At 36.9% G+C, this 57,671-nt stretch carries 44 protein-coding genes (1 of these 44 running past the window's edge); 29 read left to right on the top strand and 15 right to left on the bottom strand.

The genetic code is table 11. From position 1 onward, the window contains the following. The 4 genes from VB248_RS17500 to VB248_RS17490 form a co-directional block, all read right to left on the bottom strand. Window positions 1–605, bottom strand: partial view of an Rpn family recombination-promoting nuclease/putative transposase gene (locus VB248_RS17500; RefSeq protein ID WP_323298107.1) — the 5' portion only. The gene continues 244 nt to the left of window position 1, outside the view; only the first 605 of its 849 coding nucleotides appear in the window; its start codon is at window positions 603–605; its stop codon lies off the left edge, out of view. 261 nt (window positions 606–866) lie between these two features. Next, window positions 867–2,573, bottom strand: coding sequence for a DUF2326 domain-containing protein (locus VB248_RS17495; RefSeq protein WP_323298106.1), 1,707 nt, complete (start codon window positions 2,571–2,573; stop codon window positions 867–869). Beyond that, window positions 2,564–2,791 carry an ABC-three component system middle component 6 gene (locus VB248_RS22615; RefSeq protein ID WP_407652916.1) on the bottom strand — a complete coding sequence of 76 codons (228 nt, stop codon included), beginning with the start codon at window positions 2,789–2,791 and terminating at the stop codon, window positions 2,564–2,566. The genes VB248_RS17495 and VB248_RS22615 overlap by 10 nt, the downstream gene beginning before the upstream one ends. Next, window positions 2,778–3,746 carry an ABC-three component system protein gene (locus VB248_RS17490; RefSeq protein ID WP_323298105.1) on the bottom strand — a complete coding sequence of 323 codons (969 nt, stop codon included), beginning with the start codon at window positions 3,744–3,746 and terminating at the stop codon, window positions 2,778–2,780. Before VB248_RS17490 ends, VB248_RS22615 begins: the two co-directional genes overlap by 14 nt. Before the next feature lie 961 nt (window positions 3,747–4,707). On the opposite strand from VB248_RS17490, the gene VB248_RS17485 reads away from it, so the two are divergent. Both VB248_RS17485 and VB248_RS17480 read left to right on the top strand, forming a co-directional pair. Continuing rightward, window positions 4,708–5,388, top strand: coding sequence for a DUF6261 family protein (locus VB248_RS17485; RefSeq protein ID WP_323298104.1), 681 nt, complete (start codon window positions 4,708–4,710; stop codon window positions 5,386–5,388). 250 nt (window positions 5,389–5,638) lie between these two features. Continuing rightward, window positions 5,639–6,847, top strand: a complete 1,209-nt coding sequence (locus VB248_RS17480; protein ID WP_323298103.1) for a PQQ-dependent sugar dehydrogenase — start codon at window positions 5,639–5,641, stop codon at window positions 6,845–6,847. A gap of 161 nt (window positions 6,848–7,008) precedes the next feature. Here VB248_RS17480 and VB248_RS17475 read toward each other — a convergent pair whose 3' ends face one another. After that, entirely contained in the window at window positions 7,009–7,866 is an 858-nt protein-coding gene (locus VB248_RS17475) for a sugar phosphate isomerase/epimerase family protein (protein ID WP_323298102.1), read from the bottom strand. Between the two features lie 2 nt (window positions 7,867–7,868). Next, a complete protein-coding gene (locus tag VB248_RS17470) occupies window positions 7,869–8,987 on the bottom strand; it encodes a glycoside hydrolase family 26 protein (protein WP_323298174.1) in 1,119 nt (372 codons plus the stop codon). Window positions 8,988–9,278: 291 nt separating this feature from the next. On the opposite strand from VB248_RS17470, the gene VB248_RS17465 reads away from it, so the two are divergent. The 9 genes from VB248_RS17465 (at window position 9,279) to VB248_RS17425 (ending at window position 24,785) form a co-directional block, all read left to right on the top strand. Beyond that, the gene (locus VB248_RS17465) at window positions 9,279–9,830 is read left to right on the top strand and encodes an RNA polymerase sigma factor (protein WP_323298101.1); all 552 of its coding nucleotides are present in this window, start codon (window positions 9,279–9,281) and stop codon (window positions 9,828–9,830) included. Between the two features lie 236 nt (window positions 9,831–10,066). After that, complete coding sequence (locus VB248_RS17460) at window positions 10,067–11,071, top strand: FecR family protein (RefSeq protein ID WP_323298100.1); 1,005 nt, start codon at window positions 10,067–10,069, stop codon at window positions 11,069–11,071. A gap of 282 nt (window positions 11,072–11,353) precedes the next feature. Further along, window positions 11,354–14,704, top strand: coding sequence for a TonB-dependent receptor (locus VB248_RS17455; protein ID WP_323298099.1), 3,351 nt, complete (start codon window positions 11,354–11,356; stop codon window positions 14,702–14,704). 105 nt (window positions 14,705–14,809) lie between these two features. Further along, on the top strand, window positions 14,810–16,393 hold the full coding sequence (locus tag VB248_RS17450) for a RagB/SusD family nutrient uptake outer membrane protein (protein WP_323298098.1): 1,584 nt from the start codon (window positions 14,810–14,812) through the stop codon (window positions 16,391–16,393). A gap of 115 nt (window positions 16,394–16,508) precedes the next feature. Further along, window positions 16,509–17,624 carry an acyltransferase family protein gene (locus VB248_RS17445; protein ID WP_323298097.1) on the top strand — a complete coding sequence of 372 codons (1,116 nt, stop codon included), beginning with the start codon at window positions 16,509–16,511 and terminating at the stop codon, window positions 17,622–17,624. Between the two features lie 63 nt (window positions 17,625–17,687). After that, a complete protein-coding gene (locus VB248_RS17440; protein ID WP_323298096.1) occupies window positions 17,688–19,892 on the top strand; it encodes an alpha-N-acetylglucosaminidase in 2,205 nt (734 codons plus the stop codon). 99 nt (window positions 19,893–19,991) lie between these two features. Then, window positions 19,992–22,232 carry a GH92 family glycosyl hydrolase gene (locus VB248_RS17435; protein WP_323298095.1) on the top strand — a complete coding sequence of 747 codons (2,241 nt, stop codon included), beginning with the start codon at window positions 19,992–19,994 and terminating at the stop codon, window positions 22,230–22,232. Between the two features lie 152 nt (window positions 22,233–22,384). Beyond that, a complete protein-coding gene (locus VB248_RS17430; protein WP_323298094.1) occupies window positions 22,385–22,915 on the top strand; it encodes a gluconate 2-dehydrogenase subunit 3 family protein in 531 nt (176 codons plus the stop codon). 154 nt (window positions 22,916–23,069) lie between these two features. Beyond that, window positions 23,070–24,785 (top strand): GMC family oxidoreductase, encoded by a 1,716-nt coding sequence (locus tag VB248_RS17425; RefSeq protein ID WP_323298093.1) that lies wholly within the window; start codon window positions 23,070–23,072, stop codon window positions 24,783–24,785. 72 nt (window positions 24,786–24,857) lie between these two features. Here VB248_RS17425 and ilvA read toward each other — a convergent pair whose 3' ends face one another. The 4 genes from ilvA to VB248_RS17405 all read right to left on the bottom strand — a co-directional run bounded on the left by ilvA (window position 24,858) and on the right by VB248_RS17405 (window position 29,921). Continuing rightward, window positions 24,858–26,135: a threonine ammonia-lyase gene (ilvA, locus tag VB248_RS17420; RefSeq protein WP_323298092.1), complete on the bottom strand. Its 1,278-nt coding sequence runs from the start codon at window positions 26,133–26,135 to the stop codon at window positions 24,858–24,860. A gap of 19 nt (window positions 26,136–26,154) precedes the next feature. Then, the gene (locus VB248_RS17415; protein WP_323298091.1) at window positions 26,155–27,786 is read right to left on the bottom strand and encodes a hypothetical protein; all 1,632 of its coding nucleotides are present in this window, start codon (window positions 27,784–27,786) and stop codon (window positions 26,155–26,157) included. A 24-nt stretch (window positions 27,787–27,810) separates the two neighbouring features. Continuing rightward, window positions 27,811–28,941 carry a hypothetical protein gene (locus tag VB248_RS17410; RefSeq protein WP_323298090.1) on the bottom strand — a complete coding sequence of 377 codons (1,131 nt, stop codon included), beginning with the start codon at window positions 28,939–28,941 and terminating at the stop codon, window positions 27,811–27,813. Between the two features lie 89 nt (window positions 28,942–29,030). Further along, a complete protein-coding gene (locus VB248_RS17405; protein WP_323298089.1) occupies window positions 29,031–29,921 on the bottom strand; it encodes a helix-turn-helix domain-containing protein in 891 nt (296 codons plus the stop codon). Window positions 29,922–30,156: 235 nt separating this feature from the next. Between VB248_RS17405 and ilvC the strand changes: the two genes are divergently transcribed. Next, window positions 30,157–31,641, top strand: coding sequence for a ketol-acid reductoisomerase (gene ilvC / locus VB248_RS17400; protein WP_323298088.1), 1,485 nt, complete (start codon window positions 30,157–30,159; stop codon window positions 31,639–31,641). A 58-nt stretch (window positions 31,642–31,699) separates the two neighbouring features. Here ilvC and VB248_RS17395 read toward each other — a convergent pair whose 3' ends face one another. Next, window positions 31,700–32,179: a GNAT family N-acetyltransferase gene (locus VB248_RS17395; protein ID WP_323298087.1), complete on the bottom strand. Its 480-nt coding sequence runs from the start codon at window positions 32,177–32,179 to the stop codon at window positions 31,700–31,702. A 268-nt stretch (window positions 32,180–32,447) separates the two neighbouring features. Here VB248_RS17395 and VB248_RS17390 point away from each other — a divergent pair, with 268 nt between their 5' ends. The 11 genes from VB248_RS17390 to rnc all read left to right on the top strand — a co-directional run bounded on the left by VB248_RS17390 (window position 32,448) and on the right by rnc (window position 44,260). Next, a complete protein-coding gene (locus tag VB248_RS17390) occupies window positions 32,448–33,413 on the top strand; it encodes a DUF6089 family protein (RefSeq protein ID WP_323298086.1) in 966 nt (321 codons plus the stop codon). Window positions 33,414–33,633: 220 nt separating this feature from the next. Next, window positions 33,634–35,892: a RelA/SpoT family protein gene (locus VB248_RS17385; protein WP_323298085.1), complete on the top strand. Its 2,259-nt coding sequence runs from the start codon at window positions 33,634–33,636 to the stop codon at window positions 35,890–35,892. A 108-nt stretch (window positions 35,893–36,000) separates the two neighbouring features. Continuing rightward, the gene (locus VB248_RS17380) at window positions 36,001–36,498 is read left to right on the top strand and encodes a Fur family transcriptional regulator (RefSeq protein ID WP_323298084.1); all 498 of its coding nucleotides are present in this window, start codon (window positions 36,001–36,003) and stop codon (window positions 36,496–36,498) included. A 235-nt stretch (window positions 36,499–36,733) separates the two neighbouring features. After that, a complete protein-coding gene (locus tag VB248_RS17375; protein WP_323298083.1) occupies window positions 36,734–38,014 on the top strand; it encodes an adenylosuccinate synthase in 1,281 nt (426 codons plus the stop codon). Window positions 38,015–38,089: 75 nt separating this feature from the next. Further along, a complete protein-coding gene (locus tag VB248_RS17370) occupies window positions 38,090–39,265 on the top strand; it encodes an AAA family ATPase (RefSeq protein WP_323298082.1) in 1,176 nt (391 codons plus the stop codon). Between the two features lie 4 nt (window positions 39,266–39,269). Beyond that, window positions 39,270–39,929, top strand: a complete 660-nt coding sequence (locus tag VB248_RS17365) for a hypothetical protein (RefSeq protein WP_323298081.1) — start codon at window positions 39,270–39,272, stop codon at window positions 39,927–39,929. Further along, complete coding sequence (locus VB248_RS17360) at window positions 39,926–40,453, top strand: YkgJ family cysteine cluster protein (protein WP_323298080.1); 528 nt, start codon at window positions 39,926–39,928, stop codon at window positions 40,451–40,453. The genes VB248_RS17365 and VB248_RS17360 overlap by 4 nt, the downstream gene beginning before the upstream one ends. A 156-nt stretch (window positions 40,454–40,609) precedes the next feature. Next, on the top strand, window positions 40,610–41,521 hold the full coding sequence (locus VB248_RS17355) for an ROK family protein (protein WP_323298079.1): 912 nt from the start codon (window positions 40,610–40,612) through the stop codon (window positions 41,519–41,521). A 122-nt stretch (window positions 41,522–41,643) separates the two neighbouring features. Next, window positions 41,644–41,880, top strand: coding sequence for an acyl carrier protein (locus tag VB248_RS17350; RefSeq protein ID WP_323298078.1), 237 nt, complete (start codon window positions 41,644–41,646; stop codon window positions 41,878–41,880). Between the two features lie 268 nt (window positions 41,881–42,148). Further along, the gene (gene fabF / locus VB248_RS17345) at window positions 42,149–43,399 is read left to right on the top strand and encodes a beta-ketoacyl-ACP synthase II (protein ID WP_323298077.1); all 1,251 of its coding nucleotides are present in this window, start codon (window positions 42,149–42,151) and stop codon (window positions 43,397–43,399) included. Window positions 43,400–43,528: 129 nt separating this feature from the next. Then, window positions 43,529–44,260, top strand: a complete 732-nt coding sequence (gene rnc / locus VB248_RS17340) for a ribonuclease III (protein ID WP_323298076.1) — start codon at window positions 43,529–43,531, stop codon at window positions 44,258–44,260. 73 nt (window positions 44,261–44,333) lie between these two features. Here the strand turns inward: rnc and VB248_RS17335 are convergent, their stop codons facing one another. Then, window positions 44,334–44,735, bottom strand: coding sequence for a hypothetical protein (locus tag VB248_RS17335; protein ID WP_323298075.1), 402 nt, complete (start codon window positions 44,733–44,735; stop codon window positions 44,334–44,336). Window positions 44,736–45,004: 269 nt separating this feature from the next. Between VB248_RS17335 and VB248_RS17330 the strand changes: the two genes are divergently transcribed. Both VB248_RS17330 and VB248_RS17325 read left to right on the top strand, forming a co-directional pair. After that, window positions 45,005–46,138: a hypothetical protein gene (locus tag VB248_RS17330; protein WP_323298074.1), complete on the top strand. Its 1,134-nt coding sequence runs from the start codon at window positions 45,005–45,007 to the stop codon at window positions 46,136–46,138. 36 nt (window positions 46,139–46,174) lie between these two features. Next, the gene (locus VB248_RS17325; protein WP_323298073.1) at window positions 46,175–48,301 is read left to right on the top strand and encodes a ComEA family DNA-binding protein; all 2,127 of its coding nucleotides are present in this window, start codon (window positions 46,175–46,177) and stop codon (window positions 48,299–48,301) included. A 229-nt stretch (window positions 48,302–48,530) separates the two neighbouring features. Here the strand turns inward: VB248_RS17325 and VB248_RS17320 are convergent, their stop codons facing one another. The 3 genes from VB248_RS17320 to mgrA form a co-directional block, all read right to left on the bottom strand. After that, on the bottom strand, window positions 48,531–49,295 hold the full coding sequence (locus VB248_RS17320; RefSeq protein ID WP_323298072.1) for a ThuA domain-containing protein: 765 nt from the start codon (window positions 49,293–49,295) through the stop codon (window positions 48,531–48,533). A 35-nt stretch (window positions 49,296–49,330) separates the two neighbouring features. Continuing rightward, on the bottom strand, window positions 49,331–50,317 hold the full coding sequence (locus VB248_RS17315; protein ID WP_323298071.1) for an aldo/keto reductase: 987 nt from the start codon (window positions 50,315–50,317) through the stop codon (window positions 49,331–49,333). A gap of 100 nt (window positions 50,318–50,417) precedes the next feature. Further along, window positions 50,418–51,425 carry an L-glyceraldehyde 3-phosphate reductase gene (gene mgrA, locus VB248_RS17310; protein ID WP_323298070.1) on the bottom strand — a complete coding sequence of 336 codons (1,008 nt, stop codon included), beginning with the start codon at window positions 51,423–51,425 and terminating at the stop codon, window positions 50,418–50,420. A gap of 765 nt (window positions 51,426–52,190) precedes the next feature. On the opposite strand from mgrA, the gene ilvD reads away from it, so the two are divergent. The 4 genes from ilvD to ilvN all read left to right on the top strand — a co-directional run bounded on the left by ilvD (window position 52,191) and on the right by ilvN (window position 57,530). Then, a complete protein-coding gene (gene ilvD / locus VB248_RS17305; RefSeq protein WP_323298069.1) occupies window positions 52,191–53,873 on the top strand; it encodes a dihydroxy-acid dehydratase in 1,683 nt (560 codons plus the stop codon). Window positions 53,874–53,909: 36 nt separating this feature from the next. Then, complete coding sequence (locus VB248_RS17300) at window positions 53,910–55,082, top strand: hypothetical protein (RefSeq protein ID WP_323298068.1); 1,173 nt, start codon at window positions 53,910–53,912, stop codon at window positions 55,080–55,082. A 50-nt stretch (window positions 55,083–55,132) separates the two neighbouring features. Continuing rightward, the gene (gene ilvB / locus VB248_RS17295) at window positions 55,133–56,875 is read left to right on the top strand and encodes a biosynthetic-type acetolactate synthase large subunit (protein WP_323298067.1); all 1,743 of its coding nucleotides are present in this window, start codon (window positions 55,133–55,135) and stop codon (window positions 56,873–56,875) included. Window positions 56,876–56,999: 124 nt separating this feature from the next. Beyond that, window positions 57,000–57,530: an acetolactate synthase small subunit gene (ilvN, locus tag VB248_RS17290; RefSeq protein WP_323298066.1), complete on the top strand. Its 531-nt coding sequence runs from the start codon at window positions 57,000–57,002 to the stop codon at window positions 57,528–57,530. Window positions 57,531–57,671: the final 141 nt, after the last annotated feature.

Raw genomic sequence — 57,671 nt, 5'->3', positions numbered from 1 at the left:
GTAAATACTTCATCGCTAAAGATGGTTGGGATACTTTGAAAATCTTCTAAATATTTGATAAAGTACAACCATTTATCCAAACGGGTTTTTAAGTCGCTTTCTGTTTGCTTGAAATTGGGCATTTCAAGATAGATATAAGTAAGCTTGTCGTAGAAAACCTTGCCGTGTTGGTTTTTGAGCTTGATGGTATGAACTACCTCATTTTTTTCGGGTTCACTTTCGTAATCGTCAAAGGTGAAATCCAAGATGCCAACGCAATAAACGGCTTTCAATTTATAGTTCCATTCGCCTTTTTCTGCTTGTTCACGAATAGGAAAGGTTGAGTAATAAATCGTGCGTTCTTTGAAGTAGTTCTGTTTTGCCTTTTGCAATTCTACAATAAACTTCTCCCCCTTTTCATTTTCGCAGTAAATATCATAAATGGCTTTTCTGTCGGCGTCCGTTTGTCCTAATTGTTCCGTGTTTTTGAAATTTAGGCTAATGATTTTGTTCGTTAGAGGCAAAAGAGCGTTTAAAAAGTCAATAAGCAGAGGCTTACTGGCTTCTTCTCCGAAGATTTTCTTAAATCCAAAATCAGTAAATGGGTTGATATATTTTGCTCTCATCGTTTTGTACCTAAAACCTTTAGACAAATTTAAACAATTTTGTAGATGTTTGTTGAGACAGCCAAATTTTGTGTGGAGAGAAGAGTTTACTTGGCTTTTAAAATAAAATTGCCCGTGGTGGCACGGGCAATGACTGATGTTTGCGAAATATCTATATTCTACAAATGGTCGATTTCATTTTAAGAAAGACCTGTCAACTTCATAATCTCTGCTGTTGAAAGTCCCATTGTAGCAAAATACTTTTAGCGACTGACGGTTTTATCATTCTTCAAGTCTGAATAGTTTATCGTCCTGTGATAATTTTACTACAAAATATTCTTCTTTATTTATCTCTAAGGGTAGTTTGTCTTTCAAAATTGAAGCAATGAATTGTATATTGTTTCGATTAACGAACTCTGCAATTTTCACAAGTTGCTTGTCGTCCATTAATTCTTTTTTGTCATTTAATAAGAAATGAAGGCATGGTATGTTTTCTTCATCTGCAAACAAAGTGTACGCAAGGTCAAAGCAGGATATTTCACCTTGTTTTTTACCTGAACTCATATTTGCATTGAATGCACTGAACTTATATAACCTTTGTCCCTTTTTATTGATTATGATGTCAGGTTTTACAGCATATTGCTCTCCATATAACTCATTGGAAATTGAAGCAAAGTGAACATTGAACTTTTTAAGTTGGGATTTCACAACTTGCTCAAAGCTGTCACTAAAAAGCTCATTGTCAATTTCACTTAATTGCCTATTATAATCCTTTAAATTGTTGTCAACTTCATTTAGTTGCTCAATAATGCTTTCATACTCACCCTTTTTCCTGTATTTTTCTGTCAACTCCGCTATGATTTTTTCTAGTTCCTCAAAAGAATCACTTTTTGCTATCAGAGATGTTAATTTTTTCTCCTCTATAAGCAGTCTTTTTAGTCCATTGCTATTATCCTTAATCGCTTTTTCGATTGCTGGTAATTCTTTACTAATAAACTTGACTTTTTCACCAATCATTGTATTGTGAAATGCAACAAGGTCAGAAAAGGACTTTTGAATTGAAGCTATTTTTGAAGTTGCTTGCTCATATATTACTTCTAATTGGCGTAAATCAATATCTGACTTGTTAGATTCAAGCTCAGCTTCCGCTTCTTTTATGAGGTCTTTTCTAATATTTAATTTACTAACTATTGAACTTATTTTGTTGATTTCGTACTTAACCTCATTCAGTTTATCTAAATCTGATTCGAAATTTTCGTTTAGATTGAAACTGCTCTTTCTTTTATTTAATACTTCAATATCATTTTTGATGAGAGATAAAGCAGTTTCATAGGCTGTTTTTGTTTGATTTTTCTCTAATCTAACTTTATAGGTATTTTCCTGACTAATTTTAGTTAGGAGTTCTTGCTTACTGTTTCCCTTAGTAAACTCACATCCAAAAAGGAAAAGATATAGTGTTTCATACTCTGCATCAGAAGTGTATGTGTCAAGGGTTTTTAAGGTCTTGTTGATGCTTTCGTCTTTGTATCGAATATTATGAGAAATTATTTGCCTGAAACTTGGTTTACTCGCAAAATGTTCAGGGAAAATTGACCTACTCAATCTTACTTCAAATTCATCCTCCGTCAACTCAACACCATTTATTCTTCTTATTATCTCTTTTCTTGCCAGAAAATTCCTTTCAATAACTATATCTTCAGTACCTTTTTCCAAGTCGGAAGTCAGAACAAGTGTAATGAGGACTTTATTATTAATGAGAAAGTCTTTTACAAGCTTATACTCTTGTTTTCTTGTTTCTGGGTCAACATAAATGTTTTTTTTATCAGCCCCTAAACAGAAATCCACAAGTTTAAGAACAGTCGTCTTACCTACGCTGTTTCCTGTGATTTGATTTTCGCTTTCATCAATAATCAAATTCAGTCCTTTGTGAAATTCTATTTCACGAATAACTTTTGCTCCGCTTGTTATAGATAATGACTTTATGAACATAATTCAATCTCTCCTAAGTTGTTAATTGTTGCCACGTCAATTAAATAAAGCCAATCCAAACAAAGGATAAAAACTGAAAATGACATTGACCTTTTGGCTTTAACCTCCTGATACAAATCAAGTAATTTGAACTTTTTATTCTTTTTTAAAGAGTCAATTACAAATGCACCATTGTAGTATATACTATTTTCTGGATGTATGTTGTCAGGAAGTAGCATAGTTGTAATCTTTAGGGTTTTCAAAAATTTTACATCTAATAAACGCATCAACAACGAGGATATTAATGCAAAGTTCTAATTCATCAAATGGAATTGTTGTATAGTTTGAGCTATTTAACACTTTCTCTTGAATCCTTGATATAATTTCGAAAAATAGTTTATCATCAGAAAAATCGACTTTCAATTTGGCATATTCCTGTCTTATTGTTGAAAGAACTGACTTACTTTTATTGCTGCCTTGTATATCAAATACGGTATAAATTTTATCAACTCTGCTATAATGTAATGAGTAATCATCAATAAGTATTTTAGAAGAGTTTAAAATATTATGGGATATCTTTCTATCAATTTCAAAGCTGTTGACTTCTCCGACAGGTTCTTGTTTATTCCAATCTTCTTTCGAGAGAATATTAATGACCGTTGCCAAATTTGATTCTAATTTCAAAGGATCTATTTCATTTACCAATTCCTTTTTTACAAACTTGTAAATCCGTTCTTGGTCATTAATGTTTAATCCTCTGATTTTTGAAAGAATTGAGTTTTTATCAATTATGTCAGATGCAGGATTGAAAGCAATCCCGTGTGGATTTTTGACTGTTTCTTTTCTTAGTTCATCTGCATCACGTGCAATTGACACAAACTTGAAAGTGTATCCTTTGTAGTTTTTAATAGAGTCTTTAGAAAGAGAAGATTGTATTTTTTGTTTACTTGCAGTGGCAGAAACTTGTAAAATCAATTTGTTAGTATGGTCAACTAGGTCAATTGCTTCCGCATTTTGTTTGATTTCGTTCTCATTTAGTACAACCCAACCATAAAGTTCGTTCAAGAAATGTTGATAGAAACTTTCAGCGTGAATGTTAAACTCCAACATATTCAATCTTCCACGAGATTTAATTCGCTCGGCTAAAAGATTTAGGCGTTCTTCAATAACATTAAAGTAATTTGGTCTATTCATTTTCTGATTGCAAATTTAATCATTTTATACTTCAACTTTGCTCTTATATATTTTTATTTTCATCCCCCAATTTTGAGTTGTTACGGTTTTTACATTTAGTAACAGAGGTTGGGTATTGCCAAAGGTAGAAGTTTCAGCAATGATGTTTAATAAATGAGACCTGGTTAAGTACCTTTCCGTGTCTTTATACAATTATAAAAGCTACTTTCCTTCCTAAACAAAAAATAGGGAAGTTTAGCGAAATGTCCACAATGTACATACCTCTAAAATCTCTCTCTCCAAAAATATAAAATAAAAAAATATAGTCAATTCTTCTTTTTTGCTAAAATGAAAAAATACCTCTATATAATTGATATTGATAACTTTTCACCCCCTAAAGTATCAAATTAAAAACAAACATCACCCCTCCTCCCCAAGCTTTCTGCCATAAAATTTATTAAACGGTAATTAGGGCTTCAATTTGATTTTTGGGCTGTGCCACTCATGCCATGAATGACAAAGATTCGCCCCTTCTCCAAATGAAATATAATTCATGCCATGAGTATTTTAAAGCAGAATATTAGCTGATGTTTCCTTCCTGCAACTTGCGACAACAAAACATTAGACGATGTTTCCTTCCTGCAACCTGCGACAACAAAACATTGGACGATGTTTCCTTCCTGCAACTTGCGACAACAAAACATTGGACGATGTTTCCTTCCTGCAACTTGCGACAACAAAACATTGGACGATGTTTCCTTCCTGCAATTTGCGACAACAAAACATTGAACAATGTTTCCTTCCTGCAATTTGCGACAACAAAACATTGGACGATGTTTCCTTCCTGCAATTTGTAGCAATAAAATTTTTACAAATAGCTATAAATCAACACTTAGCATTAAAAAAAACACTATTTTTAATTACAATTTGCTTAGTGTACTCTATTTTAATTCATACGCTATAACCTTTAAATGATTTACAAATGATTACTGCTCCAAAACTCGCCAACTACCGCAACGCCTCCTTGATTAGCTTCCTTAGTAACGTGGTCGCTATCTGCAACAAGTTTGATACTGAGGCATTGAAAATCAAGAATGAGGTAGCGAAAATTGCTACCGATGTACAATCGCTCGAATTACTGTTTGCTCTGTCTAAAAAGAATGGTAATACCGAAACATTGGAATCATTGGACGCTCGCCGTGATGCTGCAACCCTTTCTATACAGGGTATTGCTGAATGTTATGTAAAACATTTTGACAAAAGCTATCAGGATGCCGCTAAGGCGATTCTGGCTATTTTTTCAAAATATGGAAAACGTATTGATAGAATGGTGTACCGTGAACAGACTTCCGCTACCCAAAGTTTGATAAATGATTTTGAGACGGATACGCTTGTGAGTACTGCCATCAATAAACTGCATTTGACTGAATGGGTGCAAGAACTGAAAACTGCAAATGAGGAATTTAATCGGGTGTATTTGCTCCGAAACAAGGAGCTATCTGAACAGCCCGACCAGAATATAAAAGATATAAAAATGCCTGCGATTGAGAATTACAGAAGATTGGTGGATGTATTGAAAGCTTTTAATACCATCAATCCTAATGAAGATTATGAGAAGATACTGAAAGAATTGAATGAATTGGTTTTGAAGTATAATGTTTAAACCTCACCCCCAACCCCCTCTCCGTCAGAGAGGGGGCTTTTTTTTGCTCTAAAAACTCCCCCTCTCAGCAGGAGAGGGGGCTGGGGGGTGAGGTCTTTTAGACACCGCTATTGATAGACCAACCACTGTTATAAATATCTCATAAGACGTTGTTTAGCTATTCCCCTCTAACTAATACCAAGATTCCCTCTATTATTCTTTAACTTTAGGCTTAATTATTTCAGAAATCAGTATAAGCTCTTTAATTAAAATGAAAAAAATCATCTTGCTTTCTTTGGCATTGGGTACTTTACAATTTGTTTCTTGTGCACAAAGTCATACAGAAAAATTTCCTGAATCGGTAGAAAAGAATGCTCCGAATGCTGATTATAAATCTGCTTTCAAAGGACAAACAAGAATAGGGGCAGTAAAATCTAAAACGCCTTATGAAGCGAAAGTTTTAACAGAGGGTTTGACGTCGCCGTGGGGAATCAAAAGTTTACCTGATGGTAGATTTATCGTTACTGAAAAAGCGGGTAACTTCCGTATCGTAACGAACACTGGTGAATTGAGTAAGCCTATTACAGGTTTACCTCCTGTATATGCCGAAGGACAAGGGGGACTTTTGGGCGTTACTATCGACCCTAATTTTGATAAAAACCGAATGGTGTATTGGACTTTCTCGGAGATTGTTGAAGGGGGAAATCATACCTCAGTAGCAAAAGGGAAGCTTTCAGACGATGAGTCGAAAATAGAAGGAGCTACCGTAATTTACCGTGCAACACCTGCCCATAAAGGTAATTTACACTATGGCGGACGTATTGTTTTTGATAAAACAGGCAACCTTTTTGTAAGTACTGGCGAGCGTTCCGACCTCGTTACTCGTCCACAAGCTCAGTCGCTCAGTTCTGGCTTAGGTAAAGTAATTCATATTACTACCGAAGGCAAAGCAGTAGCTGGTAATCCTTTTGAAAGTCAGTCAGATGCCAGAGCTGAATTATACTCTTACGGACACCGTAACGTACAAGGTTTAGCTTTTCATCCTGAAACAGGTGATTTATGGGAAAATGAATTTGGCCCAAGAGGAGGCGATGAAATTAATTTAATTCGTCCGGGCAAAAACTACGGATGGCCAACTATTACTTACGGTATTGAATATAGTGGTAAAAAAATTGGAACGGCTATTCAACAAAAAGAAGGTTTAGAACAACCTGTTTATTATTGGGACCCTTCGGTTTCGCCAAGCGGTATGACTTTCTACAATGGTTCAATGTTTCCAGAATGGAAAAACAATTTGTTTGTAGGTTGTTTAAGTGGCATGCACATCGCTCGTTTAGTGATTGAAAACAACAAAGTAGTAGGCGAAGAGCGTTTACTTTCGGATGAATCGCAACGTTTCCGTGATGTAACACAAGGCAAAGATGGAGCTATTTATGCAGTAACAGACCAAGGTCGTCTTTATAGAATTGCTAAGAAGTAATTTGCTTTGGGCTTTAGGCTGTCAAAGTAGAGAACATATATTCTTTGAAAAACCTCACCCGCAGCGGCGGCCGCCCCAACCCCTCTCCTGCTGAGAGGGGAGCTTTAGGAGCTAAAAAGCCCCCTCTTTGCAGGAGAGGGGGTTGGGGGTGAGGTTAACAACTATAATCCCTTCAAATAAGCAATACTCAAAGGCACATTTTCTAATTCGTGTTCGCTTTCGTCTTCGATAAAGTAATGCTTGATACCAATCTTTTTAGCGACTTTCAAAATAGCAGGCCAGTTGGCTTGTCCTGTTCCTAAAACCACATCGTTTTCCGCAGGCGTGTGTCCAGACATATCCCCTACTACGCCTTTTTTCAAGTCTTTTACGTGCATCAATTTCCAGCGAGAACCGTACTTTTGCAATAAAGATTCAGGATTTGCTCCGCCGTGGAGTGTCCACAATACATCCATTTCAAAAGACACATAAGCAGGATTCGTATTTTTCACCATGTAGTCGAAAAGCGTACCGTCCTCATAAGGTCTGAATTCATAGCCGTGGTCGTGATAACAGAAAGTAAGTCCGTTTTCAGCCAATACTTTCCCTGCTTTGTTGAATACCTCTACGGCTTTTTTTACGTCTTCAATCGTAAATTCATTGCCTTTGTGCGGAATCCAAGCACACATCACAAATTTTGCTCCCAAAGCTTTAGCGTTGTCCACTACTTCTTGTGGGTTTTTCTCCAATTGTTCATAACTACAACCTGCCGAAGGAATACTGATGCCACGTGCCTCACAAAGTTTTTTGTAATCGGCATTACTGATGCCTTTTGCTCCGCTACTTTCCAGCTCGGTAATGCCCATAGCTTGAATTTTATCTAAGGTATTCTCAACCGACACAGGGAATTGTTTCCGAAAAGTATAAGCCTGTACGCCCAAAGGAAACTTAAATAAAGGTTTTGCTTTTTGTGCGAAAGTATCGCCAAGATTCCCCAACAACAATGCAGTGATTAGGAAAATGTAAGCTTGTTTTTTCATGATTATTTTTGTTTATTAGTAAATTCTTGAATACTTGCCTTGCGGTGATATACATTTTTCAAATCTTTCTCGAAAAGAGTATAAGGGTCATTATAAAATTTCAGGAAATCGGGAACACTTACTTGTTCAGGAAAAGGAGCATAATAATGCGTTGGACTTGTTTTATCATTTCGCCAAACTAATACATAAGCCAAATTCATTTTCTCAGATTTCAAGGCTTTCAATAAAGTTTCTGTCCACCAAGTAGTATTCGGGATTGACTCCAAACCTGTTTCGGTAAAAGCAGCCAACTTATTCGCCTTTTTAGCATAATCTGAAACGATTTTCAGTTTTTTGATACCCAATGCCAAGTTATAATGTCCATCTCTTCCGAAGTCAGCGTAATTGTCCATTCCCACCATATCTACCCATTCATTACCCGGAAAACGTGCTAAAAATTCTTGTTCAGAAGTGAATTTACAATCGGGCGAAAAGGCATAAATAAAATTATGAACGCCCAAAGTATCCCGTAGATAGCTCACCGTAAATTGCCAAACGGCAATAAAATCTTCACGAGAACAGTGGCTTTTTCCCCACCAAAACCAATCTCCGTCAAATTCATGGTAAGGTCTGAAAATCATCGGAGCTAAAGTACCATCTTTGCCTTTGACGGAATGAGCAAAATTGGCAATCGTTCTTAGAATTTCTTTGTATTTTTCATGATGCGAACCATTGGGTTTTATCAGGTCAATGGATGCCACAGAAATGGAATCTTTCCAATAAAAACCTCCACCAGAAGCAGGGTTTGGAAAATGCCAAGCGACCGTCGTGATGCCTCCACGCTGATAAGTAGCTACAACATTTTGGCGTAAAGCCTCCGCTGTTTCAGCAATTTGTTCTTTAGTACGCCCCGACAAGCCACTAAAATCAACCCCAATCACGGCAGGATGCGAACCTGTCACCGATTTTACATCAGAACGGTCGGCATCGCCAGCCCAACCATGTCCATACTCGGTAGCGTGTTGATGTCCAAACAAAATATTTTTCTTAGCCGTTTTAGCCAAGTATTGATACAGAGCTTTGGTTTCTTTGGTTGCCTGTTTATCTATCTGTGCCTCTGTTTTTCCGACCACCAAAAACATAAAATACAGTAGAAAGTATCGCTTTTTCATATTATAAGTATTGACAAACATTAAATGCCGCATATTTTATCCGCTTTGATACTAAAGAGTTGCTACTCTCTAAGTAAAAAATTCAGTGCTACAAGAATGTCTATAAAAGTATTGAGTAGAGAAACGGCATCTAACCTTTTCTGAGTGTTGCCTAATTATATACAACCCTAAAATTGCATTTTAAAAATATTTTTTAAAATCATTTAGGGATTTTTCTTACTTGTTTGACTATACATCAAATATTGATTCCGGAACAATCACATGAAGCATTCACAACTAAGTGACGAACAACTGATAGACTTTCTGAAGAAGGACGATAAAAAGGCCTTTGAGGAAATCTATCATCGTTATTGGTACAAACTTTTTGGCGTTGCCTATCACGAAACAGGCACAAAAGAAGAGGCCGAAGAGCTTGTACACGACTTATTTGAAAGCCTTTGGCAGAAAAGAGAGCAACTGAACATTCGGTTTCTGAGTGCTTATTTGGTAGTGGCTATCAAGCACCTCACGACCAATTTTATTAAGTCTCAAATCACTAATCGGAAGTTTCAAGAGTACATCATTTTCCATGAAATCAAGCAATCTTTTTCCACAGAAGAAATTGTACATTTTGCAGATTTATCAAAAGCCGTAGATGAAGCTTTGCAGAAATTACCCGAAAAAACCTGTGAAGTATTTAGGATGAGTAGGTTTGAAAACCAATCCGTAAAAGATATTGCTCTGCGACTTGATTTAAGCGAAAAAGCCGTAGAATATCATATCACCAAATCGCTGAAAGTACTTCGGGAAACACTGAAGGTGTATAGTAATTAGCTGTGAGCTGTGAGCTTTGAGCTTTCGGTTTTGATGATATGATACTCTAAAAGCTCAAGGCTTAAAGCTAAATAATAGCAAACAACTCAAAACTCACAGCTCAAAACTCACAGCTCATAACTCATAGCTGACAGCTCACGGCTCAAAGCTAATAACTGCTAACAGCTCAAAGCTCACGGCTCATAGCTAACAGCTAAAACATTAAACTTAATCTCTTTGAAAAAAAATAATGCCAGATGAACCAATACGATTTTGATAAATTATTAGAAAAATACCTTAGCGGAGCTTGCACTGAAGAGGAAGAAGAGCTGATAAGGGAATGGTCTGAAAATATGCTCAAGCACAGCGAAGTACGCATGAGTCAGTCTGAAAAAGTAAAGACTGAAAAGCAGATTTGGGCAAGAATTCAGCAGACTTTATTTCCTCCTCGCTTTGTGATTCGCCCTCATCATTGGACGATGACAGCTTTGGCGGCTTCCTTAATTATTGGCATTTATGCTTTGTTTTTTTATCATAAAACAAATACTTATACCAACGCTATTGCTGAAAACCTAAGTTTCAATTCGGGCGTGATTGAAGTAAAGAATACTTCGGCAAAAGCCCAGAAAATCACATTGGAAGATGGCAGTGAAATTATCTTAAAAGCTGAAAGTAGCATCAGTTATCCCGAACATTTCAATGATAAAAACAGAAGTGTTTATCTGAAAGGTGAAGCTTTTTTTAAAGTAAAACGTAATCCTTCAAAACCTTTTATTGTCCATACTCGTGACTTGGTAACAGAAGTATTGGGAACGAGTTTTACCATAAAATCTTATGATAACGCTAAGGCAATTGAAGTACAAGTAGTTACAGGACGAGTATCGGTCTATGAAAATTCAGATAAAATAGGGACACATAAAAACGGGGTAATTCTTACACCAAATCAGAAAATTATTTTTGATAAAGAGACTAAAAAACTGATTCCAAGTTTGGTAGAAAACCCAGTAATTGTTGAAAATCCTGAAAAAGTATTGGATTTTACTTTCGATGAAACGCCACTGAATCAAGTACTTGACCGATTGAAAGAAGGTTATCAAATCGAATTTGTAGTCGAAAACCAAGACCTCAACAAATGTGTATTTACGGCAGATTTAAACGACATTCCCTTACATAGCCAGCTTGATTTAATCTGTAAATCCGTAAACGCTACTTACGAACAGCGTGGTACGGTAATTTTTATTAATGGAACGGGATGCCAGTGAAGAATTATGAATTGTGAGTTATGAATTATGAAAAGATAAATTTTTCACTCCCCATTCACAACTCATCATTCACAATTCACAACTTAAAATTCCAAACTCATAACTCAAAACTCTTAATTCCCTTTAACTCCATGAAAACATAGTCGCTTTCAAATGAAAAAGCCGATAATGTTACGAGCATTACCGGCCTTAGAAACCCCACCAAACGCCAATTTGGTGACATCGCAGCGATGTACTGGGTTTGTTTTTTCCACATTTCACAGTTTAAAAACAGTTAAAAGTATGAAAAAAAAACTATCATTTAAAAAGATTCTCTTCAAAACGATGCGAATTACCATTAGTCAATTATTCTTGTCGATTATCTGTTGCGGAATTTCTTTCGCCAACAGTGCTTTTTCGCAAGAAGTACTCAATAAAAGTATTACGCTAAGAACTGGGACGAGTACGGTAAAAAAGGTATTATTCCAGATAGAGAAAAAAGCCGATGTAAAGTTTGTGTATAGCCCCAACGCTATTCAAGCCGAACAGGTAGTTTCATTTAATTTTAGTGAAGATAAATTATCAAAAGTTTTAGAGGAGCTTCTAAGCCCTTTGAATATCTCTTACGAAGTTATCGACAACAGAATTTTATTAAGAAAAAAAGCGGTTGCCGATAAAGAAAGTAATCCGAATGTCATCCCAAACGAAATCGTCGCCGAGCAAAGCATCACTGGTACCGTTACCGATGAAAAAGGGCAGGCTTTGGTAGGTGTTTCGGTTTTAGTAAAAAATACAGGCAGAGGTACTTCAACAGATGTACGTGGGCAGTATAAAATTTCTGTTCCAGACGGTAACAATACTTTGGTATTTTCATTTGTGGGTTATCAGAAACAAGAAATCGCTACGGCAAACCGTAGTACTATCAATGTTTCGATGAAAATTGAAAACCAAAGTTTAGACGAAGTAGTAGTGGTAGGATATGGTACACAGTCACGTAAAAATCTGACGAGTGCCATCACAACGGTAAAACCCGAAGACCTCAACAAAGGAGCTATCAGCGATATTGGTCAGTTGTTGCAAGGAAAAGTACCGGGCTTAAACATTACCAGAAGTGGTGACCCCAACCGTGCTTCGGCAATTATTTTGCGTGGTGCTTCGTCATTGCGTGATGGAGCTCAGTCGCCGCTATTTGTGATTGACGGTGTTCCCGGAGCAGATATTTCATTGATTGCTCCCGACGATATTGCCACTATGGACATCTTGAAAGATGCTGCGGCTACGGCTATCTACGGAAACCGTGCTGCCAATGGGGTAATTATGGTAACTACCAAACGTGCCAACAAAGGACAAATGCAGGTATCATACAGCTCTTATATGGCTGTTGATAAAGTATCGAAACAATACGAAATGATGGACGCCAATCAGCTAAAAACATTCTTAGCTGCCAATGGTCAGTCGCTTACGCCCGAAGATGATTTAGGAGCAAATACCAACTGGCAAGAAGCCGTACAACGCAGTACTGCCATTAGCCAAAACCATAACTTATCGTTTGGAGGTGGCAATGAAAATACGGTTTATAATGCCAGCATCAACTATTTCAATCAAGAAGGTATTCTTCAATCAAGTGCTTTGAATCGTGTGGTAGCTCGTATGTCTATCGAACAAAAAGCCTTTAATGATAGACTAAAAGTAGGTTTGTCGGTTACCAACTCGGTAAGTGATGCCAAATTAGTTCCTTACAGAAATACTGTGTTGGCTCAAATGCTTACCTATTTGCCAACTGCTCCAATTCGTAAGACAGATGGTTCTTTCTATGACAACTTCAACAAATCTAACTATTACAATCCTGTTTCTTTGATTGAAAACGCCACAGAAAGACTTAAATACAAAAACATTTTAGCAACCTTCTTCACACAAGTAAAATTACCTTTGGGCTTTACTTATGATTTGAAATTGTCGTATCAAAACTATCAAAGCAATTACGGAGCGTATTACAATAGTTATTATACTTCGTACTACAACAACGTGCGTAGTACTCCAGACCCTCCGGGCAACCCAAGCTTTATTACTTTAACAGGAGCAAACGGTTTGGCGTATCGTAATGCCTATCAAAATACACAAAACTTGCTTGAGACTTACTTGACTTGGGATAAACAAATCGGTGACCATAACATCAATGCCGTAGTAGGTTACTCTTGGCAAGAAAGTATCAATGGCGATGGCTTCCAAACATCAAGTACCAACTTCCCAGTGGATGCGGTGAGCTACAATAATTTAGGTCTTGGAAACCCTTATGCCATTGCCTCTTTCAAAGTAGATTACGGCGGAGACAACTATCAGCAAGTAAGACTTATTTCTGATTTCGGACGTTTGAATTACAACTACAAAAATAAGTACTTGGTACAGGCTTCTGTTCGTAGAGATGGTTCGTCGGTATTCGGTTTGAACAGACAATGGGGTTATTTCCCAGCGGTGGGTCTTGCTTGGAGAATCGAACAAGAACCATTTATGGAAAAACAAAAACTATTCGACGAACTTAAATTACGGGTAAGTTATGGAGTAACGGGTAACTCTTTAGGTTTCAGTCCATATACTACAAAATTGATTTACGGAAACGTAGGTACTTTCTATTACAACGGTACACAACTTTCAGCAATTGGAGCTTTACAAAACGAAAACCCAGATTTAGGTTGGGAAAAAACAGCTACTTCAAACATCGGTATCGACTTTGCTATCTTGAAAGGAAAATTAAGCGGTACTTTAGAAGTGTATGAAAAAACTACTTCCGACTTGATTTGGACTTATCCAGTAAGTACTGTTTTGTATCCAAACGGTTCATTAACAGCCAACGTAGGTAAAATGAGCAACAAAGGGATAGAATTTACACTAAATGCCAACCCTGTAAAGACTAAAAACTTTTCGTGGAATACAACCCTTAATTTAGCCCATAACCAAAACAAAATTATTAGTCTTTCAAACGCAACTTTAAAAACCGATTCTATCAAATTTGTACAACCTGACGGAGGTGGACAAACGGGAGAAACCGTTATGTTGATTGCCGAAGGAGCTCCAATCGGGCAATTTTTCACTTATGAGTACGCTGGCAAAGATGCAAACGGCGTTTCGCAGTATTACAACGCTAAAGGCGAACTTACCACCAGACCTCAAAGTGTGAAAGATTACAGAGTTATCGGTAATGCTCAACCTAAGTTGTTATTAGGTTGGTCGAACAGTTTTACTTATAAAAATTTCGACCTAAATGTTTTTGTGAGAGCCGTATTGGGTAATAAAATTATGAACATTACCCGTGCCGATTTATTCAGACCAAGTACAGCCCGGTTTACCAACATTCCTGTTGAAGTAGCCAACGAGTCGGCAAATGACTTTAACTCTTATCGTTATTCATCTCGTTTCTTAGAAAATGGTAGCTATTTACGTTTAGACAACGCTTCATTGGGGTATTCATTCAATAATTTATCGAAAAACATCAAGCGTATTCGCTTATATACTTCGGTGAATAACCTCTTTGTCATTACGGGTTATAAAGGTATCGACCCTGAAATTAATCAAGGTGGTATTGCTCCCGGCGTTGACTCAAACAACTTCTATCCAAAAACAAGAACATTCTTGTTTGGTGTGACGGCATCTTTCTAAGAATACTAATTAATTGACTGAAAAACAGCGAATAACAAGCCTAAGCCAAAGGTTTAGAGCTATGTCATTCGCTGTTGTAAAAAAACTTATAAAGACAGAATCAAGATGAAAAACATAATAAAATTGCTTATTTTCATTGCAAGTATCGCTGGGCTTACGGCTTGCCATGATTTAGACGTACCCGTTACAACCGCACTTACGCCCGAAATTTTCCCCCAAACTGCTACGCAATTTATTCAAGCGGCTGGGCCAACGTACAATTCTTTTCGTCAGAATTTTTCTACTGATTATTGGTTTTTGCAATCGTTGAGTACCGACGAAGCCATTTTACCTGCCAGAGGCGGTAACTGGTACGACGGCGGTCGCTACGAACAACACCATAAACACACTTGGAATCCCGACAACGCACACGTACAAAGTGCATGGGGCTGGCTAACGAGTACAATCAGTACAAGTAACCAAAACATTTTCTTGATTTCAAAAGCACCCGAATCGCCAGCAAAAGCCACCAGTTTGGCAGAACTTCGTTCGATGCGAGCTTTGTGCTATTTTATGATGATGGATATGTGGGGAAATGTGCCAATCTCTACGCAGTTTGGTGATACTACTACCGCACAAACCACCGCCAGAGCAGATGTTTTTAAATTTATCGAAAAAGAATTACAAGAAAGTATTCCGAATCTTAGCTCGGCAGTTGGACAAGAAACCTATGGTCGTCCGAACAAATTCACCGCTTATGCTATTTTGGCAAAGATGTATTTGAATGCAGAAGTTTATACTGGTACTCCACGTTGGAACGATGCCATTACAGCTTGTGACCAAATCATCAATTCAGGCAAATACAGCCTTGAAAGTGATTTCAGAAAAATGTTTTTTATCAACAATGGGCCACAAATCAAAGAATTTATCTTTGCGATTCCTTACGATGCCTCCGCACCAAATGGTTATATGTTTTATGCTCGTTATTCTTTGCCTCGTTCTTTGCGTGCTAAATACAGTTTACCATTTACGCCAAGTGCTGCTACAAGTACTTTGCCTCGTTATTATGCCTATTTCAACGACCCGAAAGATGTGAGAAATCAGCAGTGGATTACGGGTAAACAGTATGACTACAAGGGAAATCCTGTTATTGTAAACACTACGAAAAAAGGCTATGACGAAGATTATACAGGTGCAGACGCTGGCGATGCTTTGGCGTATCATGTAGAAATTACGCCCGATATTATCATTAAAAAACCTACAAGTTTCGACTTAGGTAATGATGAGAAAGCTTGGAACATGGGCTACCGCAATAATAAATTTTACTGCGACTCTACTTCGGCTACTCGTAACCAAAACAACGATGTGCCTTTGTTTAGATATGCTGATGTTTTACTCATGAAAGCAGAAGCTATCCTCAGAGGAGGAACAGCCACAGGCGGACAAACGGCTTTATCTTTAGTAAATGAATTAAGAGCAAAACGTACTACTTCGCCCGCTTGGACTTCTGTTAATCTTGAACAATTGTACGGCGAAAGAGTAAGAGAATTGTCATGGGAAACTTGGCATCGCAACGACATGATTCGCTTTGGGAAATTTGAAGAATCGTGGGGAGCGAAAACCGACAATAATCCACAGAGACGATTACTGCCGATTCCTACCAATGCAATGCAGCTTAATAAAATGCTAAAACAAAATCCAGGATACTAACCTGTCAATATCTTCTAAATTATCAATAGCTTTGTATCTACGACTTTCGCTTGGTACAAAGCTATTGTTTTCATTACCTTCCCTCAATTTTTCATACGAGTATCTTTTCTTTCTTATGCAAAAAAGTATTACTTCTGCTCGCTTGGTTTCACTGGATGCACTCAGAGGCTTCGATATGTTTTGGATTATTAGTGGCGAAGGGCTTATTCATGAATGGGCCAAAGCCTCTGGCAATCCGACTGCCAACTGGATGTCGAGTCAATTGCATCATTCTGAATGGAATGGTTTTACCTTTTACGACCTGATTTTCCCTTTGTTTATCTTCATTGCTGGTATTTCTATGCCGTACAGTATTGGCAGACAATTGGAAAATCCCGAAAATACGCCATTCAATATTTTAAAAAGTTTATTCAAAAGAGCTATTATTTTAATCATTCTCGGCACTATTGTCAATGGTTTATTCAAATGGCAAGGTTATGAAAATACTCGTATCGCCAGCGTTTTAGGACGAATAGCTCTTTCTTGTTTCTTTGCAGGGTTGATATTTCTTTATACCAATCTCAGAACACAAATCATACTCTTTTTCAGTATCCTTCTGGGCTACTTTTTAATGATGAAATACATTCCTGTTCCAGATTTTGGAGCTGGCGTATTGACGAAAGAAGGAAATTTGGCGGCTTACCTTGACAGACTTTTTCTTCCCGGCAAGCTTCACCGCAAAGTATATGACCCCGAAGGTTTACTTTCTACACTGCCTGCTATTTGTAATGCTTTGTTGGGTGTTTTTACAGGGCATTTTTTACGTTCCTCTGCCTTCTCTAAATTCAAAAAAGTAGCTTCAATGGCTGTCTCTGGTGTTTTACTGATTGTACTTGCTTGGCTTTGGCATCCATTTTTTCCTATCAATAAAATCCTTTGGACAAGTTCCTTTGTACTCTGTTCGGGTGGTTTTAGTTTACTTTTTATGGCTTTCTTTTACTTGGTTATCGACGTACTCGAAATCAAGTTTTGGATAGCTCCATTCGTTTGGATTGGCATGAACTCCATTACGATTTACATGGCTGCTCACGGCTTAATTGATTTTGAAGCCACTGCTATTTACTTGTTTGGTGGATTGATTAATAAAATAGAGGCTTCATGGCAAGCAGTAGCTTTGGCAGGCGGAATCGTGATAGTACAATTAGGATTTTTATACTTTTTATATCGTCAGAAATGGTTCTTGAAAGTATAGTTTCAAGTTCAACCGCTTTTATGAATCAGAACAAAATCATCATCCAATACTCCGCTAAAAACTATGTCCAAATTATTTAACCAAAGTATTGTATTGCTTTTACTTGCTGTGAATTTTGCTTACAGTCAGGCAGATTTAGCAGCATCAAAGGCATTAATCAAACGTATCATTCCGCAAAAAGCTCAGTATTTTGAGGTAGCCAATATTCCACAAGAAAATGGGAAAGATGTTTTTGAAATTGAAAGTAAAAACGGAAAAATCATCTTAAAAGGGAGTTCGGGCGTAAGTATTGCTTCTGCTCTGAATCATTATTTGAATGAGTACTGCCACTGCCAAATCACTTGGAATGGCACAAATTTACAGCTTCCGAAAACCTTGCCCCTTCTTAAAACCAAAGTTCATAAAAATACTTCATTTGAATATCGCTATTATCTCAATTACTGTACTTTCAATTACAGCATGAGTTGGTGGGACTGGAAACGTTGGGAAAAAGAAATCGACTGGATGGCTCTTCACGGAATTAATATGCCTTTGGCAATCACGGGCGAAGAATATACTTGGTACGAAGTTTATAAAGAAATGGGCTTTAGTGATAAAGATTTGGCTTCGTTTTTCAGTGGACCAGCGTATTTTTCATGGTTTTGGATGGGAAATCTTGATGGCTGGGGCGGGCCTCTCCCACTTAGTTGGATGAAAAGCCATAAAGATTTACAAACAAAAATTCTTGCTCGCCAAAGAGCTTTGGGTATGACACCCGTTTTACCTGCCTTTACAGGACACGTGCCGTCGGCTTTCAAAGAGCATTTTCCAAAAGCAAAACTAAAAGCTACCAACTGGACAAACGGCTTTGCAGATACTTATATTCTTGACTCGGAAGACCCACTTTTTGCAGAAATCGGAAAGAAATTTCTACAAAAACAAACACAACTTTTTGGTACAAATCACTTCTATTCGGCTGATACTTTTAACGAAAACGAACCACCCACCGACGACCCCGCTTTTTTATCAAAGCTAAGTGCCAGAGTATATGAAGGCATGAAACAAGCCGACCCAAAAGCCGTTTGGGTAATGCAAGGATGGCTATTTTATAGTGATAGAAAATTCTGGAAAGAACCACAAATCAAAGCTTTGTTGGATGCTGTTCCGAATGATAAAATGTTACTCTTGGATTTGGCAACAGAAATTGAACCCGTTTGGAAACGCACACAGGCGTACTATGGCAAACCGTGGATTTGGAATATGCTTCATAATTTTGGAGGAAACGTAAACCTTTTTGGAAGAATCGAAGGCGTAGCCAATGGCCCAATTCAAGCCTTGAATAGTCCGAATAAAGGAGACTTAAAAGGAATAGGCTTAACGATGGAAGCCATCGAGCAAAATCCTGTTTTGTATGAACTCACGATGCGTCATGTCTGGGAAAATACGCCTTTGGATTTAGACAAATGGTTGGATACTTATATACTAAATCGTTATGGGAAACTTACGCCAAAAACCCAAGAAGTATGGCAAATTTTGAAAAAAACAGCCTATAACGGAAAAGATATTCGTGATGGAGCAGAATCAATCATTACTGGTCGCCCGACTTTCGATTCTACTACTATCTGGACAAGAACCAGACTCAATTATTTACCCAAAGACCTTTTACCTGCTTGGAAATTAATGGTAGAATCTATTGGAGATTGTGGCAAAAGCGATGGTTTTCAGTACGATTTAATCGACATCAATCGTCAAGTATTAGCCAATTATGCCTTGCCTTTACAGAAAAAATGGGTGACAGCTTATCGACAAAAAGACTTAGCGAATTTCAAAAAATACAGTCAGGAGTACATTGAACTCATTGAAGATTTAGACCAACTATTGGCTACCCGAAAAGATTTTATGCTTGGGCCATGGATAGCCTCAGCTCGTGAACAAGGGACAAATCCAGCCGAAAAAGCCTTGTACGAACAAAACGCCCGTGATTTAATTACGCTGTGGGGCGATGCCAACAGTCCTCTTCACGAATACGCCAACCGCCAATGGAGTGGTTTATTGAATGATTTTTATAAACCTCGTTGGCAACAATTTTTCAATAAAGTAACGCTTGCCTTAGAAAAAGGCGAAAAAATGGATACTGAGGCTTTTGAAAAAGAAATCAGACAATGGGAATGGAAATGGGTAACAAGCCAAAAGAACTTCCCGACCCAAAGTATCAATCAAGTAAATGCGGTTACACAATCGCTTTATAAAAAGTATTATACAAAAATTGAAGCGGCTTACGCTCAATAAGTTAATCAATCCCAATTTTTAGATTTCTATTTATCCGTAATCTGTTTTCATTTTGAAAAAATAGATTACGGATAAATGATAACGTCTTTTTCTCGAAACATGAATTATAAAAATATCATCTTCGCCCTTTTACTTCCTTTCGGAAGTTTGGCACAAAAACAGCCCGCTGATTACGTAAATCCGCTGATTGGTTCAGCCCCAAGTACCACAGAAAGTGCCAAAAAACACAGCGAGGCAGGTTCTGAAATGAAAGGGCAAATTGTGCCTGCCATCGGCGTACCACAAGGCATGACTTCGTGGACACCCCAAACTCGTGCCACCGAACTCAAATGTATTCCGCCTTTTTATTATAACGATACCAAAATTCAAGGTTTCAGAGGAACGCATTGGATGAATGGCAGTTGCGTACAAGATTACGGCAGTGTAACTATCATGCCGATGTCGGGCAAACTTACCATCAACGCTAACGAAAGAGGCAGCGATTTCGACCGTAAAACCGAAACTGTAAAACCTTATTTTTATGAGGTAATCCTAAAAAAAGATAATATCAAAGCCCAAATGACGGCACTGGCTCGTGCTGGCTTTTTGCAGTTTAGTTTTAGTCAAAAGCAAAAAAACTACATTCTTGTAGAACCCAACTCTGATGAAGGCGAAGGTTTTGTAGAAATTCATCCCGAAAAAAATGAAATCGTAGGCTATAATCCCGTTCACCGCATTTATCAAGGCTTCGGCAAATCGGCTGGTTTTAGCGGCTATTTCGTCATACAATTCGACCAAAGCTTTACGGATTATGGCGTTTGGAAAGACCAAAATATCAGTGCCAAAGCAACACAAGCACAAGGCAACGGAAAAAAACAGGCGGTGGGTGCTTATGCACAGTTTGGCAATCAATTGGTAAAAGTACGCATTGGTACTTCTTTTACGAGCTTGGAAGGAGCAAGAAAAAATTTGGAGAGTGAAATCAATCATTGGGATTTTTCTAAAACTCAACAAGCTTCCAACCTCGCTTGGAACAAAGCTTTAGGAAAAATAGAAGTAAAAGGTAGCGATTACGACAAAACCTTGTTTTATTCAGCACTGTATCATGCCAAACTTACGCCAAGAATTTTCTCGGATATTGACGGCTCTTATCCCGGTTTTGCCGACGACGACAACCTTTACAAAGCCCAAAACTTTACTTATTACGAAGACTACAACCTTTGGGACACCTATCGGGCGGTGCATCCTTTGCATACTTTATTAGAACCCAAAGTATCTGCCGACATGATGCAGTCGCTGGTCAAAAAAGCCGAACAGGGAACTTGGTTGCCCATTTTTCCTTGCTGGAATCATTACACCGCCGCTATGATTGGCGACCACGCCATTGCCGCCATCGGCGATGCGTACATCAAAGGCATTCAAGATTTCGACATCAAAACGGCTTACCGTTATATGCGAAAAAATGCTTTTGAAATAAACACCGACCCTAAAAGCTACGAAGAAGGCAAGGGACGCAGGGCTTTGGCATCGTATTTACAGTACAATTATATTCCTTTAGAAGATTCCGTTTGGCAGGCTTTTCATAAAAGAGAACAAGTATCTCGTACTTTAGAATACGCCTACGACGACTTTGTATTGGCACAAGTAGCCCAAAAATTAGGCGAAAAAGCTGATTATGAAACGCTGATAAAAAGGGCTAAAAACTACCAAAACGTTATCGACCCAGCAACAGGCTACGCCCGTGGACGCTACGCCAATGGCACGTGGATAAAGCCATTCGACCCTTTTGTACAACGCAGCAGTTTTATTACCGAAGGCTCGCCAGCCCAATATACTTTTTATGTACCACAAGATGTACAAGGTTTGATTAAACATATTGGCGGCACAAAACGTTTCGTCGAAAAGTTGGATACCCTCTTCGAGCAAGGCTATTATTGGCACGGCAACGAACCCAACAACCAAATCGTGTATTTGTACCCTTTCGCCAATCAAGCTTGGAAAACACAGGAAAAAGTACGTCAGATTATCAGAGAAGAATACGATATTTCTGCGGGCGGGATGAGTGGCAATGAAGACGGCGGACAAATGTCGGCTTGGTTGGTTTTTAGCATGATGGGTTATTACCCCGTTTGTCCGGGTACGCCCAATTATGTGCTGGGAAGTCCAAGTTTTGAAGAAACCACTTTGCATTTACCTAATGGTAAAACCTTCAAAATTGTGGCAAAAGGTAATGCGGCTACAACGCCTTATATTCAGTCGGCGAGGCTAAATGGCAAAGTATTTACACAAAATTTCATCACGCATCAGCAAATTATGGCTGGCGGAACATTGGTATTAAACATGAGTAGCCAAAAACCCTAAGCAAGCATAAGTCAGGTTAGATTTTAACTATTCCAATAAAAAGTTGGCTTTAAGGTAATTTGAAAGCGTTTTTTTCTTTACTTTACTAAGTGAAATCAACTACTGAGTGCAACCTTTTATAACATTTTAATAATCAATCCTTTATCTAAAATATGAACCGTAGAGAAGCCGTCCAACGAGTTGCCCTTCTAATGGGAGGAGTACTATCTGCCCCACTTATGGCTGGGGTAATGGGCCAAGTCATCAATACTGGCGACAGTGTAAACGTAAGTGCAGAACAAGAAGCTTTTCTTGCAGAAGTAGCAGACATTATCATTCCAACTACTGATACGCCTGGAGCAAAAGCAGCAGGAGCAGAAAAGTTCATTGTGCGAGTAATGCGTGATTGTTACAAAAAAGAAGACCAAGAAAAATTCTATGCTGGTTTAGCAAAATTAGATGCTGATAGCAAAGCTAAATTTGGAAAAGGTTTTGTAGAATTAGATACTGCTCAGAAAAATGAAATGGTAAAATTAGCTACTGTGAATGATAAACCTTTCTTTTTAAGAATGAAAGAATTAACCGTAACAGGCTACTTTACTTCTGAAATCGGTGCTACAAAAGCATTGGCATATTTGCCAATTCCGGGTAAATTCCAAGGTTGTGTTCCTTTGAAACCGGGACAAAAAGCGTGGGCCTTGTAATAGCCTTTAGCTTTTTAGCTTTGAGATGTGAGCAATGAGATTTTAGATTTTATGCTAAATTTCATTTGACATTTCTCAGAAATCAAGACCAAATTTATTTGTTATCAACTCAAAGCTGATAGCTCATCGCTCACAGCTTAAAAAATATCAAGAGATGTCTAATTTGAATATAGATGCAGTAAAAGGAATGACCTACGATGCCATTGTGGTTGGCTCGGGTATTTCTGGTGGTTGGGCTGCCAAAGAACTAACCGAAAAAGGCTTGAAAGTACTTATGCTTGAAAAAGGAAAGCAATTAGAACACGTGACTGGCTATGAAAACGCCATGAAAGACCCGTGGGAAATGAAGTACAATGGTCGTTTAACAGTTGAACAAAAAGAAACGCATCCAAAATTAGCCCGTGATTATCCCTACAATGAAATGACGGAAAAATACTGGATGAACGATTCTGACTCTTTGTATAAAGAAGAAAAACGTTTCGACTGGTTTCGCCCTAATATCGTTGGTGGAAAATCAATCATGTGGGGTCGTCAATCTTACCGTTTAAGTGATATTGACTTTGAAGCCAATTTAAAAGACGGCATTGCCGTTGACTGGCCGATTCGTTATAAAGACATTGCTCCGTGGTATTCTTATGTAGAAAAATTTGCAGGTATTTCTGGTGAAAAATTAGGTTTAGCTCAGTTACCAGACGGCGAATTTCTTCCTCCAATGGAAATGTACTGCGTAGAAAAAGAAGTAAAACAACGTCTTGAAAAAGCATTTCCGGGTCGTAACCTTACGATGGGACGTGTAGCCAACCTTTCTGAGGCTGCCAAAGAACAATTGGGTATTGGACGCTCTTCTTGTCAGTATCGTAATAAATGTTCTCTGGGTTGTCCGTTCGGGGCATATTTTAGTACGCAATCATGTACTTTACCTCCAGCGGCTAAAACGGGTCGTTTAACTTTACGTCCTGATTCAATCGTTACAGAAATTATGTACGATGAAAACAAGAAAAAAGCAACAGGAGTACGTGTGCGTGATGCCGTAACGATGCAAGACCGTGAGTATTTTGCAAAAGTTATTTTCGTTTGTGGTAGTACGATTAGTTCTACTGCCTTGATGATGAACTCTGTTTCGCATCGTTTCCCTGAAGGTATGGGTAATGATTCTGGACAATTAGGACACAATTTGATGGACCACCACTTCCGTACAGGTGCTTCGGGCGTTTGGGAAGGCGATTTAGATAAATATTATTTCGGTCGTAGAGCCAACGGTATTTATGTACCTCGTTATCGCAATATTGGCTCTGACAAACGTGATTATTTACGTGGCTTTGGTTATCAAGGTGGAGCAAGCCGCCAAGGATGGCAACGCAATGTAGCCGAGCTTTCATTTGGTGCTGATTTCAAAAATGAAGTAACTCAACCGGGCGTTTGGACAATGGGCTTGGGCGGCTTCGGTGAAACTTTGCCATATTACGAAAACAAAATGTCGCTTGATAAAACGACGAAAGACAAGTGGGGCTTACCAGTAGTGGTATTCGATGCTGACTTACGTGACAACGAAAAGAAAATGCGTATCGACATGGCAAACGATGCGAAAGAAATGTTGGAAGCATCTGGCTTGAAAAACGTAAAATCTTATGACAATGGTTCGTACTTAGGGATGGCTATTCACGAAATGGGTACAGCTCGTATGGGACGTGACCCTAAAACTTCGGTACTGAATGCCCACAACCAAGTACATGCGGTGAAAAACGTATTTATGACAGACGGTGCTGCTATGACTTCGGCTTCATGCGTAAACCCTTCACTTACTTATATGGCATTAACGGCAAGAGCCGCAGATTTCGCTGTGAAAGAATTGAAGAAATTGAATTTGTAATATTTCAAGTATAATAAAAAAGGCTGTTTCGAAGAATTATCTTTGAAACAGCCTTTTTCTATTAAATTATTTTTAAACCAGTACAGAAAATAAATCTGGTTGCTCGTTAAGTTTTTGATAAACAATATTTTGCACTTTCATTCTTTCCAACAAAGGTTCGTAATCTTCTTTATGTTTTAGCTCAATTCCGAGCAATACTGGGCCTGATTCTCTATTGGTTTTCTTCTGATATTCAAACAAAGTAATATCGTCTTCTTCGCCCAAAACATTGTTCAGAAAATTCTTCAACGCTCCTGCTCTTTGTGGAAAACGAATGATAAAATAATGTTTCAGTCCTTCGTAAAGTAATGAACGTTCTTTAATTTCTTCGGTACGAGTAATATCATTATTTCCACCCGAAACCAAACAAACTACGTTTTTTCCTTTGATTTCATCTTTCAGAAAATCCAGAGCAGCAATCGTCAAAGCTCCTGCTGGCTCAGCTACAATCGCCGATTCGTTGTACAATTCTAAAATGGTTGTACATACTTTGCCTTCGGGAACAAGCACAATATTGTCGAGGGTTTCTTTACAAATATTATAAGTTTTTTCACCCACACGTTTCACCGCTGCACCATCCACAAACTTATCAATGGTTTCTAATTCTACCACGTGTCCAGCTTCAAAACTTGCCTTCATCGACGCCGCACCCGCTGGCTCAACACCAATGATTTTGGTATGAGGTGAAAGTTGCTTAAACACCGTAGAAACGCCTGCCGAAACGCCACCTCCGCCAATTGCCAAAATGATATAATCAATCTTTACGTCTGAATCTTTAAAAATCTCAAGTCCGACAGTGGCTTGTCCTGTAATTACGTCCATGTCATCAAATGGATGCACATAAGTAGCGTTGTGTTCTTCGCAGTACTGTTTGGCTGCGTTTGAAGCATCATCGTAAGTATCGCCAACCAACATTACTTCAATATCATCTTTCCCAAACATTTTCACTTGCTTGATTTTCTGATTGGGCGTAGTCGTTGGCATAAAAATCGTGCCTTTTACTTTCATTTTATGACAAGCATAAGCCAAACCTTGTGCATGATTTCCTGCGGACGCACATACAACTCCTTTCGCCAATTCTTCGGGCGACAGCCTTGCCATTTTGTTATAAGCACCTCTGATTTTGTAAGAACGAACAATTTGTAAATCTTCTCTTTTCAAAAAAATATTAGCCTCGTATCGTTCAGATAAAATGATGTTTTCGGTAAGTGGTGTATGTACTGCAATACCTCTGAGTCTTTCGGCGGCTTCGTAGATACTTTCGAGTTTCGGGAAAATGGTATTGGGTTGATTTACTGGTTGTTTAGTCATATTATGAAGTATTTGAGCTTTATTCAATCCCTTTTTTCACAAAGATAAGATAGTTTAGTTTTTCATAAGCACTAATCTTTCTGAAACCATAGTTTTCATAATCTTTTGAGATAAAACTCGCTAATACTTGATTGGACGGGTCAATTGCCTTCATTTCTAAATAAACCACATGAGTATCATGGCTTTTCAAGAAAGCATCAATATTCTGATTGGGTGTATTTTTAAACGTATTGATTTGATACTTGTCTATATACTCTTTAAAAAATATCGGAGAAAAGACTTCATTCGTCACCAATGAAAGCTTGTGGCGTTGAGCTAATTGAATCAAGTATTCATACATTTTATCATGATTGGTCTTCTTCTGAGTTTCAATATTACTCATCGCCGAACCCATCACAAACAATACTAACATACTGATTTTCAAGAAAAAAACCACTGAATGTCTTTTAAATTCTAATGAATCAAGTACAATTGCAATGACTGAAAGTGCTACAACTAAATGAAACAAGAAGTAGTGTTCTCGTGGATAAATCAATACTACCGAAACAAAAGAAGGCAGTAAAATTACACAAGTAATCAATCCATTATTTCTAATATATCGAATGAGTAAGCCTTTCAGTACCAAAAATGAAGTTTTGATATTAATCAAAAAAAGTAATAACAGCGGACTCGCCATTAAAAAGTATTTGATTTTATAAGAAAATACTTTCAGCAGTGGGTCAAAACAAAAGTGATATAAAAGATTAGTTGATAATTTCCAGTAATTCAACACATTAAAATAAATATGTTTAAAAAACAAAGGTGGATTTTCTCTAAAAATATCACTCATCGTATTTACTTCTCCGAACACTTTTCTAAAGAAAGTAAATTCACTACGATTTCTATTTTCTAAATGAACCTCTGGGTGCCAACTCAAATAATTAAGTACAAAATGCTGTTTGAAAGCATCTACACCTCTATTTCCCAAAGGTTGCCCACCCAAAAGCAGTACTCCAAACAAAAACAATAGAATGGGTAAAGCAATACTGAAAAAGTTTTTAGGTTGTTGGTATCTTTTTTCTGCCACAAACAAAGCCACTGTTACGGCAAAAGCAAGTAGATAAGATACAAAAAACTCTGGACGTGTATAACCTAATACCCAACACAAAACCGTAATCCAAACAAATTTCGTAAAAAGGTCTTTTTTCTGAATGAGTGTCAGGGTGAACAGAATGAGAATAAAACAGAAGAAGGATATTTTGGGAAATAAAAAAATCTGATAGTCTGAAAAAAGAAAGCTGGAAGCGATAAAAATACTGATTGGTCGCTTTGCTCCTAAACTTTTTAGGTAGAAGTACAAACAAAGAAAACTTCCGATGGACAGCCCGTAATAAGTCCAATAAATAGTAGAAAGTACATTTTTGAAACCAGACAAAAAGAAAATAAACTTAAAAAAAAGAGGATAAAAAAAGCCTAAATAATTCTGAGTCAGGGGCAATGTCAAGTAATAGCCCGTGTTGATATACACATAGTCGTCGCTTGGGACTATGTCATATTTTTGGAAAGTATAAAAGAAGTAAAGTAAGCAAGTAAGTATTAAAATAATTGGATAAAAAATCTGGTTTCTATCTAATTGAAATAGTTTTGTCTGTGAGAAGGATTTAGAAAACATCATTGAATAGATTCGTAAAATCTTTTAAGGAAAAATTACTGGATTACACATATTTATCAATGCTATCAGCATCAATAGATACTTTAGCTGTATGTTGTTTACATTTTCCTTTAGGGCAAAAAGTGAGAATAGCCAAAAAACAAAAGTAAACGAAAATGTTCTTACTGTGTCTGCAACCAAAAATGAGACCAATATTATCGGCAACCAGTAAATTATATACAATACGCTTGCATAACGCTGTTTGTCGCAAATCTGTATAGAAAAAAATAGAATTAATAATAAGATAAAACCTTCAAAAGCCATAAAAGAACGAGCTCCCCACCAATCACTGATACTTTGGGCGATTTCTAAAAATCTTTTTACCGACGATTGTTCTACGTCTGCCGCTTGTAAATGAAAGTGTTGTGATAAGTACATCCTTAAACCTAAATACAATAAAGCATTGATTCCTATTACTAATAAAAGAATATTTGCCTTTTGGGTTTTTAATTGAAAGTACATTTTCTGAAATAAATATATCCCAAAAACAGTAATCAAACTGCGTTCATCAGACCAAAAACTTAGCTGGATAAAGAGCGAAAAAAAGACAGGATTTCGCAATAAAATGGCACAAAGAATAAAGAAATAAGTATAGCCGTCGCCGTGTCCAAAACAGTTTAGGAAAAAACAAGCACCTGAATATACGTTAATAAAAGCCAAGAAAAAATAAAAGACAAGTAAACGATTGACGAGAATTTTTTCAAGAATATTCAGCAACAAATACAGGAATACAATGCCTAAAAAAGCCTGTAAAACGAACAAACCTAAGCCTTCTAAACCTAAGATTCTCGAAATCAAAGGCATTGTTAGTCTAAAAGTTCGGTTGGATTCATGACTGCCGTACTCGTGTGGATGCACTTTGAAAGGCTCTTTGCCTTGCTCGACGATAGCATTCCAAAAAAAATAAGGTTGAGGTTTATGTAAAATTGTATCTACGTAAAAATGTTTGAAGTTTTGGGTGAGATACCCTTTGTTTAAAAGCAATATAAAAGTAAGTGTAATAGCAAGGCTAAAAAATAAAGTTTTGAGTTGCCATTGCTTCCCACTTAAAATTTTTATTTGCAAATAATTTTCAAATGGATTTAGTAGAGTCTGTAAATCATAAGATGATTTCATTCTGCTGTCAATTAGTTTTCAATGATTTTTCAAAGGTAATAATTGATTTCTTAATGTAATATACCGATTAATAATCAATAAATAAAGCTTTACTTTAAGTTAATAGAATTATTTCTAAACTCTAAGGGTGATTGACTGGTAAGTTTCTTGAAATATTTAGAAAAATACGACTGGTCTGAAAAGTTTAATTGATAGGCAATTTCTGAAATTCCTAAATCTGTATGCGTCAGTAAACGCTTGATTTCCAAAATCATTCGGTCATTAATCAAATCAGTAGAAGTTCTTCCTGTCACGCTTTTTACGGTTTCGCTGAGGTAGTTTGGCGTAATGGCTAATAAACTGGCGTAGTCTTTCACCGATAAATTTTCCTGACTTTTTTCTTCAATCAATTGTTTGAAACGTTTTACTAAAATTTTGCCTTTGTTGGCTTTTTCTTCAATCTTACTGAGGGGATAAATTCTTTTGCATTGAATCAAAATTAAATCCAACAAAGCCCGAATGGCTTCTTCTGAGTCTGTAAGATTCTGTTGATTTTCATAAATAGCATTTTTAAAAAGCTCCGTAATTACTCGTTTTTCGGTTTCATTTTCCAAATAAATCGGTGGTGTTTCTTGGTTTAAATTATAGAAAAAAGGAAGTTCAAACAATTTATAAGGGTCGGTTTTATTGAAATGATAAAACGATGAAGTAAACAAAAAGATATAACCTTTTACGTCTTCGGAAAGATACAATTCATGGATTTGCCCGGGCGAAAGGAAAAAAATGGTATTCGGTTTTACGGGATAGTTCTGAAAATCAATGGTATGAATGCCTTCTCCTTGTGTCAGAAAAAGTATTTCATAAAAATCATCATGGCGATGTGGATAGCTTACTTTAAAATTACGGTTGATGTCATAATGTTCAATCTGAAACTGAATTGTTTTTTCAGATTTGTTATTAAATCTATCAATACTATAAACTGGAATCTCAAGTTGTTTCATAAAATAAAATTACACATTTGTATTTACTTGTAAAAGTTTTAAAATCATCTACTTAATGTAAAATTATCAGTCCTCATTTTAGCATAGCCATAAAAAGTACCTAAATTAAACATGAATTTACCAATCATTAATTAATGATTTTTATCAACTTTGTGCATATTTTAACGATGTCGTGAATTATTAGGTCTCGACAACGTCTCGACAGCGTTCTTAAAAAATCAAAAACATTCAAAAAATGGCAAATTATTTCAATACTCTTTCATTAAGGGAAAAATTAAATCAGTTAGGCGTTTGCGAATTCATGGACAATACTGAATTCACAGACGGAGTAAGTGCATTAATTGGAAAGAAAATCGTAATAGTAGGTTGTGGAGCTCAGGGCTTGAACCAAGGTTTAAACTTGAGAGATTCAGGTTTAGATGTATCTTACGCTTTACGTCAGGAAGCAATTGATGGCAAGAGACAATCTTGGAAAAGTGCTACTGAAAACAATTTCACCGTAGGTACTTATGAGCAATTGATTCCTTCAGCTGATTTAGTAATTAACCTTACGCCAGATAAACAACATACTTCGGTAGTAAACGCTGTAATGCCTTTGATGAAACAAGGTGCTACACTTTCTTATTCACACGGTTTCAACATAGTTGAAGAAGGAATGCAAATCCGTAAAGATATTACTGTAATCATGGTTGCTCCGAAATGTCCGGGTTCAGAAGTACGTGCTGAATATGTTCGTGGTTTTGGTGTGCCTACTTTGATTGCCGTTCACCCAGAAAACGACCCAGAAGGAAAAGGTTGGGCTTATGCAAAAGCTTATTGCGTAGGAACTGGCGGACACCGTGCGGGTGTGTTGAAATCATCTTTCGTAGCAGAAGTAAAATCTGACTTAATGGGTGAGCAAACTATTCTTTGTGGTTTGTTACAAACAGGTTCTATCCTTTGCTTCGACAAAATGGTCGAAAAAGGAATCGACGCTGGTTATGCTTCAAAATTAATCCAATACGGATGGGAAGTAATCACTGAAGCGTTGAAACAAGGTGGTATTACAGCAATGTTCGACAGACTTTCAAACCCTGCTAAAATCAAAGCATTTGAAGTTTCTGAAGAATTGAAAGACATTATGCGTCCGTTGTTCCAAAAACACCAAGACGACATCATGAGCGGAGAATTCTCTTCAACAATGATGGCTGACTGGGCTAACAACGACAAAAACTTGTTGACTTGGAGAGCTGCTACTGGCGAAACTGCTTTTGAAAAAACACCAGCAGGTGATGTTAAAATTTCAGAGCAAGAATACTTCGACAACGGTTTATTGATGGTTGCGATGGTTCGTGCAGGTGTTGAATTGGCATTTGAAACAATGGTTGAAGCAGGTATCAAAGAAGAATCTGCTTATTATGAATCATTACATGAAACGCCACTTATCGCTAATACAATTGCTCGTAGAAAATTATTTGAAATGAACTCAGTAATTTCAGATACAGCAGAATACGGTTGTTACTTATTCGACCACGCTTGTAAGCCTTTATTAGCTGACTTTATGAGCAGAGTTGAAACTGATATTATCGGTACAAACTTCAATGCTGGAAAAGATAACGGCGTTGATAACAGAACAATCATTGCAGTAAACCAAGCTTTACGTTCGCATGATATTGAGTACGTAGGAGCTGAGTTGCGTCAAGCAATGACAGATATGAAAGCGATTTCTACTGTTGCTTAATTTACTTAGAAATACTTTAGTAAAAAATCTCCTTGGGCAGCTAAGGAGATTTTTACTTTTAATACAAATATGCCATCATAAACTCATCTATAAATTTCCCTTCGCTTTTCAAGTGGGTATATTTACGAAGTGTTCCTTCTTTGCTAAAACCTACTTTTTCATACACGTGAATGGCTTTTTCGTTGTGAGTAGCTACGCTTAATTCTATTCTTAAAAATCCTTTTTCTTTACCAAAAGCTACAATTGCTTCCAGCATTTGTTTACCCAAACCTTTACCCAAAATTTCGGGATGTATGGCTACACCACCTAAGTATGCAATATGCGTATTCCGATGAGCCAATGGAATTAATTTGAACATTCCTAAATCTTGTACTTCATCATAAAAAATATAAATCACATTGCTTTCTATCAATGGTTGAATAATAGGCAAAAATTCTTCTTTACTCGTGAACTCATACAGTAAAAAAGGGTTGGTTTTGGGGTGCATGTATAACTGATACACAAACTCAAAATCTGCAAGCGTGGCATTTCGTATCATAAAAATTTTAACAATGTTGTTTCTGGCACAAATTATGAAATTATTTCCTTGCCTCAACGTTAAGTTTATGTTTTATGATTTAGCACAACTAAAAGAAATCTGCATCATTTTTATATCTTTAAAACATTGCCTTTACCTTTGTAAAACAGTATTGAGTAGAATTCAGATATATTTAATAGAAATCACAATGCGGCTAAAAAACATTTCTAACACTATCCTTGCTCTATTTTTATGTTTTCCAACATTTTCACAATCATTCATTTCAAAAATGTTTAGTCGTGAAAATTCTCCTAAAGTACTTTACGAACAATATTCTGATATTTCTTTTGGCATCGGTACAGCCAATTATTATGGTGATGTTGTACCTATTAGTCGCCCGATTCCTTCAACCCTAAAAAACATTCGTTGGAATGTAGGTGTTGATTTTACTCGCCATTTTTCACCCCGATTCAGTGGAAATGTTAGCCTTACTTGGGTAAGAATTTTTGGTGACGATAATCAATTGGAAGGTATTCCTGTCCAACAAAATGCTTTTATGCGAAATGCTCATTTCAGAAATAACATCCAAGAATTAGCTTTTAAAGGCATTTATAATTTAGTTTCTGAAAATAGATACTACTACAAACGCCCGACTTTAATTCCCTATCTTTTTGCTGGTATTGCCATTATTCACCATAATCCTGTAGCCAAAGTACCACTTAGCTATACTGGAACTGAAGCCAATCCGGGCGATTGGGTTAGTTTGCAACCTTTGCGTACAGAAGGACAAGGATTGGCAGGTTATAATGCTTCGCCTTATAGTTTGTTTGCCGCCACGATTCCTTTTGGTATGGGAGTACGCTATAAACTGAACAGAAAATTAGATTTAGGTTTTGAAGTAGGTATTAGATATAGTTTGACGGATTATCTCGACGACGTAGGCGGAAACTACGCCAATTTAGCAGACTTACAGACCATCAATCCACTTTCAGCAGCGATGGGACATCGTGAGTACGAACTTATTGCAGCCTATTCTGGAAATAACCGTGAAGCTGAAATCAGAAATTATCTTGCTACCAATATCAATGCGGCTTACAACGACCCTGCGGCTACGCCTGTAAGTAGCTTTCCTGAGCTTTATAATAAAAACTCTATCAGAGATGGAGCTTCCAGAATTAGCGATATTTACCTTTTGAGTAGTTTTAAAATCGTCTATCATCTTACACCAAGTATCAAGTGTCCAGTTGTTCGATAAGTACTTCTTACAAAATTTAACAACTTATATTATTTCTGCCTTATTTATTGCCAAGAAAGCCTTTTTCTATTGCATTGATTTTTAGAGTTTTATTTTTTTGATTAGCAAAGGTTCATTCAAAGCGTGTACTTAATTAAGTTTCTTCTTGTTGTTTCCCTTTAAATTCGCTAATTTAGATTAGACACTAATTATTAATGTTACAATAAATACTCATTTGTCCTTGAAAAACGCCGTGGAAGTAAAAGAAATAGACTTAGACCAAGAACGAAAAGAGATTCTAAAGCGATACAGAAAATTACTCAATACCGCCCGTCCATATTTACAAGAAGATGATGCCAAACTGATAAAAAAAGCCTTTGTTTTATCAGCGGATGCTCATAAAGAAATGAGACGCAAATCTGGAGAACCTTATATCTATCACCCGATTGCCGTAGCTCAGATTTGTGTAGAGGAAATAGGATTGGGGGCAACTTCTATCATCTGTGCTTTACTCCATGATGTTGTTGAAGATACCGAAATCGAACTAACGGAAATTGAGGCTATGTTTGGAAAAAATGTAGCTAAAATTATCGACGGACTTACGAAAATTTCAGGTGTTTTTGATTACGGAAGCTCGCAACAAGCCGAAAACTTTCGAAAAATGTTGCTGACGCTTTCTGATGATATTCGTGTGATTTTGATTAAGCTCGCCGACCGTCTGCACAATATGCGAACGCTCGGAAGTATGGCTCGTGACAAACAACTCAAAATCAGCTCAGAGACCTTCTACCTTTACGCTCCGTTGACACACCGTTTGGGTCTTCATGCCATTAAATCTGAATTAGAAGATTTATGTTTGAAATATACCGAACCCGAGGCTTATAAGGACATCGCCAAAAAGTTGAAGGAAACTAAAACTTCCAGAGAAAGTTTTATTCAAAATTTCATTCGTCCGATTGAGAAAGACCTCAAGCAGATGGGCTACAAGCACATCATCAAAGGCAGACCAAAATCTATTTATTCTATCTATCATAAACTCAAAAAAAATCATACTCCTTTTGAGGAAATCTATGACCTTTTTGCTGTTCGTGTGATTTTGGATGTACCAGCTGAACAAGAAAAAGCGGCTTGCTGGGCTGTTTACTCGATGGTGACAGACCATTACAAACCCAATCCCGAAAGACTAAAAGACTGGATTTCAAACCCCAAATCAAACGGTTATGAATCACTTCATACAACCGTGATGAGTTCTGGGCGAAAAGGTAGATGGGTAGAAGTACAAATCAGAAGTACCAGAATGGACGAAATCGCTGAAAAAGGTTTCGCCGCACATTGGAAATATAAAGGAAATGATACTCGTACCAACAAGGCTTTTGAATCGTGGTTAAGCCAAATTCGTGAAGCTTTAGATACTTCTGATAAGTCACAGTCGGCAGTAGAATTGGTCGATGATATTCGTAGTAGTTTGTACAACGATGAAATTTTTGTTTACACTCCAAAAGGGAAACTCATTGTCCTCAAAGATGGAGCAACAGCTCTTGATTTTGCTTTTGAGATTCACTCAGAAGTAGGGGCAAGATGTATTGGTGCGAAAGTAAACAATAAATTAGTGCCTTTGAGCTACAAGCTCAAAACAGGCGACATCATCGAATGTATGACTTCGCCTAAGCAAAAACCTTCGGAAGATTGGTTGGCATTTGTAGTAACAACCAAGGCGAAAGCTCGAATCAAAGATTATATCAAAGAAGCCAACAAACAGCACGTCATTATGGGGCGTGATATGGTGGAGCATCGTTTAAAAATATTAGGTATCAATACGCTATCGCTTGAAGTAACCAATCAGCTTCGGGCTTACTTCAATGCCAAAGATTCTAACGATTTATTTTATCGCTTCGGCAAAGCTTATATCAGCTTGGATGAAATAAAAAAATGGAAAAACGACAGAGAAGCACACGAGCGTAAACAAGCATCAAAAACCATTCAAGAGCCTTTGACGAATACTAAAAATATCATCAAAGAACTCAAAAAATTACATGGTGACGTAAAAAATGCAGATGCCATTTTGATTGGTGAAGACATGGACAGGGTAGATTATACACTTGCCAAATGTTGTAATCCAATTGCAGGAGACGCCGTTTTCGGATTTGTAACAATCAACGAAGGCATCAAAATTCACCGAACTTCGTGTCCAAATGCTACTGAATTACTATCTCGTCATGGCGATAGAGTAATCAAAGCTTTATGGACGAGCCAAATCAATATGTCGTTTGTGGCACATCTTATCATCAAAGGCACAGATAGAATGGGCTTGATGAACGATGTCACCAGAGTAATTTCACAAGAATTAAAAGTAAATATTCAAAATCTCTCTATCGGTGTGAGTGAAGGTATTTTCGAAGGAAAAATAGCCTTGATGGTTCAAGATACCATGCACCTCGAAAAACTTGTTCACTCTTTAGAGCAAGTAGATGGCGTCATTCAGATTGAAAGAGGAGAATAGAATTTCTTTTTCTATGAAAAATTGATTTATTTTACTTTCTAATATTGATTTAGTCTAAATACTGAATCATTGAATGATTTTAAGTGTTTTCCTGAAAAACAGTCAGTAATGCCATCAAACGCCACTTTAGAGGCAGTAAAGAAAATTTTTACTGCTTATCTTGAAAATAAAAGTCTGAGAAAAACACCAGAACGCTTTGCTATTTTGGAGGAAATCTACACACGAGATGACCATTTCGATGTGGAAGAATTGTATATTTCGATGAAAAATAAGAAATATCAAGTATCACGTGCAACTGTGTATAATACATTAGATGTATTGGTTGAATGCGACTTGGTATCGAAACATCAGTTTGGTAGAAATCAAGCTCAGTACGAAAAATCGTATGGCCGTCGCCAACACGACCATTTGATTTGCACAGAATGTCATCACGTAACAGAATTTTGTGACCCACGAGTACAAACAATCCAATCAATGGTGGGTGAAATGTTGCAGTTTAATGTAATGCACCACTCCTTAATTTTTTATGGAGCTTGTACCAAAACAGACTGTGAACACAAAAAAGCCATGTTGGCGGAAAGAGAGTCTATCGGTCGTGAATCATAAAAGGCTTTCTCTGTATTCAGCTTTTTAAAAATATTTCTGTTTAGAATGAATAAAACCTCACAAGTATTAAAATTCTTGTGAGGTTTTATTTTTAGTTTGTTTATCTTTGCGACTTTGATTAGGTGGTTTATTCTTTTTTGATTTTTCTGTTTCCTGTCATCTCAACGTCAGGAGGGAACTGGTCTGCCACCGCCAGATGCTTTCGATGTGAGAATGACAACCAAAAAACAAAAAAATGGCAGTAGATGTATTGTTGGGTTTGCAGTGGGGCGATGAAGGAAAGGGTAAAATAGTTGATGTTTTAGCCCCTAAGTATCAAGTTGTTGCACGCTTTCAAGGTGGCCCAAATGCTGGACATACCCTTGAATTCGATGGGTTTAAACACGTTTTGCACCAAATTCCTTCTGGAATTTTCCGCCAAGATGTTCAAAACATTATTGGTAACGGTGTTGTGCTTGACCCGATTATTTTCAAAAAAGAAATTGACGGTTTAGCAAAGTATAATTTGAATGTGCTTGAAAATTTAGAAGTTTCTAAAAAAGCTTCTATTATTCTTCCTACACACCGTTTATTAGATGCTGCCTACGAAAAAGCGAAAGGTGACGCTAAAATTGGTTCAACTTTAAAAGGAATTGGACCAACTTATACAGATAAAATTTCTCGTCAAGGTCTTAGAGTTGGAGATATGATTTCTCCAAATTTCAAAGCGAAATACGATGCTTTGGTAGCTCGTCACAAAGCGGTTTTAGACGTATATAATTTCGAATATGACCTTACTGCCGCAGAAGCTGATTTCTTTGAAGCCGTAGAGTTTATGAAGCAATTCCGTTTGGTTGACTCTGAGTACTCAGTAAATCAAGCTATTACAGCCGGAAAAACAATCTTGGCAGAAGGTGCTCAGGGAAGTTTATTAGATGTTGACTTTGGTTCATATCCATTTGTTACTTCTTCAAATACTATCTCTGCAGGTGCTTGTACAGGTTTGGGGGTTGCTCCAAAAAATATTGGCGAAGTATATGGTATTTTCAAAGCTTACGCTACTCGTGTAGGTTCTGGACCATTCCCAACTGAATTATTGGATGAAGTTGGCGAAAGAATGCGTCAAGAAGGTCGTGAATTTGGTTCAACTACTGGTCGTCCTCGTCGTTGTGGTTGGATTGATTTACCAGCCTTGAAATATGCCATGATGATTAATGGCGTAACGCAATTGGTAATGATGAAAGCCGACGTATTGAATATTTTTGAAGAAATCGAAGTATGCGTTGCTTATAAACTACCAGACGGAACAGTAACTGAGCAATTGCCTTACGACATGACAGATACCATTGTAGAGCCTATCTATGAAACCTTGAAAGGTTGGAACTGTTCATTAGAAGGTTTAAGAACTTTTGAAAGCCTTCCTGCTGAATTGACTGGTTACATCAATTTCTTAGAAGAAAAATTAGGCTTACCTATCAATTTTATTTCAACAGGCCCAGACCGTGACGAATGTGTATTGAAAGGAGCATTGGCTTAATATCCAATATAATATTTCCAAAAGGTTCGACAGTTTTTTGTAAATTGTCGAACCTTTTTATTTAATGATAGCAAGATGGTCAAAGAAGTAAGGATACAGAATTATAAATCAGTTCAAGATTTAACACTTGAATTAGGACGTGTCAATATTTTGATAGGAGCAAATGGTTGTGGGAAAAGTAATATCTTGGAAGCAATCGCTTTTGGCTCGGCTGCGGCTGAAGATAAGTTGGGAAAAGAATTTTTAAGTGCAAGAGGAATTAGAGTAACTGAGCCTGCTTGGATGAAAAGTGGCTTTTATAGAACTATAAATCAACCAATTAATATTGACTTTAATATTGCTGGAGAGATTACAGAAATTGAAATTAATAACGTAAACTCTTTTTTTTCTGGATGGTCAAGTAAAGTTAAAGATAAGTTTACTGCTTCAGCCAAAGAATTGATGGAATCTCTTATGAATGACCCTATTCATAAAGAAATATTGTCAAAAATAAAATCAGGAGAAATTAAAATTGATGAAGAAAAAACTAAAACCGTATTAGAAGATTCAGCTACCAGAATGAAACCTCTGTTGTCTCTGTTATATCAGGACATTAGCAACTTCCTAATCTACGCTCCCGAAAACACTTTTCTAAGAAAATTTGAAGAAGAATCTCAAATTGAACCTTTAGGTATTAGAGGCGAAGGCTTATTCAAATTACTTTCAGTGATGAGTCATGAAACCCCAGAAGAGTTTCATGAAATCATTGAAAATTTAGAATTAATTGATTGGTTTGAAGGCTTTGAAATTCCTAAAGATTTGGTTTTTACTGAAAGAAGAATCAGGATAAAAGACCGTTTTTTGGAAGAAGGATTACAATACTTCGACCAACGAAGTGCCAATGAAGGCTTTCTTTTTTTGATGTTTTATTTTGCTTTATTTATTTCAAAATACACACCCAAGTTTTTTGCCATTGATAATATTGATACTTCGCTGAATCCAAAATTATGTAGCGAATTAATCAAAATACTGAGCAAATTGGCTAAAAAACACGATAAGCAAGTGATTTTCACAACGCATAATCCTGCTGTTTTGGATGGACTCAATTTGAATGATGATGAGCAACGCTTGTTAGTTGTGTCAAGAAATAAAGATGGACATACCAAAACAAAAAGAGTTCTACCAATTGCTACTCCCGAAGGAGAAATCCCAGTTCGACTTTCAGAACAGTTTATGAGAGGCTACATTGGTGGTTTACCAAAAAACTTCTAAAACCATGACACTATTTGGACTTGTAGCAGAAGGTCCTTCAGACCATGCCGTATTAGAAAATATTTTAATCGGTTTGTTTGAAGATGATATTTCTGATGAAATAACTCCTTTACAACCTATTCGTGATGCCACAAATGAAGATGAAATTAAAAAATTTGGTGGCTGGTATAAAGTGTTTGAATACTGTCGTTCCCAAGATTTTAGAGATGCTTTTCAAAGTATTCAGTATTTGGTTGTTCAGATTGATACTGACGTTTCTGAGCAAACTCACTATGAAGTAAAACAAACAAGCGATGAAGGGAAAAGGCTGTCACCAGAAGTATTGGTTGAAAAAGTAATAGATAAATTTAAGCTAAGTATTTTGGAAACTTTTGGAAAAGAGTTTTTCGATAAAGTAATTCATAGAATCATTTTTGCCATTTCAGTTGATGAAATAGAATGTTGGCTATTACCGATTTATTACAATGATAAAATTAAAGAATCCATCAATAATTGTAATTACAAACTTCATCAAAAAGCTGGAAAATTTGAGAAGAATTACAAGGATTACGATAAGGTTTCAAAAGACTATCGTAAGAGCAAAGTGTTGATGAAAGCATATCAATCAAACCCCAGTCTAAAGATTTTTGTAGAATCCGTTTTAGAGAAAAACATTACTCCATGATATACACAGAAGAAAATATAGAAGCTTTCAACGAGCAAGCTCGCTTGAAGTTTCCTGAAAATAAAAAGTTTTTTGATAGACTTAAAAATAAAAAAATCAAGAAGTTGGACGAAGCATTTCATCCTGTTCATGATGAGGTTTTTGACGAAGTTGATTGCTTAAAATGTGGCAATTGCTGTAAAACTACCAGTCCAATATTTACAGACATAGACATCGACCGCATTGCCAAGCATTTACGGATTCGTCCAGCACAGTTAGTCAAAGAGCATCTTCATCTTGATAGCGATGGCGACTATGTATTAAACTCCTCGCCTTGTACTTTTTTAGGTGCTGATAATTACTGTTCTATCTATGAATTTCGCCCAAAAGCTTGCCGAGAATACCCACATACAGACCGCAAAAATATCGCAGGAATCTTGCCACTTACTTTAGAAAATACCAAAGTTTGCCCTGCGGTTTTTGAAATTGTAGAACAATTAAAAAAAGCTGGACTTGGTAATAAAGGAGGCATTTTAGATAGTTAAAAACCTAAATCAGTAAAAGAATACATATCATATTCCTTAAATTGAGGGATATACACATAAAAACATATAAAACGCCACAGATTATATTATCTACAAATAAAAAATCCGTATTTTTGAGCCACGAAACTTTTACTATCACTATACAATAATAAATTAATGGCGGCAGTCGAGTACTTAGGCATAGACATTGGCGGAACGAATGTCAAAATGGGAATTGTAAATTCTGAAACAGGTCAGATTTCAAACTTTTATAGTCATGATACTGTAAGTTGGCGTAAATCAGGACATTTCGAAGATCGTCTTGGAGAAGCAATTGGCTTACAATTAATTGACAATAAAAACATTACGAAAGTAGGAATTGGTTTACCCGGAATGATTAATTCAGCCAGAGTAACGCCTATCGAAATTACAGCGATTCCTGAGTTGAATAATATACCTTTGGTTGAAATCTTAAAAAAACGCTTTCCTGCAGTAGATTTCTTCCTTGAAAACGACGCAAATGCAGCCGCTTTAGGTGAGTTTTACTTTGGTGAAGAACGAATCGACGAAAGTTATATCTTTATTACGCTCGGAACAGGAGTTGGTGGTGCAGCCATTATTGGAAAAAAAGTATTTACTGGCGGACGTGGAAATGCCATGGAACCTGGTCATACTCCTTCTATCAATGGCAAAGTATTAGAAAGAAATATTGGCAAAAATGAGCTATTAGACCTTGCCAATACAATGCGTAAAGCTTACAAAGGAGAAACCCAACTACCAGACGATGGTACAATCTCAACCACAGGTTTAGTGGCTTCTGCCTCTGAGGGTGACGAGTTAGCTTTGCAAGTTTTTGCAAAAGTTGGTGAATTGTTGGGCGAAAATTTATGCCACTTAGTAGCTATCTTAGACATCAATTTAATACTCATTGGCGGTGGCTTGTCAGCATCATTTGACTATATCCTTCCATCAATGACAGCACAGCTAAAACGCTGGTTAACAAAGTATCACGCTGAAGGTTTGACGATAAAACGTGCAACTTTGGGCAACGATGCAGGCCTTTTAGGAGCTGCTTCTCTATGTTTTTAAGTTAATCCTTGAAATATTTATAGTAAATCTTTTTATAGTAATGCGGTGCTAAAAAAATGTTTGATAATCAAATTTTTATCCTCATCTTTGCACCGTTTTTCTAACCAAAAATCGTTCTAAAAATGGCAGACATTGCAGAAAAAGTAAAAAGCATTATCGTCGAGAAGTTGGGCGTTGACGCAGCAGAAGTTACTCCAGAGGCTTCATTCACAAATGATTTGGGTGCAGACTCATTGGATACAGTAGAATTAATCATGGAATTTGAAAAGGAATTCAACGTTTCTATTCCTGATGATCAAGCTGAAAATATCCAAACAGTAGGTCATGCAATCGCATATCTTGAAGAAAACGCCAAGTAATTTGTGTTTCTTTATGTGCTAATTTGTAAGTAAAATTATTGATTCTGCCTGAACCATAGTTTTATTGACAGATTAGCACATTTTTGTTGATTTTCATGTGAATTATCCTCAAATTTGAGCGTAATTTTATATTCTTAGATAAAAGCCAAGAGAAAAGAGATGTGTAGTATCAATTGCCCTCATTCATCATCTCTATTAAATCTCTCTTAACCTTAACTTATCTATCATCTTTTATCTAATTCAAGATTAGTTAAATTTTATTTTCCTCATGAAGAGTTTTAAAAGAGTTGTCGTAACGGGAATAGGTGCATTGACTCCTATCGGAAATACTGTACCAGAATATTGGGAAGGACTAAAAAACGGAGTCAGTGGTTGCGACTATATCACAAAATTTGATGCCGCTAAGTTTCGTACTCGTTTTGCTTGCGAGCTGAAAAATTTTGATGTAACTAAGTTTATTCCCCGCCAAGATGCTCGTCGTATGGATAACTTTACGCAATATGCTGTGGTAGCAGCGGATGAAGCGATTGTTGATTCTGGACTTGACCTTGAAAGTATTGATAAAAATAAAGTTGGTGTAATTTGGGGTTCGGGTATTGGTGGATTGAAAACCTTTGAAGATGAAATGATTTATTTCGGAAAAGGTGATGGTACTCCTAAAATCAACCCTTTCTTTATTCCAAAAATGATTGCAGACTCTGCATCAGGTAATATTTCTATCCGCCATGGTTTCCGTGGGCCAAACTACGTAACTGTTTCGGCTTGTTCTTCGGCAAACAATGCAATTATTGATGCTTTTAATTATATCAGATTAGGACGTATTAATATTTGTGTAACGGGTGGTTCTGAAGCCGCTGTAACCATTGCGAGTGTGGGTGGTTTTACGGCCATGCGTGCCATGTCTGAGCGTAACGACGACCCAAAAACGGCTTCTCGTCCTTATGATAAAGACCGTGACGGTTTTGTTGTAGGGGAAGGTGCAGGTGCTTTAATTTTAGAAGATTATGACCACGCTATTGCTCGTGGAGCAAAAATCTATGCAGAATTAATCGGTGGTGGTTTCTCATCTGATGCGTATCATATCACAGCACCACATCCAGAAGGTTACGGAGCTTTACTTTCGATGAAAGATGCTTTGGACGATGCTGGTATCCAGCCCGAAGAAGTAGATTATATCAATACTCACGGTACTTCAACTCCACTTGGTGACCCTCAAGAGTTGAAAGCTATTGTAGATTTGTTTGGTGAACACGCTTATAAATTGAATATTAGTTCAACAAAATCTATGACTGGTCACTTACTTGGTGGTGCAGGTGCAGTAGAGGCTGTGGCTTCGATTTTGGCAATCCAACACCAAATAGTTCCTCCAACAATCAACCACTTTACCGAAGACCCAGAAGTAGATAACCGCTTGAACCTAACGCTTAACAAAGCTCAAGCCAGAAAAATTGATGTGGTTTTAAGTAATGGATTTGGCTTTGGAGGTCATAATGCTACTGTCATATTCAAGAAAATATAGTTATTATCGTGGATAGTGAATAGGGGATAATTGATAGTAGTTAAAGCGAAGTCAAGTTTTTATTAAAGTAATCTCCTTCAAAAAGCTTGGACTATCAAGTATCAACTATCAATTATCAAATTAAAAAATATGCTATCACCAATTATTGAATTTTTTTCGAGCGACCCAAAAGACAAAAAGTTAAAAAATGCGGTTGAACATATTATTGGAGAAAACCCCTCCAATCTTACGCTTTATCGCTTGGCTTTTATGCACTCTTCGGTTTCTAAAGAAACAATTGCTAAAGGTTATAAGGACTCAAACGAACGCCTTGAATTTTTAGGAGACTCAGTACTGGGAATGATAACTGCCGAATACTTGTTTAAAAAATTTCCGTTCAAAGATGAAGGTTTTTTAACAGAAATTCGTTCAAGAATGGTCAGTCGTGAGTCATTGAATGTAGTTGCTCGTAAAATTGGTTTAGATAAACTCGTTGAATACGACGGTAATCGCAGAACTGTACTTGCTCGTACTTCTATGTATGGCGATGCCCTCGAAGCACTCATTGGAGCGATTTATTTAGATAAAGGTTTTCGATTCACGAGGTCGTTTATTATCAAAAAAATCATCACTCAGCACTTCGATATTGAAACGGTTGTACAGAATAACCCAAATTTCAAATCAATCGTCATTGAGTGGGCCCAACGTGAAGGAAAAGCCATTCGCTTTGATATTGTTGAAGAAGGCTCGAAACATAATAAAGAATTTACTGCTACGATTTACGTAAATGAAGAAGCCTTCTCTATTGGACAAGGTTATTCCAAAAAGAAAGCAGAACAAACCGCAGCCATGAAAGCTTGCGAAAAATTAGAGATTAGTTGATAAGAAATTATTTCAAGAAAAAAGCCCGAGAGAATTTATTTCTTCGGGCTTTTTCTATTGGTCTATTGGCTTCTTATGGAATAAAACTAACCCAAACTGTACCTTTTAAATTGCCTTTACACTTTTTATTGAACTTAAAGGTTAATTTAACTTCATTGGCATAATAATCATTTCGGTAAACTGTATCAATATCAGTACTTTTAGAAAGTTTAATTACATTAACACCTCCAGTATATCCCATTAAAATGTCGGTGTCTTCACTTATTTCCCCATCAATTGCTATAACAATATTGGTGTAATTATCATGCTTAGGGAAAATATGCTCAAAAACATATTCTCCATTAATGGGATTAATCTCAAATTTTGCTTTATGACTCGTAAACATTGGTAAAATAAATACGAATGAAAAAATTAAAACAATCATTCCTAATACCACATATAGTATTCCTTTTAGCAAGGGTTTAATTAATTCCATAATTACTTTCTATTGGGTTTTGTGAACTGTGCATGGTATATTTATGAGTATATAGAGTTTTATGTTCGAAGATAAACTATTATTTTCATCAAACATAAGGCTTATTTTGGTTCAATTTTTGTCTTCTCAGCTTAATAATGATTGAATTTTAAGTTTTTTTTTGAAAGCAACACTTAACCTTCTTTTTCATTCATTAATCAATTAACTTTGTTAATTAGATAGAAGTAGTATTTTTAAAAGACATAGTTTAAAAGCCCCTCTAAGAAATCATGAAGTTAGTTTTTTCGGCAATCGAGAATTATGGACAGCAGTACGCTGCTAAAGTTTGTGATGATTTTTTCAATAGAACTGCCACTATCAACGGTCAGCAAATCCTAAAGTTGAGCAACGTTGCACAAGTGAATATGTTTGTTGTGAGCGATTTGTACGAAAAATGGAAAGCAGACACTGAATCATTCAAAAGCCCTTATTTCAACTTTGAAAGCGAAGATGTAAAAAATGCTCTCAAAACATTTATGAATACGGCTTCGCAAAATATTTTGGTAAAACGTGAACATTTTGAGCCTATGCTTGCTAAAGCTGTGGTGAAAACTATCACTTTGTTGCTGGACCCACCAAAGTACTTTGATGATTTCGTGCGTGATTCTCCTGAATTCGCTCTGACCAAAGACCGTCTGACTCAACTTAGTAAATATACCAAAATCAATGCTCATATCGCCAAAGCCATGACCGAACGCATGGGTGGTGAAGAAAAAGTATATGTAACGGCCGCTTTAAACTGGTTGAAAGATATTGCTGAAAAAAATGAGTTTGAAAACCCTGATAAATATTTAGACGTACTTTCGGCAAAAGTACCTTTGGATAAAAATGCGTTCTTGAAATCTGCTGCAAGTAAAGTAGAAGATAACGTTCAGATTACTTCGATGAAATTGTCGCAATCGCATTCGTTTTTTGATGAAGAAAGCGACGACGAAGATGCTCCACTACCAACGGTGGACAAAATTCAAGCGGCCATCGACCGTGAAGGTACTCCTGCTGATATAAAAATCCCGAAAATTGATAGTCTGAATGATTCTTTCGTCGGAGATTTACCAACTGTAAATGATTTATTGAAAAAAGAAACGATTGTCGGTGGTTCGCCACTTTCTGAACTCACTTTCAATAGACCCATCAAAAGCATCGCTGATGGCATTAGTTTGAATCAAAAATTTGTCTTTATTGGAAGATTGTTCGATGGCGACATCAATGCTTACAACAATGCCATTGATAAATTGGATGCTTGTAGCAATTTTGCAGAGGCTAAAAACTATATGAACAAATCTTTAGCTACAAAATATAATTGGATTACGGTAGCCGAAGAAGCAAACGATTTTTTAGAAGTTGTTGGTAGAAAATATCAATAAAATTTCTTAATTTACTGGTATAAAGCATGTTAAGTGATGCTTTTAGTAATTATTACTCAAGGCATCACTTTATTTTTTTCTGCAATAACTGTTTTTGCCATGTATAAAATCCTACTCCTTACACTGGGTATTATTTTTGGTACTCATGTAAATGCTCAAAATTTTTCTGCTAAAGAAAACAACATTCGTCAACTTATTCAAGAAATTATCGGAAATCCGAGCGATGGCGTTTCAGAAGAATTAATCGAATCTCTCTACCAAAATTATCTGAATCCGCTCGATTTAAACCAAGTATCCCGTCAGGAATTAGCTTCTTTGTACTTACTTTCTGAAAAACAATTGAACGCTTTTTTTACTTATCGTGAAAAAATCGGAACACTATTATCCATCTATGAATTACAGGCGATTCCTGATTTTGACTTGCCAACGATTCATCAACTGATTCCATTCGTAACCGTAAAGACGGAAAGTTTTTCAATTAAAAGTCTTCAAAATAGCCTTCAAAAAGCTAATCAATACTTTTTGCTTAGGTACGCTCAGTACCTCGAAACCAAAAAAGGATTTACCCAACCCGACAGTCGAAGTAAAGTTCGTTACGAAGGCTCGCCGATGAAATTGTTTGCTCGCTACAAAATCACTTTGCCCAAAGATTTTAGTGCAGGTTTTACGCTCGAAAAAGATGAAGGCGAAAGCCAAGTGACGGATTTTACTTCCTTTCATTTTCAAATTCAAAATAAAGGTCATTGGAAAAATATCAGCTTGGGCGATTATCAATTGCAGTTCGGACAAGGTTTGGTTTCTGCCGCAGGTTTTTACTTGGGAAAAGGAGCGGAAACCGTTCTGACTACCCGTAGAAATCATTTGGGCATTCGCCCCTACTCTTCGGTGATGGAAAGTAATTTTTTTCGTGGAGCAGCAGCTACCTACCAAATCAAGGCTTTTGAAATAACGGCTTTTTATTCTCGTATGAATCGTGATGCCAATTTGGCGATTGATAAAAATACCAACGAAAATTATGTCACTTCGCTACAAACTTCTGGTTTGCACCGAACACCTTCAGAAATTAGCGATAAAGCGGCTTTGACGGAAGAAAATTTCGGAGGTGATGTTACTTTCCGAAACAAAACTTTTCAAGCTGGTTTTACGGTCTTGCAAACAAATTTTAGTTTGCCCTTACAAAAAGCAGACAAAGCTTATAATCAATTTGAATTTTCGGGAAAAGAAAATCTACTGATGAGCCTTCATTGGTCATATCATTTTCAGAATTACAATCTTTTCAGTGAAATTGCTCGCTCGCAAAGTGGTGGCATTGGGGCAGTAACGGGCATTTTAGCCAGTTTGAACAAGCGAACGGACGTTTCGATTATTGCCAGAAATTACGAGCCTGATTTCCATAGTTTTTATGCGAACAGTTTTTCCGAAAGTTCACGCAATATCAACGAAAAAGGTATTTATTCTGGACTAAAGCATGCTTTCAATAAGCAATGGTTGGCTACGGCTTATTTTGATTATTTTTACTTTCCGTGGTATAAGTATTTGGTGGACAAACAGCCAACGCAAGGCTTTGACTTTTTGGCAAGGCTTACTTTTCAACCGTCAAAAAAATTACAGACTTATTTGCAAATCAGGCAAGAGAATAAAGAAGAAAATACCAAAATCACCGAAACTTACTGGGACAATGGCAAAGAAAAAACCAGAGAAATCAGCGTAGTAAAAGAAAGAACAAAAAGGGCTTTGCTGGTAAATTTGAATTACAAAATGTCTAAAATGTGGGAATTTCAAACAAGAGCTTCGTTCAGTACTTTTCAGTTTGAAGGACAAGATTTCACTCAAGGTTTTGCCGTTGCTCAAGATGTAAATGCAGATTTGGGAAGATGGGCTTTAGGAAGTAGAATTGCCTTTTTCAAAACGGATGATTATGATAATCGCCAATATTTTTATGAACAAGATGTACTTTATGCTTTTTCGTTTCCAGCCTACTATCAACATGGATTTAGGCATTACTTCTTGGCAAAGTACAAGTTTAACCGAAATATAGATGCTTGGTTTCGTTGGGCAAGAACTGATTTACTGGGCGAAGAAAGTACTTTTGGTTCGGGTTTAGAAGAAATTTTAACCTCGCATCGTTCGGAAGTAAAAGTACAATTACGTTTGCATTTTTAGAAGAAAATCCACTATTTATCAGATTTGGGACTCCGGATTTATTAAATATTTTTATCTGAAATCTAAAATTAGTACTGTACGAAAGTTTTAAAGCTATTTAGGATTTCGGAAATTTTAGGAAATATTTTCCAAAAAAAGTATTTATAATGCCGAAATCCGACATCTGAAATCCGAAATCCTAAGTAAAACTTTCGTACAGTACTAATTCATCATTAATAACTCATATTTATTATAAACCTTTGCCCGTAGCAGCCCAATAAATTCCACCATAAAGATGGTCTAAGAATGTTTGGTCTGAATAAGTTAAAGGAATATGTCCTAAAGCTGTGTAAAATGCTCTACCGCCGTCGTAGTTATGATACCATGAAATTGGGTGGAAATTGCCCATTCCTTTTCCTTCATTTGTTCCCCATTTCGCATACGGATTATAACTTTTCTCGTCGATTGATACCAAGTAATGTAAATCTTTTGATTTCAATTCACCAAACTCATACCATTCGTCAGTCCAAAGTAATTTTTTAGGGAAACGCTCCATTCCCGGAAAATTACTATCTTCTACTTTCAAATAAGCAGTTTGTTGAGCAGGGTGAATTTTAAACATCATCCCAACTAATTTTGTGTACCAAGCCCAATCGTACTCAGTATCCGAAGCTGCATGAACGCCCACGAAACCTTTGCCAGAACGAATAAATCGCTCGAAAGCGGCTTGCTGTTCGTCATTCAAAATATCGCCTGTGGTACTTAAAAAAATTACCGCACTGAAATCTGCCAAATCTTTATCGTTGAAAACCGAAGCGTTTTCTTGCCAAACTACTGTAAAACTGTTGCGAGCCGCCAATTGACGAATAGCTGTTACTCCTTCATGGATTGATTCGTGGTGAAAGCCTGCCGTTTTGGTGAATAACAAAACTTTAAATTGTTGAGCAAAACTTGCACTTGACATAGAAAGTGCCAACAATAACAAAAGCGTACTTTTGAAGAGATTATTTTTCATGTTTTGAATGATTAAATTGAATACTAAAAATCTTATTACCATAAGTGATGAACCAATGGTTTAATACTCTTTTGATATACCTGATTGATGCTGGCAACTTGCTCGGAGCTTAAATCTGGAATGTTGAAAACTTCCAAATTTGACAATACTTGTTCTGGGCGAGATGCCCCCGGAATAACAGTACTTACGACATCGTGTTGTAAAATCCAACGTAGAGCAATCGTGGCTAAATTTGTTTCTTCTGGAAATAAAGCTTTTAGTTCGTCCACAGCAGCTAATCCTGTTTCATAGTCGATTCCTGAAAAAGTTTCTCCTTTATCAAAATGTTCGCCGTTGCGGTTGAAATTGCGGTGGTCGCCTGCGGTAAAAGTAGAAGTTTTCGAGAATTTTCCCGTCAACAATCCACTGGCAAGGGGTACTCTTACAATTACGCCAATGTCTTTTTTCTTGGCTTGTTCAAAAAATAGTTCAGCAGGTCGCTGACGGAAAACATTGAAAATGATTTGAACAGAAGTAACATTGTCGTACTCGATTCCTTTCAGAGCTTCCTCCACTTTTTCGACGCTGATTCCCAGATTCAGAATTTTTCCTTCATCTTTCAATCGGTCGAATAATTCAAATATCTCAGGGCGATAATATACTTCTGTTGGCGGACAGTGCAGTTGAATCAAATCAAGGGTTTCTAAACCCATGTTCGTCAAACTGTCTTCCACAAACTTACGAAGTACTGCTGGCTGATAGGCTTGATTGACGTGCGGATTCAATTGTCGTCCACATTTTGTGGCTACAAAAAGGCGTTCAGAACGACTTTTCACAAATTTTCCAACGGCTTTTTCGCTTTCACCATTACCATAAACATCGGCAGTATCTATAAAATTGATACCTGAGTCCACAGCTGTATGAAGGATTTTTTCGGCTGTTTCATGACTGAAATCATCGCCCCACTTCCCTCCTACTTGCCATGTTCCCAAACTGATTTCTGAAATCTCAAAACCAGTTTTACCTAACTTTCTATATTGCATTTGTTTGAAATTTATTTTTAAAAAAGCTAATAGCTTTAAGCTTTGAGCCATGAGCTTATTAAAAACTCAAAGCTCATGGCTCAAAGCTTGTAGCTCATAGCTATTTGCTCAAAACTTTTTCAATTGTATTTAATTCTTCTTCTGTAAAATTTTTATTCTTTAGGCAATCCAAAGAATCTAATAATTGTGATACTCTGCTTGCCCCAATCAATACTGAGGTTACTCTCTCATCTTTCAGCAACCAAGCCAGTGCCATTTGTGCCAAAGATTGTCCACGGTCGAGAGCAATTGTATTGAGTTGCTCTAAGCGAGCCACTACTTCGGGGGTTACTTGACTACTCTTCAAGAAACCATGTGCTTTTGAAGCCCTTGAATCGTTCGGAATACCTTTCAAATACTTGTCCGTTAAAAGCCCCTGAGCCAAAGGCGAAAAAGGAATACAGCCTACGCCCTCACGACCCAATACATCCAACAAACCACCTTCTACCCAACGTTCAAACATGGAATATTTAGGCTGATGAATCAAACAAGGCGTTCCAAGTTGTTTCAAAATAGCGATTGCTTTTTCAGCTTCTTCGGCTTTATAATTTGAAATTCCGACGTACAAAGCCTTGCCCTGTCTGACGATTAAATCTAAAGCTGCCATTGTTTCCTCCAAAGGCGTATTCGGGTCTGGACGATGATGATAAAAAATATCTACATAGTCTAAGCCCATGCGTTTCAAACTTTGGTCGAGACTGGCAACCAAGTATTTTTTTGAACCCCAGTCGCCATAAGGCCCGGGCCACATCAAATATCCAGCTTTGGTAGAAATCACGAGTTCGTCACGATAAGGTGTGAAATCTTTTTTCATAATCACACCAAAATTTTCTTCTGCCGACCCCGGTGGTGGTCCATAATTATTAGCTAAATCAAAATGTGTAATGCCATTATCAAAAGCAGCTTGAAGAATTGCACGATAATTTTCAAATACATCAACACCCCCGAAATTATGCCAAAGCCCTAAAGAAATAGCTGGCAAACGTAAACCGCTATTTCCACAACGGCGATACTCCATCGGGCGTGTACTCGTTTGGTCGTAACGAGCAGGATTTGCTAAATAAGTCATTTAGATTATACTAAAATTGAGTAATAAACGAGGTCAATAATTGCTCAATAAACCTAAACAATCTTTCTAAAGACAAATATTTTGGCTTATCTACACAAATGTAATAGAAAATACAAGAGTGTTATGTTAGGGTTTATCCTTCGTTTCTACATTTTATACTAAAAGTATTTTTGAAGCGATTATTACTATTCGTTTATTTTATAGTACTAATCGCCCATTTTTCAATTTAGCGAAATTTCGCTAAATTGAAAAATGGGCGATTCTAAAAAAATATTTTCTCTTGAATCTGAAAAGATTTGCAAAATAAAACCTAATAATTTCCATTTTACAAAGAATTATCTTTTGTAATAAAACCAAGTATCAGAAAATAATCATTGGCATAAGTATTTATTACTAAAATATTATTTGGTATTTCTTTGGAATTAAGAAATTAACTCCTGTATATTTGTTAAGTAAAGAATAAAACAATAGCGAAAATTCGCTAAAAATTAAATTCTAATTTTCCATGTATTCAAAAATCGTCAATATCGTCCTTGTGATTATTTTACTCAGCCAATCGGCGTGAGACGGGTTGATATTGCTAAATATACCAAGACCTTTCTCACCACAGGAGAAAGGTCTTTTGTTTAACAGCATTTTTGATTCTTAGAAAAATGTAATTTAAGCAGATAAAGTACAAATACTTTTATTCGAATCTGTCAATCAATTGTAAATCATTTATAAAATTTGGTCAAGGCTAAATTTTGAATTAAACATTTCAATACAATGTCTCAAGAACTAAACAAATTCTCAAGAACCCTTACTCAAGAAGTCACCAATCCAGCCGCTAAAGCTATGTTGTACGGAATCGGTCTAAGTACCGAGGATATGCAGAAAGCACAAATTGGTATTGCCAGTACTGGTTATGAAGGCAATACTTGTAATATGCACTTAAACGGATTGTCGGTTCATGTAAAGAAAGGTATTCAAGAAAATGGCATGGTGGGTTTGATATTTCATACAATCGGTGTTTCAGACGGTATGACCAACGGAAACAACGGGATGTCTTATTCTTTACCTTCTCGTGATTTGATTGCAGATTCTATTGAAAACGTAGTGGGAGCTCAGTGGTACGATGGCGTAATTGCCGTAGTAGGTTGTGATAAAAATATGCCTGGTGCAATGATGGCTATTGCACGTTTAAACCGCCCAGCGATGTTGGTGTATGGTGGTACTATTCGTTCTGGAGAGTACAAAGGACAAAAATTAGACATCGTTTCGGCTTTTGAAGCTTTAGGAAAAAAATTCGCAGGAAATATCTCTGATGAAGACTATGAAGGCGTAATTAAAAATGCAATTCCGGGTGCTGGTGCTTGTGGCGGTATGTACACGGCTAATACAATGGCGTCGTCGATGGAAGCAATGGGCTTGACTTTGCCAAACTCTTCATCTTATCCAGCTACTCACGAAGGCAAAAAAGCTGAGTGTTTGGCGATTGGTGCGGCAATGAAAAACTTGTTGGAGAAAAACATTTGCCCACGTGATATTATGACTCGTAAAGCATTTGAAAATGCCATGACATTGGTAATTGCTTTGGGAGGTTCTACCAACGCAGTACTTCACTACTTAGCGATTGCTCGTGCAGCTGAAGTAGATTTTACTTTGAAAGACATTCAAGCAATTTCAGACCGTACTCCACTTATCGCCGACTTGAAGCCTTCTGGAAAATATTATATGGAAGATATGCTTTCAATCGGTGGCGTACCAGCAGTAATGAAATACTTATTACAAGAAGGTTTATTACACGGTGATTGTTTGACGATTACAGGAAAAACTGTTGCCGAAAACTTGGCGGATGTTCCTGAACTTAATTTTGAAACTCAGGGCATCATTAAGCCTTTATCATCGCCAATCAAAGCTACTGGACACTTACAAATTTTATACGGAAACTTAGCCACAGAAGGAGCAGTTGCTAAAATTACTGGAAAAGAAGGTGAGAAATTTGAAGGTGTTGCCAAAGTATGTGAGTGCGAAGAAGAACTTATCGAATGCTTACAAAATGGTGAAATTAAAGAAGGACAAGTAGTGGTGATTCGTAACGAAGGACCAAAAGGTGGTCCGGGTATGCCAGAAATGTTGAAACCTACTTCGGCAGTAATGGGTGCAGGTTTAGGAAATAAAGTAGCGATGATTACTGACGGACGTTTCTCAGGTGGAACACATGGTTTCGTAGTAGGTCACGTCACGCCAGAAGCACAAGTTGGTGGTAATATCGCTTTAGTAAAAGATGGAGATTTGATTACGATTGATGCCGTAAATAACATCCTTCACGTACACGTTTCGGACGAAGAATTGGCAGAAAGACGCAAAGACTGGAAACCAAAACCTTCACCATTCAAACAAGGTGTTTTACGTAAATATGTGAAAAACGTATCCTCAGCAAGCGAAGGCTGTGTAACAGATTTATAGAAGCTCAACACTTCTAACATCCTAAACCATCAACAAATGTATATTGAAGCACTCATTGCAGATTTAGAAAAAAAACTATCATTTCTACTCAGTGGGAAATTCTGGATATGGAAAATCATTTTTGTATCCGTGTTTCTTTTCGTAGTGGTAGATTTTTCAGGAAATCCCAGTAAGCTTATTTATTACCGAGATTTCTACGACAATGAATTTGTAAAAGGAGAATTAGACAGTACTCATGCCATTATCAGAGAACAGTCTATTGACTATTTTGCCTTTTTTAGAAGTGGAAAAGATGCTTCGATTCCTTCTTATAAGCATGAAGCAAAATTGAAGTTTAGACTTTTTCTGCCGACACTGGTACGAATATTCGGACAAAAACATTTCGCCGCTTGGCTTTATGGACTGGCAATAGCTTTAGGATTTTTGTACTTGTACTTGATTACCAAAGTGGTTATTAAGATTCTCGGAGAAAAAGAAAACCGCTTATTGATTTTCTTTTTTATCGCAGGATTCGCCAATTTATATGCTGGAGCAGGTTCGTTTATCTTAGATATTTCACCTTATGGCGATTTTTTTGCGTTCTTGTTTTTACTGCTGAGTGTTTATTTCAAAAATCCCCTTTTGATTTTTGGCTTTTGTCAATTAGCATTTTGGGTAGATGAACGAGCTTTAGTGAATGCCATTTTTGTAATTATCTGGTGGACTTTTAGCATTTTACCTGATAAAGACTTGAAATTCAAAATTTCGACACAAGCATTAGCGACAGCCATTTCTGGGATTTTTTACTTGGGCGTCAGATGGTATTTAACTACAAGTTACAAGCTATACGACACCATTTATATCGGTGAATTTATTAGTACTTTCTACGAAAATATTAAAATGCTTTCATTGAGAGTTTGGTTTGGCTTTGATGGTATGTGGCTACTTATCTTACTGGGTTTAGTCATTTTATATCGAGAAAAGCACTACTTCTTATTAACAGCATTAGCAGGGAGTTTGATTGGCACTATTGCTTTCGCCTTCATTGCTTATGACGTAAACAGAGGGATGTCGTACAGTTACTTAGCCATACTGCTCTCGTTGATGATTTGTAAAAAATACCTTTCAGAGAAAGAGCTAAAGTATCTTTTACTTATTTGTTTTATAGTATCAGTCTTAACGCCTACACTCAATAAATTCAGAGTAGTAGGAGGCTGGCAATTTATGTAGTAATGGTTTGGGCAACAGCCAAAACCATATTCAACAAATCAATCATAAACATGGAAAACTTACAAACCATGACCGTAGAGGAAAAAAAAGCTGAACCTGCAAAATTCTTGACAGGGGCTCAGGCAATCATGCAATGCTTGGTTGAAAACAATGTTAAAACCATTTTTGGTTATCCGGGCGGAGCAATCATGCCTACTTATGATGCTCTCTACGATTATCAAGACCAAATCAAACATATCCTTGTTCGCCACGAACAAGGGGCTGGTCATGCAGCACAAGGCTACGCTCGTATGACGGGCAGAGCTGGTGTAGCAATGGTAACATCTGGCCCAGGTGCTACCAACCTAATGACGCCAATTGCCGATGCTTTGTTAGACTCTACTCCAATGGTTTGTTTAGTTGGTCAAGTAAAAGCAAATTTATTAGGTACAGACGCTTTCCAAGAGTGTGATATTATTGGTATGTCGATGCCTGTGACTAAATGGAATTATCAGATTACAGATGCTAATGAAATTCCTGCTATCATGGCAAAGGCTTTCTATATTGCAGAGTCGGGTCGTCCAGGACCAGTATTATTGGATATTACTCGTACTGCTCAGACAGACCTAATGACGATTCCATTTGAGTACAAGCCTTGTACAGAAATGGTGAGCTATCGCCCAAGACTTGTACCAAAGCAAAACCAAGTAGAAGCCGCTGCTAAATTGATTAATGCAGCACAGAAGCCCTATATTTTTGCAGGACACGGAATTATCATCGCAAATGCTCAAGAAGAATTCGATGCTTTTGTTCGTAAAACGGATATTCCAGTAGCTACTACGCTTTTGGGTATGTCGGCATTACCGACAAATCACCCAAATTATATCGGTTGGTTGGGTATGCACGGAAATTATGGAGCAAATGTTTTAACAGACGAAACAGATTTAGTAATTGCTATCGGTATGCGTTTTGATGACCGTGTTACGGGTGATTTATCAAAATTCATCAAACAAGCAAAAGTAGTTCATATCGACATCGACCCTGCCGAAATCAACAAAAACGTATTTGCGAACGCTCCAGTTGTGGGCGATGCCAAAGAAGCATTAAAAGCTCTTTTGCCATTAGTAAAAGAACGCAAACACGATGCTTGGAAAGCTGAGTTCAAGAAGTATGATGAAGCTGAATTTGAAAAAATCACTAAACGTGATGTTTTCCATGATGGCGATAAAATCAGAATGGGCGAGGCTATTACGATGCTTTCAAACAAAACCAATGGCGAGGCCGTAACTGTAACTGACGTTGGACAGCACCAAATGGTAACCAACCGTTATTATCAATATAATACTTGGAATTCTCTGGTTACTTCTGGTGGTGCAGGTACAATGGGCTTTGCTTTGCCTGCTGCCTTCGGTGCAAAAGCGGGTGCTCCAGAACGTGAAGTAATTGCTATTATTGGTGATGGTGGTTTCCAAATGACACTTCAAGAATTAGGAACAATTGCACAAAGTGGATTACCTGTGAAAATTATTATCTTGAATAATAATTTCTTAGGAATGGTTCGTCAGTGGCAACAATTGTTTTTTGATAAACGCTACTCATTCGTAGAATTACAAAATCCTGATTTTATCACGATTGCCAAAGGTTTTGGTATTGCTGGGCATACCGTTAGCGACAGAGCTAATTTATCTGAATCATTAGATACCCTATTGGCTTCCGACAAACCTTATTTGTTAGAAATCATTTGTGAAAAAGAAGAAAATGTTTTCCCAATGGTGCCAGCGGGAGCAAGTGTTTCAGCCATTAGATTAGAGTAAATTTATTGAGTGAATGAGTGTTTGATGATTGAATGATTTATATAGTTTAAAAATCTTTATTCCAACAATTACTTCGCTCTGCAATTTATTTCTGTTAGCTAAAATCTAAATTTAGAAATTAAAAATGACAACATACACATTATCCGTTTTTACAACCAATACTATTGGTTTGTTGAATCGAATTACCATTATTTTTACAAGGAGAAGATTGAATATCGAATCCTTAAATGTTTGCGAAACCGAACGTAAAGGCGTTTCAAGATTTACGATTGTAATTCGTCACGAAAGCCGTGAGGCAGTTGAAAAGTTAGTTCGCCAAATTCGTAAAGTAGTTGATGTATTGGCAGTTTTTGGTTACTTGGACCACGAAATTGTTTTCAATGAAATCGCTCTTTTCAAATTAGCAACGCCATTGGGCGGTTCGCCTTTGAACATCAAAGAAATTAACCTTGACTGGAATGCGAAAGTAGTTCACTGGGGACTCGACTACGTGGTGATTGAAAAAAACGGTACAGAAACCGAAATCGCAGAATTTTATCAGTACATGAAAAACTGGGAAATTTTGGAATACCTAAAATCAGGAAGAGTAGCCGTAGGAAAAACCGAAAAAGGTTTAGTAGAATACTTGCCTGAGCATGATTGGGAAATTGTGTAGGGTTTTAAGCAGTTAAATCATATAGGCTTTCCTTGAAAATTGTTTTTCAATATTCATTTATAATAAAATCCACTCATGTTGTGGGTGGATTTTTCATTTCATTTGATGCGATTTATTTGAAAAATACAATTTTATTCACAT

The sequence above is a fragment of the Arcicella rigui genome (assembly GCF_034929435.1).
GTDB classification, from domain to species: Bacteria; Bacteroidota; Bacteroidia; order Cytophagales; family Spirosomataceae; genus Arcicella; species Arcicella rigui.
The sequence above is the reverse complement of the archived record's forward strand: the minus strand, read 5'-3'. Positions and strand labels throughout refer to the sequence as shown.

Excerpts from the sequence above, each read along its gene's own strand:
- VB248_RS17360 (WP_323298080.1), top strand. The coding sequence starts at position 39,926 with ATGATATACACAGAAGAAAATATAGAAGCTTTCAACGAGCAAGCTCGC.
- ilvC (WP_323298088.1), top strand. The coding sequence starts at position 30,157 with ATGGCAAATTATTTCAATACTCTTTCATTAAGGGAAAAATTAAATCAG.
- VB248_RS17445 (WP_323298097.1), top strand. The coding sequence starts at position 16,509 with ATGCAAAAAAGTATTACTTCTGCTCGCTTGGTTTCACTGGATGCACTC.
- VB248_RS17450 (WP_323298098.1), top strand. The coding sequence starts at position 14,810 with ATGAAAAACATAATAAAATTGCTTATTTTCATTGCAAGTATCGCTGGG.
- VB248_RS17415 (WP_323298091.1), bottom strand. The coding sequence starts at position 27,786 with ATGTTTTCTAAATCCTTCTCACAGACAAAACTATTTCAATTAGATAGA.
- VB248_RS17395 (WP_323298087.1), bottom strand. The coding sequence starts at position 32,179 with ATGATACGAAATGCCACGCTTGCAGATTTTGAGTTTGTGTATCAGTTA.
- VB248_RS17430 (WP_323298094.1), top strand. The coding sequence starts at position 22,385 with ATGAACCGTAGAGAAGCCGTCCAACGAGTTGCCCTTCTAATGGGAGGA.
- VB248_RS17480 (WP_323298103.1), top strand. The coding sequence starts at position 5,639 with ATGAAAAAAATCATCTTGCTTTCTTTGGCATTGGGTACTTTACAATTT.
- VB248_RS17335 (WP_323298075.1), bottom strand. The coding sequence starts at position 44,735 with ATGGAATTAATTAAACCCTTGCTAAAAGGAATACTATATGTGGTATTA.
- fabF (WP_323298077.1), top strand. The coding sequence starts at position 42,149 with ATGAAGAGTTTTAAAAGAGTTGTCGTAACGGGAATAGGTGCATTGACT.
- VB248_RS17370 (WP_323298082.1), top strand. The coding sequence starts at position 38,090 with ATGGTCAAAGAAGTAAGGATACAGAATTATAAATCAGTTCAAGATTTA.
- VB248_RS17435 (WP_323298095.1), top strand. The coding sequence starts at position 19,992 with ATGAATTATAAAAATATCATCTTCGCCCTTTTACTTCCTTTCGGAAGT.
- VB248_RS17315 (WP_323298071.1), bottom strand. The coding sequence starts at position 50,317 with ATGCAATATAGAAAGTTAGGTAAAACTGGTTTTGAGATTTCAGAAATC.
- VB248_RS17495 (WP_323298106.1), bottom strand. The coding sequence starts at position 2,573 with ATGTTCATAAAGTCATTATCTATAACAAGCGGAGCAAAAGTTATTCGT.
- VB248_RS17365 (WP_323298081.1), top strand. The coding sequence starts at position 39,270 with ATGACACTATTTGGACTTGTAGCAGAAGGTCCTTCAGACCATGCCGTA.
- VB248_RS17325 (WP_323298073.1), top strand. The coding sequence starts at position 46,175 with ATGCTTTTAGTAATTATTACTCAAGGCATCACTTTATTTTTTTCTGCA.
- ilvN (WP_323298066.1), top strand. The coding sequence starts at position 57,000 with ATGACAACATACACATTATCCGTTTTTACAACCAATACTATTGGTTTG.
- VB248_RS17490 (WP_323298105.1), bottom strand. The coding sequence starts at position 3,746 with ATGAATAGACCAAATTACTTTAATGTTATTGAAGAACGCCTAAATCTT.
- VB248_RS17440 (WP_323298096.1), top strand. The coding sequence starts at position 17,688 with ATGTCCAAATTATTTAACCAAAGTATTGTATTGCTTTTACTTGCTGTG.
- VB248_RS17320 (WP_323298072.1), bottom strand. The coding sequence starts at position 49,295 with ATGAAAAATAATCTCTTCAAAAGTACGCTTTTGTTATTGTTGGCACTT.
- rnc (WP_323298076.1), top strand. The coding sequence starts at position 43,529 with ATGCTATCACCAATTATTGAATTTTTTTCGAGCGACCCAAAAGACAAA.
- VB248_RS17355 (WP_323298079.1), top strand. The coding sequence starts at position 40,610 with ATGGCGGCAGTCGAGTACTTAGGCATAGACATTGGCGGAACGAATGTC.
- VB248_RS17475 (WP_323298102.1), bottom strand. The coding sequence starts at position 7,866 with ATGAAAAAACAAGCTTACATTTTCCTAATCACTGCATTGTTGTTGGGG.
- mgrA (WP_323298070.1), bottom strand. The coding sequence starts at position 51,425 with ATGACTTATTTAGCAAATCCTGCTCGTTACGACCAAACGAGTACACGC.
- VB248_RS17350 (WP_323298078.1), top strand. The coding sequence starts at position 41,644 with ATGGCAGACATTGCAGAAAAAGTAAAAAGCATTATCGTCGAGAAGTTG.
- VB248_RS17375 (WP_323298083.1), top strand. The coding sequence starts at position 36,734 with ATGGCAGTAGATGTATTGTTGGGTTTGCAGTGGGGCGATGAAGGAAAG.
- VB248_RS17330 (WP_323298074.1), top strand. The coding sequence starts at position 45,005 with ATGAAGTTAGTTTTTTCGGCAATCGAGAATTATGGACAGCAGTACGCT.
- VB248_RS17300 (WP_323298068.1), top strand. The coding sequence starts at position 53,910 with ATGTATATTGAAGCACTCATTGCAGATTTAGAAAAAAAACTATCATTT.
- VB248_RS17485 (WP_323298104.1), top strand. The coding sequence starts at position 4,708 with ATGATTACTGCTCCAAAACTCGCCAACTACCGCAACGCCTCCTTGATT.
- VB248_RS17380 (WP_323298084.1), top strand. The coding sequence starts at position 36,001 with ATGCCATCAAACGCCACTTTAGAGGCAGTAAAGAAAATTTTTACTGCT.
- ilvA (WP_323298092.1), bottom strand. The coding sequence starts at position 26,135 with ATGACTAAACAACCAGTAAATCAACCCAATACCATTTTCCCGAAACTC.
- VB248_RS17405 (WP_323298089.1), bottom strand. The coding sequence starts at position 29,921 with ATGAAACAACTTGAGATTCCAGTTTATAGTATTGATAGATTTAATAAC.
- VB248_RS17465 (WP_323298101.1), top strand. The coding sequence starts at position 9,279 with ATGAAGCATTCACAACTAAGTGACGAACAACTGATAGACTTTCTGAAG.
- VB248_RS17410 (WP_323298090.1), bottom strand. The coding sequence starts at position 28,941 with ATGAAATCATCTTATGATTTACAGACTCTACTAAATCCATTTGAAAAT.
- ilvD (WP_323298069.1), top strand. The coding sequence starts at position 52,191 with ATGTCTCAAGAACTAAACAAATTCTCAAGAACCCTTACTCAAGAAGTC.
- ilvB (WP_323298067.1), top strand. The coding sequence starts at position 55,133 with ATGGAAAACTTACAAACCATGACCGTAGAGGAAAAAAAAGCTGAACCT.
- VB248_RS17455 (WP_323298099.1), top strand. The coding sequence starts at position 11,354 with ATGAAAAAAAAACTATCATTTAAAAAGATTCTCTTCAAAACGATGCGA.
- VB248_RS22615 (WP_407652916.1), bottom strand. The coding sequence starts at position 2,791 with ATGCTACTTCCTGACAACATACATCCAGAAAATAGTATATACTACAAT.
- VB248_RS17460 (WP_323298100.1), top strand. The coding sequence starts at position 10,067 with ATGAACCAATACGATTTTGATAAATTATTAGAAAAATACCTTAGCGGA.
- VB248_RS17425 (WP_323298093.1), top strand. The coding sequence starts at position 23,070 with ATGTCTAATTTGAATATAGATGCAGTAAAAGGAATGACCTACGATGCC.
- VB248_RS17390 (WP_323298086.1), top strand. The coding sequence starts at position 32,448 with ATGTTTAGTCGTGAAAATTCTCCTAAAGTACTTTACGAACAATATTCT.
- VB248_RS17470 (WP_323298174.1), bottom strand. The coding sequence starts at position 8,987 with ATGTTTTTGGTGGTCGGAAAAACAGAGGCACAGATAGATAAACAGGCA.